The organism is Oceanobacillus sp. NCCP-135 (genome assembly GCF_059698015.1).
This window is the reverse complement of sequence record NZ_BAAKSZ010000002.1, coordinates 114,742-172,412: the sequence shown is the minus strand read 5'-3', so window position 1 is coordinate 172,412 and position 57,671 is coordinate 114,742. Positions and strand designations below refer to the sequence as shown.

64 protein-coding genes and 1 riboswitch (2 of these 65 only partly in view) are annotated in these 57,671 nt (G+C 34.9%); of the genes, 61 read left to right on the top strand and 3 right to left on the bottom strand.

Going from position 1 to position 57,671, the window contains the following annotated elements; translation table 11 throughout:
* The 9 genes from spoIIAB to AC6HVZ_RS02555 all read left to right on the top strand — a co-directional run.
* On the top strand, positions 1–179 hold the final stretch of the coding sequence (gene spoIIAB / locus AC6HVZ_RS02595) for an anti-sigma F factor (protein ID WP_497556566.1). The gene continues 262 nt to the left of window position 1, outside the view; only the last 179 of its 441 coding nucleotides appear in the window; its start codon lies beyond the left edge, outside the window; its stop codon occupies positions 177–179.
* Positions 180–187: 8 nt separating this feature from the next.
* Positions 188–943 (top strand): RNA polymerase sporulation sigma factor SigF, encoded by a 756-nt coding sequence (gene sigF / locus AC6HVZ_RS02590; RefSeq protein WP_497556565.1) that lies wholly within the window; start codon positions 188–190, stop codon positions 941–943.
* 352 nt (positions 944–1,295) lie between these two features.
* Positions 1,296–1,913 (top strand): stage V sporulation protein AA, encoded by a 618-nt coding sequence (locus tag AC6HVZ_RS02585; protein ID WP_497556564.1) that lies wholly within the window; start codon positions 1,296–1,298, stop codon positions 1,911–1,913.
* Positions 1,891–2,319 carry a stage V sporulation protein AB gene (locus tag AC6HVZ_RS02580; protein ID WP_497556563.1) on the top strand — a complete coding sequence of 143 codons (429 nt, stop codon included), beginning with the start codon at positions 1,891–1,893 and terminating at the stop codon, positions 2,317–2,319. Before AC6HVZ_RS02585 ends, AC6HVZ_RS02580 begins: the two co-directional genes overlap by 23 nt.
* A 30-nt stretch (positions 2,320–2,349) precedes the next feature.
* Positions 2,350–3,831 (top strand): spore germination protein, encoded by a 1,482-nt coding sequence (locus tag AC6HVZ_RS02575; RefSeq protein WP_497556562.1) that lies wholly within the window; start codon positions 2,350–2,352, stop codon positions 3,829–3,831.
* Positions 3,832–3,919: 88 nt separating this feature from the next.
* Positions 3,920–5,227, top strand: a complete 1,308-nt coding sequence (gene lysA / locus AC6HVZ_RS02570) for a diaminopimelate decarboxylase (protein WP_497556561.1) — start codon at positions 3,920–3,922, stop codon at positions 5,225–5,227.
* Positions 5,228–5,316: 89 nt separating this feature from the next.
* A complete protein-coding gene (locus AC6HVZ_RS02565) occupies positions 5,317–5,754 on the top strand; it encodes a peptidylprolyl isomerase (RefSeq protein WP_497556560.1) in 438 nt (145 codons plus the stop codon).
* Positions 5,755–5,800: 46 nt separating this feature from the next.
* Positions 5,801–6,256: a site-2 protease family protein gene (locus AC6HVZ_RS02560; RefSeq protein ID WP_497556559.1), complete on the top strand. Its 456-nt coding sequence runs from the start codon at positions 5,801–5,803 to the stop codon at positions 6,254–6,256.
* A gap of 168 nt (positions 6,257–6,424) precedes the next feature.
* Positions 6,425–6,793 carry a GNAT family N-acetyltransferase gene (locus AC6HVZ_RS02555; protein WP_497556558.1) on the top strand — a complete coding sequence of 123 codons (369 nt, stop codon included), beginning with the start codon at positions 6,425–6,427 and terminating at the stop codon, positions 6,791–6,793.
* A 97-nt stretch (positions 6,794–6,890) separates the two neighbouring features.
* Here the strand turns inward: AC6HVZ_RS02555 and AC6HVZ_RS02550 are convergent, their stop codons facing one another.
* Positions 6,891–6,974 (bottom strand): YjcZ family sporulation protein, encoded by an 84-nt coding sequence (locus AC6HVZ_RS02550; protein WP_077326775.1) that lies wholly within the window; start codon positions 6,972–6,974, stop codon positions 6,891–6,893.
* A gap of 190 nt (positions 6,975–7,164) precedes the next feature.
* Between AC6HVZ_RS02550 and AC6HVZ_RS02545 the strand changes: the two genes are divergently transcribed.
* The 16 genes from AC6HVZ_RS02545 (at position 7,165) to AC6HVZ_RS02470 (ending at position 22,458) form a co-directional block, all read left to right on the top strand.
* Positions 7,165–7,908 carry a segregation/condensation protein A gene (locus AC6HVZ_RS02545; RefSeq protein ID WP_497556557.1) on the top strand — a complete coding sequence of 248 codons (744 nt, stop codon included), beginning with the start codon at positions 7,165–7,167 and terminating at the stop codon, positions 7,906–7,908.
* Positions 7,909–8,054: 146 nt separating this feature from the next.
* A complete protein-coding gene (scpB, locus tag AC6HVZ_RS02540) occupies positions 8,055–8,648 on the top strand; it encodes an SMC-Scp complex subunit ScpB (protein WP_497556556.1) in 594 nt (197 codons plus the stop codon).
* Positions 8,649–8,745: 97 nt separating this feature from the next.
* Positions 8,746–9,633 carry a superoxide dismutase gene (locus tag AC6HVZ_RS02535; protein ID WP_497556555.1) on the top strand — a complete coding sequence of 296 codons (888 nt, stop codon included), beginning with the start codon at positions 8,746–8,748 and terminating at the stop codon, positions 9,631–9,633.
* A gap of 113 nt (positions 9,634–9,746) precedes the next feature.
* Positions 9,747–10,844, top strand: a complete 1,098-nt coding sequence (locus AC6HVZ_RS02530; RefSeq protein WP_497556554.1) for a D-alanyl-D-alanine carboxypeptidase family protein — start codon at positions 9,747–9,749, stop codon at positions 10,842–10,844.
* A 2-nt stretch (positions 10,845–10,846) separates the two neighbouring features.
* Positions 10,847–11,431 carry a nucleoside recognition domain-containing protein gene (locus AC6HVZ_RS02525; RefSeq protein ID WP_497556553.1) on the top strand — a complete coding sequence of 195 codons (585 nt, stop codon included), beginning with the start codon at positions 10,847–10,849 and terminating at the stop codon, positions 11,429–11,431.
* Positions 11,432–11,433: 2 nt separating this feature from the next.
* Positions 11,434–11,964: a spore maturation protein gene (locus AC6HVZ_RS02520; protein WP_497556552.1), complete on the top strand. Its 531-nt coding sequence runs from the start codon at positions 11,434–11,436 to the stop codon at positions 11,962–11,964.
* Between the two features lie 75 nt (positions 11,965–12,039).
* On the top strand, positions 12,040–12,780 hold the full coding sequence (locus AC6HVZ_RS02515) for a pseudouridine synthase (protein ID WP_497556551.1): 741 nt from the start codon (positions 12,040–12,042) through the stop codon (positions 12,778–12,780).
* 54 nt (positions 12,781–12,834) lie between these two features.
* Positions 12,835–13,407: a thiol-disulfide oxidoreductase ResA gene (resA, locus tag AC6HVZ_RS02510; protein WP_497556550.1), complete on the top strand. Its 573-nt coding sequence runs from the start codon at positions 12,835–12,837 to the stop codon at positions 13,405–13,407.
* A 35-nt stretch (positions 13,408–13,442) separates the two neighbouring features.
* Entirely contained in the window at positions 13,443–15,092 is a 1,650-nt protein-coding gene (gene resB / locus AC6HVZ_RS02505) for a cytochrome c biogenesis protein ResB (RefSeq protein WP_497556549.1), read from the top strand.
* Positions 15,093–15,106: 14 nt separating this feature from the next.
* Positions 15,107–16,294 (top strand): c-type cytochrome biogenesis protein CcsB, encoded by a 1,188-nt coding sequence (gene ccsB / locus AC6HVZ_RS02500; RefSeq protein ID WP_497556548.1) that lies wholly within the window; start codon positions 15,107–15,109, stop codon positions 16,292–16,294.
* A 117-nt stretch (positions 16,295–16,411) separates the two neighbouring features.
* Positions 16,412–17,128, top strand: coding sequence for a response regulator transcription factor (locus AC6HVZ_RS02495; RefSeq protein ID WP_497556547.1), 717 nt, complete (start codon positions 16,412–16,414; stop codon positions 17,126–17,128).
* Complete coding sequence (locus AC6HVZ_RS02490) at positions 17,128–18,897, top strand: ATP-binding protein (protein WP_497556546.1); 1,770 nt, start codon at positions 17,128–17,130, stop codon at positions 18,895–18,897. Before AC6HVZ_RS02495 ends, AC6HVZ_RS02490 begins: the two co-directional genes overlap by 1 nt.
* A gap of 169 nt (positions 18,898–19,066) precedes the next feature.
* Positions 19,067–19,246: riboswitch (cobalamin riboswitch) on the top strand.
* 159 nt (positions 19,247–19,405) lie between these two features.
* The gene (locus AC6HVZ_RS02485; RefSeq protein ID WP_497556545.1) at positions 19,406–19,843 is read left to right on the top strand and encodes a DUF4430 domain-containing protein; all 438 of its coding nucleotides are present in this window, start codon (positions 19,406–19,408) and stop codon (positions 19,841–19,843) included.
* A 5-nt stretch (positions 19,844–19,848) separates the two neighbouring features.
* Positions 19,849–20,367, top strand: coding sequence for an ECF transporter S component (locus AC6HVZ_RS02480; protein WP_497556544.1), 519 nt, complete (start codon positions 19,849–19,851; stop codon positions 20,365–20,367).
* A gap of 365 nt (positions 20,368–20,732) precedes the next feature.
* Positions 20,733–21,275, top strand: a complete 543-nt coding sequence (sigX, locus tag AC6HVZ_RS02475) for an RNA polymerase sigma factor SigX (RefSeq protein ID WP_497556543.1) — start codon at positions 20,733–20,735, stop codon at positions 21,273–21,275.
* Positions 21,265–22,458, top strand: coding sequence for an RsiX family anti-sigma factor (locus AC6HVZ_RS02470; protein ID WP_497556542.1), 1,194 nt, complete (start codon positions 21,265–21,267; stop codon positions 22,456–22,458). The genes sigX and AC6HVZ_RS02470 overlap by 11 nt, the downstream gene beginning before the upstream one ends.
* Before the next feature lie 362 nt (positions 22,459–22,820).
* Here AC6HVZ_RS02470 and AC6HVZ_RS02465 read toward each other — a convergent pair whose 3' ends face one another.
* Entirely contained in the window at positions 22,821–23,063 is a 243-nt protein-coding gene (locus AC6HVZ_RS02465; RefSeq protein ID WP_497556541.1) for a ferredoxin, read from the bottom strand.
* Between the two features lie 171 nt (positions 23,064–23,234).
* Here AC6HVZ_RS02465 and AC6HVZ_RS02460 point away from each other — a divergent pair, with 171 nt between their 5' ends.
* From AC6HVZ_RS02460 to AC6HVZ_RS02425, 8 genes are all read left to right on the top strand, one after another.
* Positions 23,235–24,296 carry a YpbB family protein gene (locus AC6HVZ_RS02460; protein ID WP_497556540.1) on the top strand — a complete coding sequence of 354 codons (1,062 nt, stop codon included), beginning with the start codon at positions 23,235–23,237 and terminating at the stop codon, positions 24,294–24,296.
* A 5-nt stretch (positions 24,297–24,301) separates the two neighbouring features.
* On the top strand, positions 24,302–25,852 hold the full coding sequence (locus AC6HVZ_RS02455) for a RecQ family ATP-dependent DNA helicase (protein WP_497556539.1): 1,551 nt from the start codon (positions 24,302–24,304) through the stop codon (positions 25,850–25,852).
* Positions 25,839–26,405, top strand: a complete 567-nt coding sequence (locus AC6HVZ_RS02450) for a CPBP family intramembrane glutamic endopeptidase (RefSeq protein WP_497556538.1) — start codon at positions 25,839–25,841, stop codon at positions 26,403–26,405. Before AC6HVZ_RS02455 ends, AC6HVZ_RS02450 begins: the two co-directional genes overlap by 14 nt.
* Before the next feature lie 11 nt (positions 26,406–26,416).
* Entirely contained in the window at positions 26,417–26,755 is a 339-nt protein-coding gene (locus AC6HVZ_RS02445) for a hypothetical protein (RefSeq protein WP_497556537.1), read from the top strand.
* A gap of 324 nt (positions 26,756–27,079) precedes the next feature.
* Entirely contained in the window at positions 27,080–27,850 is a 771-nt protein-coding gene (locus AC6HVZ_RS02440) for a metallophosphoesterase (RefSeq protein ID WP_497556536.1), read from the top strand.
* A gap of 129 nt (positions 27,851–27,979) precedes the next feature.
* Entirely contained in the window at positions 27,980–28,564 is a 585-nt protein-coding gene (locus AC6HVZ_RS02435) for a genetic competence negative regulator (RefSeq protein WP_497556535.1), read from the top strand.
* A gap of 246 nt (positions 28,565–28,810) precedes the next feature.
* Positions 28,811–30,088, top strand: coding sequence for a Glu/Leu/Phe/Val family dehydrogenase (locus tag AC6HVZ_RS02430; protein WP_497556534.1), 1,278 nt, complete (start codon positions 28,811–28,813; stop codon positions 30,086–30,088).
* A 109-nt stretch (positions 30,089–30,197) separates the two neighbouring features.
* Positions 30,198–31,175: a YpdA family putative bacillithiol disulfide reductase gene (locus tag AC6HVZ_RS02425; RefSeq protein WP_497556533.1), complete on the top strand. Its 978-nt coding sequence runs from the start codon at positions 30,198–30,200 to the stop codon at positions 31,173–31,175.
* Positions 31,176–31,376: 201 nt separating this feature from the next.
* Here the strand turns inward: AC6HVZ_RS02425 and AC6HVZ_RS02420 are convergent, their stop codons facing one another.
* Complete coding sequence (locus tag AC6HVZ_RS02420; RefSeq protein WP_497556532.1) at positions 31,377–32,348, bottom strand: asparaginase; 972 nt, start codon at positions 32,346–32,348, stop codon at positions 31,377–31,379.
* An 88-nt stretch (positions 32,349–32,436) separates the two neighbouring features.
* On the opposite strand from AC6HVZ_RS02420, the gene prsW reads away from it, so the two are divergent.
* From prsW to aroA, 28 genes are all read left to right on the top strand, one after another.
* Positions 32,437–33,114 (top strand): glutamic-type intramembrane protease PrsW, encoded by a 678-nt coding sequence (gene prsW, locus AC6HVZ_RS02415; protein WP_497556531.1) that lies wholly within the window; start codon positions 32,437–32,439, stop codon positions 33,112–33,114.
* A 142-nt stretch (positions 33,115–33,256) separates the two neighbouring features.
* On the top strand, positions 33,257–34,087 hold the full coding sequence (gene sleB, locus AC6HVZ_RS02410) for a spore cortex-lytic enzyme (protein ID WP_497556530.1): 831 nt from the start codon (positions 33,257–33,259) through the stop codon (positions 34,085–34,087).
* A 15-nt stretch (positions 34,088–34,102) separates the two neighbouring features.
* Positions 34,103–35,446: a germination protein YpeB gene (gene ypeB / locus AC6HVZ_RS02405; RefSeq protein WP_497556529.1), complete on the top strand. Its 1,344-nt coding sequence runs from the start codon at positions 34,103–34,105 to the stop codon at positions 35,444–35,446.
* Between the two features lie 97 nt (positions 35,447–35,543).
* Positions 35,544–36,200 carry a flagellar brake protein gene (locus tag AC6HVZ_RS02400; protein ID WP_497556528.1) on the top strand — a complete coding sequence of 219 codons (657 nt, stop codon included), beginning with the start codon at positions 35,544–35,546 and terminating at the stop codon, positions 36,198–36,200.
* A gap of 163 nt (positions 36,201–36,363) precedes the next feature.
* Positions 36,364–37,038 carry a (d)CMP kinase gene (cmk, locus tag AC6HVZ_RS02395; RefSeq protein WP_497556527.1) on the top strand — a complete coding sequence of 225 codons (675 nt, stop codon included), beginning with the start codon at positions 36,364–36,366 and terminating at the stop codon, positions 37,036–37,038.
* A gap of 517 nt (positions 37,039–37,555) precedes the next feature.
* Positions 37,556–38,686, top strand: a complete 1,131-nt coding sequence (gene rpsA / locus AC6HVZ_RS02390) for a 30S ribosomal protein S1 (RefSeq protein WP_497556526.1) — start codon at positions 37,556–37,558, stop codon at positions 38,684–38,686.
* A gap of 184 nt (positions 38,687–38,870) precedes the next feature.
* Positions 38,871–39,476 (top strand): YphA family membrane protein, encoded by a 606-nt coding sequence (locus AC6HVZ_RS02385; protein WP_497556525.1) that lies wholly within the window; start codon positions 38,871–38,873, stop codon positions 39,474–39,476.
* Positions 39,469–40,356: a YIEGIA family protein gene (locus AC6HVZ_RS02380; protein WP_497556524.1), complete on the top strand. Its 888-nt coding sequence runs from the start codon at positions 39,469–39,471 to the stop codon at positions 40,354–40,356. The genes AC6HVZ_RS02385 and AC6HVZ_RS02380 overlap by 8 nt, the downstream gene beginning before the upstream one ends.
* Positions 40,357–40,361: 5 nt before the next feature.
* Positions 40,362–40,547: a capping complex subunit for YIEGIA gene (locus AC6HVZ_RS02375; RefSeq protein ID WP_497556523.1), complete on the top strand. Its 186-nt coding sequence runs from the start codon at positions 40,362–40,364 to the stop codon at positions 40,545–40,547.
* Between the two features lie 85 nt (positions 40,548–40,632).
* Positions 40,633–41,943 (top strand): ribosome biogenesis GTPase Der, encoded by a 1,311-nt coding sequence (gene der, locus AC6HVZ_RS02370; protein WP_497556522.1) that lies wholly within the window; start codon positions 40,633–40,635, stop codon positions 41,941–41,943.
* A gap of 14 nt (positions 41,944–41,957) precedes the next feature.
* Entirely contained in the window at positions 41,958–42,995 is a 1,038-nt protein-coding gene (locus tag AC6HVZ_RS02365; RefSeq protein WP_497556521.1) for an NAD(P)H-dependent glycerol-3-phosphate dehydrogenase, read from the top strand.
* A gap of 58 nt (positions 42,996–43,053) precedes the next feature.
* Entirely contained in the window at positions 43,054–43,314 is a 261-nt protein-coding gene (locus AC6HVZ_RS02360; protein WP_497556520.1) for a stage VI sporulation protein F, read from the top strand.
* A gap of 503 nt (positions 43,315–43,817) precedes the next feature.
* Positions 43,818–44,015: a DUF2768 domain-containing protein gene (locus AC6HVZ_RS02355; protein WP_497556519.1), complete on the top strand. Its 198-nt coding sequence runs from the start codon at positions 43,818–43,820 to the stop codon at positions 44,013–44,015.
* Positions 44,016–44,035: 20 nt separating this feature from the next.
* Positions 44,036–44,755: a YphF family lipoprotein gene (locus AC6HVZ_RS02350; RefSeq protein ID WP_497556518.1), complete on the top strand. Its 720-nt coding sequence runs from the start codon at positions 44,036–44,038 to the stop codon at positions 44,753–44,755.
* 216 nt (positions 44,756–44,971) lie between these two features.
* A complete protein-coding gene (gene spoIVA / locus AC6HVZ_RS02345; RefSeq protein ID WP_497556517.1) occupies positions 44,972–46,450 on the top strand; it encodes a stage IV sporulation protein A in 1,479 nt (492 codons plus the stop codon).
* Between the two features lie 360 nt (positions 46,451–46,810).
* On the top strand, positions 46,811–47,083 hold the full coding sequence (locus tag AC6HVZ_RS02340) for an HU family DNA-binding protein (RefSeq protein ID WP_095655705.1): 273 nt from the start codon (positions 46,811–46,813) through the stop codon (positions 47,081–47,083).
* A 240-nt stretch (positions 47,084–47,323) separates the two neighbouring features.
* Positions 47,324–47,548: a trp RNA-binding attenuation protein MtrB gene (gene mtrB, locus AC6HVZ_RS02335; protein ID WP_497556516.1), complete on the top strand. Its 225-nt coding sequence runs from the start codon at positions 47,324–47,326 to the stop codon at positions 47,546–47,548.
* Positions 47,549–47,675: 127 nt separating this feature from the next.
* A complete protein-coding gene (locus tag AC6HVZ_RS02330; protein ID WP_497556515.1) occupies positions 47,676–48,473 on the top strand; it encodes a heptaprenyl diphosphate synthase component 1 in 798 nt (265 codons plus the stop codon).
* Between the two features lie 3 nt (positions 48,474–48,476).
* Positions 48,477–49,178 carry a demethylmenaquinone methyltransferase gene (gene menG / locus AC6HVZ_RS02325; RefSeq protein WP_497556514.1) on the top strand — a complete coding sequence of 234 codons (702 nt, stop codon included), beginning with the start codon at positions 48,477–48,479 and terminating at the stop codon, positions 49,176–49,178.
* A 200-nt stretch (positions 49,179–49,378) separates the two neighbouring features.
* Positions 49,379–50,350, top strand: a complete 972-nt coding sequence (gene hepT / locus AC6HVZ_RS02320) for a heptaprenyl diphosphate synthase component II (protein WP_497556612.1) — start codon at positions 49,379–49,381, stop codon at positions 50,348–50,350.
* Positions 50,351–50,425: 75 nt separating this feature from the next.
* Positions 50,426–50,872, top strand: a complete 447-nt coding sequence (gene ndk / locus AC6HVZ_RS02315) for a nucleoside-diphosphate kinase (protein WP_497556513.1) — start codon at positions 50,426–50,428, stop codon at positions 50,870–50,872.
* 603 nt (positions 50,873–51,475) lie between these two features.
* Positions 51,476–52,249, top strand: a complete 774-nt coding sequence (locus tag AC6HVZ_RS02310) for a CheR family methyltransferase (protein WP_497556512.1) — start codon at positions 51,476–51,478, stop codon at positions 52,247–52,249.
* 110 nt (positions 52,250–52,359) lie between these two features.
* Positions 52,360–53,529, top strand: coding sequence for a chorismate synthase (gene aroC, locus AC6HVZ_RS02305; RefSeq protein WP_497556511.1), 1,170 nt, complete (start codon positions 52,360–52,362; stop codon positions 53,527–53,529).
* Entirely contained in the window at positions 53,529–54,602 is a 1,074-nt protein-coding gene (gene aroB / locus AC6HVZ_RS02300) for a 3-dehydroquinate synthase (protein WP_497556510.1), read from the top strand. The genes aroC and aroB overlap by 1 nt, the downstream gene beginning before the upstream one ends.
* Positions 54,599–54,973 carry a chorismate mutase gene (gene aroH / locus AC6HVZ_RS02295; RefSeq protein WP_497556509.1) on the top strand — a complete coding sequence of 125 codons (375 nt, stop codon included), beginning with the start codon at positions 54,599–54,601 and terminating at the stop codon, positions 54,971–54,973. The genes aroB and aroH overlap by 4 nt, the downstream gene beginning before the upstream one ends.
* A gap of 3 nt (positions 54,974–54,976) precedes the next feature.
* A complete protein-coding gene (gene hisC / locus AC6HVZ_RS02290; RefSeq protein ID WP_497556508.1) occupies positions 54,977–56,071 on the top strand; it encodes a histidinol-phosphate transaminase in 1,095 nt (364 codons plus the stop codon).
* 16 nt (positions 56,072–56,087) lie between these two features.
* Complete coding sequence (locus tag AC6HVZ_RS02285) at positions 56,088–57,188, top strand: prephenate dehydrogenase (RefSeq protein WP_497556507.1); 1,101 nt, start codon at positions 56,088–56,090, stop codon at positions 57,186–57,188.
* Between the two features lie 27 nt (positions 57,189–57,215).
* Positions 57,216–57,671 carry the 5' portion of a 3-phosphoshikimate 1-carboxyvinyltransferase gene (gene aroA, locus AC6HVZ_RS02280; RefSeq protein ID WP_497556506.1) on the top strand. It continues 834 nt past the right edge of the window, so the window shows 456 of its 1,290 coding nt (coding positions 1–456); its start codon is at positions 57,216–57,218; its stop codon lies beyond the right edge, outside the window.

The window sequence follows — 57,671 nt, the reverse complement described above, 5'->3', positions numbered from 1 at the left end:
ACATTGATGAGGCTCTGCAGCCGTTGTACACATCCAAACCGGAATTGGAAAGATCGGGTATGGGGTTTACCATTATTGAAAATTTTATGGATTCAGTGGAAGTCATATCTACCCTTGGTAAAGGAACGACCGTTACCATGACAAAGCAACTGATGAAAAGTAAAACGGTTAGTAATTAGGGATGCCCATGAATGTACATGTTAAACATAATAAACGCAAAGATTCATTAACGGATGAACAGGTGAAAGATTTTATTTTAAGGAGTCAGCGTGGAGATAAAGAGGCTAGAGATATATTAGTTGAAAAAAACATTCGTCTTGTGTGGTCTGTTGTACAACGCTTTATTAATAGGGGATACGATCCAGATGATTTATTTCAAATTGGAAGTATCGGTTTAATAAAATCGATTGATAAATTTGATCTTTCCTATGATGTACGTTTTTCAACGTATGCTGTTCCGATGATAATCGGTGAGATTCAACGTTTTATAAGGGATGATGGAAGTGTGAAAGTCAGTCGTTCTTTGAAAGAAGTGGGGAATAAAATCCGGAAAAAGAAAGATGAATTAACGAAACAGCTTGGTAGATCTCCAACGGTAAATGAAATCGCAGAGCAATTGGGAATTTCTCCTGAAGAAGTTGTTCATGCACAGGAAGCAGCAAAATCACCACATTCTATTCATGAAACAGTTTTCGAAAATGATGGTGATCCGATTACGTTACTTGATCAGATAGCAGACCAGGATACGAAGTGGTTTGATAAACTTACCCTGCAAGAGGCAATCAGAAGATTAAATGAACGGGAACGATTAATCGTCTATTTACGCTACTATAAAGACCAAACTCAGTCAGAGGTTGCTGAAAGATTGGGTATATCTCAGGTTCAAGTGTCTAGGCTGGAGAAAAAAATTTTACAAGATATGAAGATTAATATGGATCCATAACGACTAGAAAACGGACTTATCGACAAGCCTTAGTTGCACATATACTGATCTTCTAAAAAAGTTGTTTTTTCCTATCGGTGGAATAAAGGCAAACGTTAAACCAAATTTTATCACGAATTAACGGGCTGTAATACCCCCACCTCCAAGCGTGAGAAATCCCAAACGTGAAGGTGGGGGAGGAAGGGAAACCCCCACTGAATGAAGTTTCACTTTATACTTTGGTTTTCAATGTAAAAAATCATCACTTTTATGTGATGATTTTTTATCATAATAATGAGATTTCTGGCAAATACTATGATTATAACAATAAAATAACACTAATTTAATCAACAACTAAGAGGATGATATATACGTGGGAGATATTATTTATTTGCGAATGAAAAAAAATATAGAATTATCCTCAATGCAAGAGGTTCAGTTAAAACATATTGCTTATATATCGACGTCTGCAGGTAGTAAGAAAAAAATGGAAAACACGCCAATTTACAGAATTACGAAAAAGGATAAAAATATTGTTATCATTGACAGTTTTTTAATCGTAGATCATTTAAATAAAGTATACAAGGATATAGAAATACAGTTGATTGGACCAACACAAACGATTATACGGATACTGACAAATAAAAAGGAACCTTCTATTTTGCTAGTATCAGCAATTTGGATATTATTGTTTGTTGGAGCAGCAATGACGATAATGAATTTTCACTACGATGTTAGTATGCAGGAGGTACAACAAAAACTGCATTATTTACTTACAGGAAAACAAAATGAATTCCCATTGTGGATTCAAATTCCATATTCGATTGGTCTGGGGATGGGAATGCTATTGTTTTTTAACCATTGGTTTAATAAGCGCTTTAATGAAGAACCAAGCCCATTGGAAGTAGAGATTTTCAATTACCAGCAGGATCTTGATAATTATATAAACTACTATGAAAATAAATTAAATGATACAAAGTCTCCTCATTAATTTATTACAAATTATTATTGGATTATCAGGTGGTCTTGCTGTTGGAGCTGGTTTTGTTGCGTTTATAACCGTTTTAGGAATTATTCCTCGGTTAGTTCAACTAAGTAAAACTCAAAAGTTAATAAAAGTTTATGCGGCATGTGTCATTTTGGGTATCTTATTTGGAACATTTTTATCCTTTACAAATATAACCTGGGATCAACCAATGATACTATTGGCTTTTTGGGGCTTGCTGCATGGAATATTTAACGGCATGCTCGCTGCGGCATTGACTGAAGTGTTGAATGTTTTCCCGATTTTATATAAGCGGATGGGAATAGCCAAGCATATCCTATGGTTGCTTATGGCAATCGTGTTTGGAAAGATTGCTGGCTCGTTATTTCAGTGGATATTATTTGTTAGGTAATTCCGTAAAATAAAGGTGGAATGGTTATTAATGAAACAGAAAGACAACAAAAGCTTAATATCTCCAACTATAAAAGATAACGAAGCCTATATGAAAGAAAGAATTGGTGTCGGAGTTTCATTTGATCTCGGATTTAGGGAAATTACTCTCCTTAAGAAAAATGTACAAATCTATTATGTGACTGGTTTATGTGATTCATTAATTATAGCTGAACTATTAAGTAAATTGATCAGCATCAATGATGTGGAAAGTAATGCAAAGAAACTTTTTGAAATAATTGAAAATCGTTTAGTCCATCAACAGGTAACAACCATAAAAACAATGGATGAAGCAGTAGATCAAATGTTGTCAGGTTTAATTGTTCTCTTTATACATGGAGAAAAATATGCTCTTGTTATTGACGTCCGAAATTATCCTGGAAGAACGCCTGAAGAACCGGATACAGAACGAGTGGTTAGGGGTTCGAGAGACGGATATACTGAAAATGTCGTTGAAAATTCTGCTTTAACCAGAAGAAGAATAAGGGATGCTAGGCTGAGAAATGAGATGTTAAAAGTTGGCGAACGTTCTAAAACAGATATCTGTATTACCTATCTTCAGGATGTTGCCGATAAGGGACTTGTCAATTTAATAAAAAAGAAAATTAATGCTATCGAAATTGATGGGATTTCGATGGCAGATAAAACACTAGAGGAATTTATTATAGATTCAAAATGGAATCCATATCCATTAGTAAGATATACCGAACGACCGGATGTAGCTGCAAGCCATTTATTGGAAGGTCATGTAATCATTATTGTGGATACATCTCCAAGTGCAATTATTCTTCCCACAACATTTTTTCATCATTTACAACATGCAGAAGAATATCGGCAATCACCTGCGATTGGAACATTTGTTAGGTGGATTAGATTCTTAGCTGTAATTGCATCTATGTATCTTTTACCATTATGGTTGTTATTCGTTTTGGATCCGACCTTGCTTCCTAAAGAATTATCATTTATAGGTCCGAATGAAGAAGGTAATATTCCGATAGCCATACAAATAATCACGGCTAGTTTGGGTATAGAGTTTTTACGAATGGCAGCAATTCATACACCAACTCCGCTCTCTACTGCTATGGGACTAATTGCAGCTGTATTGATAGGGCAAATAGCAATTGACGTAGGTATGTTTACCCCAGAGGTAATATTATATGTATCTGTCAGTGCAATTGGAGCATATGTAACTCCTAGTTATGAAGTAAGTGTTGCAAATAAGTTAATAAATTTATTATTGGTATTATTTACTTGGTTTTGGGGCTTGAGCGGATTTATTATTGGCATTGTGCTTCATATTCTCTATTTAGTAAGGTTGAGATCTATAAGAACACCATATCTTTGGCCATTTATACCGTTTAATGCAAAAGCTATGCTCCATATTATATTCCGTATTCCAGTTCCATTTACAAATACCAGACCAAGCATTGTCCATCCAAAAAATAACTATCGCCAACCAACACAAAAGAGCTAATTAATTGTTAGCTCTTTTGTTTTTTTCTTTAATATGATAAAGTTCTAATATAATTTTATATTTTAGAAGAAAGTCGGGGGAAGTAGGCATGATATTAGACAATCATCCATTTCAAGTAAACCAACAGGGCCATTTAGAAATTGGTGGTCTAGATACAATCTTTTTAGCTAAAAAATATGGTACTCCGTTGTATGTATATGATGTTTCCATAATTAGAAATAATTGCAGGAATTTTGTAAATACTTTCGACGATTTAGGAGTAAATGCCAAAGTGGCATATGCTAGTAAAGCTTTTTCTTCGATCGCCATGTTGCAGGTAATTAAGCAGGAAGGGTTATGTCTTGATGTAGTATCAGAAGGTGAACTGTACACGGCTATACAAGCAGGCGTCCCTAACGAAAGAATTCATTTACATGGTAATAATAAAAGCATTCAAGAATTAGCAATGGCAATCGAACATGAAATAGGCTGTATTGTTGTTGATAATTTTTATGAAATTGATCTTATATCTCGGATATTAGAAGAACAAAATAAGGAAATAGATGTTTTAATGCGTGTCACACCAGGTATTAAATCAAAAACACACCAATATATTATGACTGGAAATGAAGATTCCAAATTTGGTTTTAGTCTTCAAAATGGACAGGCCGATAAAGCCTTTAAACGTTTATACAATCATAAATCGATTCGCTTTAGAGGATTACACTGTCATATTGGATCACAGATTTTTGAGACAGATCGATTTGTGCATGCAACAAATGTGTTATTTAAAGAGATTTCGAAGTGGAATAATTTATATGGCTATACTCCAGAAGTGTTAAACCTTGGAGGGGGATTTGGTATTCGTTATACGAAAGAAGATTTTCCTATTCCTTACCAATCCTATGTAGAGGCTCTGGTACAGACTGTTCAACAACATGTGAAAGAGTTAAATTTACCAATGCCAGAGATTTGGATAGAACCAGGCAGATCAATCGTTGGAAGTGCAGGTATAACCCTGTATACAATCGGCTCCACGAAAGATATACCTGGGATTCGCAAATACGTTTCAGTCGATGGTGGAATGACGGATAATTTAAGACCGGCTTTATATCAAGCGGAATACGAAGCGGTGTTAGCTAATAAAGCAATTGAACCTGTAACAAATGAAGTTTCAATAGCAGGTAAATGCTGTGAATCTGGAGATATGCTTATATGGGATCTGCCTGTACCAAAAGTTGATAACGGTGATATTCTTGCAGTTTTTTCTACAGGCGCATATGGTTATTCCATGGCTAACCATTATAATCGTTTTCCAAATGCAGCGGTTGTATTTGTTGAAAAAGGTAAGGATAAATTAGTCGTTAAAAGAGAGACATATCAAGATATAGTAAAAAATGATTTATTCTATGAATAATTGGTCTTAAGCAATGAATTCTTTTAAATATATTAATTTAGTGATAAAATAAACAGTGATTTAAATCAATCTCTGGAGGGAATCTAATAATGACTAAAACTGGTTATATATTAATGGAAAATGGTAATAAAATCGAGTTTGAACTTTTTCCTGAAGAAGCACCGAACACTGTAGCTAATTTTGAAAAACTGGCAAAAGAAAACTTCTATGATGGATTGACTTTTCATCGAGTAATTCCTGGATTTGTTAGTCAAGGTGGATGTCCAGTAGGAAATGGTACTGGTTCAGCTGGATATACAATTAACTGTGAAACAGATGGAAATCCCCATAAACATGTAGAAGGTTCATTATCAATGGCACATGCTGGAAAGGATACAGGGAGCTGTCAATTTTTTATTGTTCATGAACCGCAACCCCACTTAAATGGTGTTCATACAGTATTTGGGAAAGTCACATCAGGTATTGAACATGCAAAAGAAATGGATAATGGAGATGTAATGAAAGAAATGAAGGTGTTTTCAGCGTAATTAGATGAATTTGGGTCTAATCCAAGTAAATTTAAGGAAGTAATTGATGGATATATATTTACTAGTATTCCTTACTATGATAGTAGCTCCTTTTAGTGTTTTTTTACATGAATTAGGTCATGCTATTGCGGCACGCACCGTAAATGCCGATCAGATTACATTATCAATTGGTCTAGGAACAAAATTATGTACGTTTTTTCTGGGGAAAATTCAAGTTACCATTTATACTATTTTCTTTTTAGGCGGATTAGCTAAGAGTGAAAGGGAAGTTCCATATAAGGCATTAGAAATTGTATGGATTTCAATCTCAGGACCAATTACTAATTGTTTATTTGCCTGTTTGTCTTATGTAGCTTATTTCATGTATCCGAATGGTTATATGTATGTGTTTTTCTTATTTAACTTATGGCTAGCAGTTGTGAATCTTATCCCATTTAAATTAAAAGAAAAGAAAACGGATGGATATACAATTCTTAAATTATTATTTAAAAATAACTTTTAAAATTTTAGAATTAATAGTAGTATGATGTATATGTATATGAATATTGTTAATGCTAGTTACATGGTAGAGCAAATTAGATTCATAATTTGACAAAGTGGGATAAAAATGCATAAATATATATAAACTTTAACCACAGATTATAAGTTATTTTGTTAATGAGGGATATCTATGTTAATTCGTTATAAAAAGAATTTAGAAAAAATAGCCATGGGATTATTATCTTTTATGCCAGAAGAGAAAAAAGATGTGAAAAAATTACTGCAAACAATAAAAGAATATGAAACAAATTCAGATTGGCATCTTTATTTGTGGAAAGATGAAGATGTATTAGGTGCGATAGGATTAAGAATTGAAAATGAAATTAATGCTGTCATCCAGCATATTTCTGTAAATCCTTCACACCGTAATCAAGGGATTGGCCGAAAAATGGTAAATGAAATAAACAGGCTTTATCAAGAAAAATACGCTGTCTGTGCTACAGATGAAACACAGCAATTTTATACTAAATGTGATGAAACTAACATGCAAGAGGAATGATAGAAAAGCCAGCCCATTTCTAAAGGCTGGCTTTCTTCTTACTATCAATAGCTAATTACGGCTTGCGACTTTAGCTATTATAAAATAGTACTACGTCTTACATCCAAGCAGCACCAACGATAATTAAAAGAATGAACAGTACTACGATCAACGCAAATCCTCCGCCATAATTACCACTCATAGAAAAAACCTCCTTTGTTTTCTTCACATAAATGTTGTGTGGTAACATTTATCTTACGCTAATAACTTATGACGGCAAGAGTTATGATGTATAGGCGTTTATGACAAAGCTTTAAATATTTTCATTGTCTAAATGTATTCTGAAGCTGTACATAGCTAGTTTGAATAACTATTGAAAGGAAGAAATAAAGATGAATCAAGCATATCAAGTAAAATTAGAGGCATTTGAAGGTCCGCTTGATTTATTGCTGCATTTAATCAATCAATATGAGATTGATATTTATGACATACCTGTAGCACAAATTACTGAGCAATATATGAATTATATTCACACAATGCAAAGACTCGAGCTAAATGTTGCAAGTGAATACCTTGTAATGGCTGCAACGCTTGTAGCTATTAAGAGCCAAATGTTACTGCCTAAACAAGAAATTGATGAGGACATAGATGAATACGAAGAAGATCCGAGAAAAGAACTGATTGAGCGTTTAATTGAATATCGGAAATTCAAAAATGCGGCAGAAAAACTAAAAGATAAAGAATGGGATGCAAATCAGATTTACACTAGACCTCCAGCAGTATTTGATTACTACATTTCAAAAAAAACACCTATGATTCAGGGAGATATTTCTATTTATGATATGCTTGGGGCTTTAAGTAAAATGATTGACCGAAAAAAATGGCATGAGCCGCTTGATGCTAAAATCAAAAGAGCAGAAATTCCGATGGAAGAAAGAATGAGAGATATCCTGCAGCTTGTGCAAAAATCAAAACAGGGTATTTCATTTGATCAATTATTTACATCAAGAACACGATCACGCATTGTAGTTACTTTCACGGCATTATTAGAATTAATGAAGTCTAACGAGGTTTTTTGTGAACAAAAAAAGAACTTTGGTGAACTGTTTGTGTTTTATACTGCTACGAAAGGATAGGTTTTTTAGGAAATTTGTATAAGTGCAGGTTTGTACTTTCGCCATTAATGCTTGCATTCCAGGGTATAAGAGTTTCTAAGAAAGCAAAATACACTTTTAAGAATTCCATGAACGATAAGTCAGTTTTTTAATGTGGAGGAATAGATGTGGAAGTAAATGCATTAAAAGCAATAGTAGAAGGCCTTTTGTTTGCAAGTGGCGACGAAGGAATTACATGTAAACAATTATCAAAAATACTGGAGACTACCGAATCCTTCGTCGAGCTTATAGTAGATGAATTAAAGTATGATTACAAACATTCAGATAGAGGGATAATGATCATGCAGTCACATCAGACTTATCACTTAACAACAAAGCCGGAACACAGCGATTATTATAGAAAATTACTGGAAACACCTCAAACCACAAGAATGTCGCAAGCCGCTCTGGAGACATTGGCTATTATTGCCTACAAGCAGCCGATAACCAGAACAGAAATTGATGAAATCAGAGGGGTTAAAAGTGATCGACCTATCCAGACACTGCTATCGAGATTTTTAATTGAGGAAAGAGGTAGAAGGGAAAGTATAGGAAGACCAATCCTGTTTGGTACCAGTAAAGATTTTTTAACATATTTTGGTTTAACATCATTGGATGAATTACCACCACTTCCGGATAATACAGATACAGTTGAACTTGAGCAGGAAGCTGATTTATTTTTTGAACAATTTAATCCAAAAATGGATACGAGAAGTAATTGATAAGCGAAGCCTCATAGTGATTTATAAATAAATCTCTATGAGGCTTCTTCGCACACATATGATTAATGGTGGGCATATGCTACACCGGGGTGATTATGTGGATAAAACAAAACAAAGGTATTTAGAAAGTCTTAATGTATGGGGAGACCATATTAAAAGTAAATTGAAAGGTGCTGTAGTCTCTTCTGATGAATTGAATCGAACATTCGAGCAAATTGATAGTTGGCAGCAACAAATCAATCATAAGCTGACTTCAAATCAAAAGCTCGGAAATGAAGAATTAACTTTAATACAAGCTGAAGGTGAACGAATATTGGATGATATTAAAACCAAGAAAAGTATGCAAAAGATCCAAGGACAGTCAAGTATTCCATATGGAAACCATCAACTACCACCATTGCCATACAAATATAATGCTCTAGAACCTTATATAAGCGAAGAAATTATGAGGCTGCATCATGATGTACACCATAAATCCTATGTAGATGGTTTAAATAAAGCTGAAAAAGCTTTATATGGGAATAAGCAGGATATTAACTTAATGAAACATTGGTTAAGAGAACAGGCTTTCCATGGTTCTGGACACTATTTGCATACAATTTTCTGGTGTAATATGACACCAAATTCAAGTAAAGAGCCGATTGGTGAATTAAGAAAACGTATTAAAAAAGACTTTGGTTCATGGAAAAAATTTAAAGAACTTTTTAGTGAAGCAGCAAATTCTGTTGAAGGGGTCGGATGGGCTGTTTTAGTGTGGTCTCCAAGAAGTGGCAGGCTTGCTATTCAATCAATTGAAAAACATCAATTGTTCCAACAAGCTGACGTTATCCCATTACTTGTATTAGATGTATGGGAACATGCCTATTATTTACAATATCAAACAGATAAAAAAGATTATATTAATAACTGGTGGAATGTAGTTAATTGGGAGGATGTAAATAACCGCTATACGAAAGCAGAAAAAGTCAAATGGCAGCTGTATTAATGTAACAGCATGGTTTCCTCCAGCTTTTGTAGGAGCTTTTCAACAATGTATTCATATCACTATATATCCTGCATAAAATATACAGACATATTTACTGTGGGAGGAAACCTGTTATGAGATATATTTTTTTCATCATTAGCTTGTTATTGTTTAGTTTGGTGAATCCAGCAATTGGACAAGCAACCCCGAAAGTATCAGCTCATAATGCTATTTTAATAGAACAATCTACAGGAAGGGTATTATATGAAAAAGATGCATATGAACCAGAATGGATTGCCAGCATTACTAAAATTATGACTGCACTAATAGCAATTGAATCGGACAAGATGAAAGAGAAAGCTATAATAAGCAGAAAAGCTATTTATACAGAAGGATCATCCATCTACCTGGAGCAAGGAGAAAAAATGACGGTTGAAGATCTTGTATATGGTATATTGCTCAGATCCGGCAATGACGCTGCAGTAGCTATTAGTGAACATATAGGAGGAAGTGAAGAAGGCTTTGTATATTTAATGAATGAGAAAGCAAGATGGCTTGGAATGACTAACAGCAGTTTCGAAAATCCGCATGGACTCGATTCGGACAATCATTATTCTTCTGCCTATGACATGGCTTTGTTGATGCGTTACGCAATGGAAAATGAAGATTTCAGAAAAATAACCGGAACTCCTTCCTATAAATCTGAGAACAGATCCTATAGCTGGCAAAACAAAAATAAATTACTAACGCAATATTATGACAGTTGTACAGGTGGAAAAACGGGATATACGAAAAAGACCGGAAGAACATTAGTCTCTACAGCCAGTAAGAATGGAATGGACCTTATTGCTGTGACTTTAAACGCACCTGATGATTGGAGAGATCATATTAATATGTTTGAATGGGGGTTTGATACCTACAATATGGAATCAATTGCTAAGAAAGGCGAAGGAAAATACAAACTTAAAGGTTCAGCTAATTCCATTTCCGGCTTTATACAAGGTGATATTGTATACCCATTAAAAGAAAATGAACTAATGAAAGTGGAGATGAAATCATATTTATTAAAAAATGTAACTACTTCAGTAGATATCATTGGGAAGACCATTTTTTATCTCGATAACAATCCAATAGCAGAAACGATCATTCACAGCAATGCACCATCTGTACAAAAGGATGGACTTATTTCACAGATTCTGTCCATGTACAAAAACATAATCGGGTTTAAATAATCATGGTGAATATCATATGGGCTGGTATGGCTGTTATCGGTATTGTATATGCCATGTTTAATGGGACGATGGATCAAGTAAATGAAGCTGTATTTAAAAGTGCAAATGAAGCAGTTACTTTGTCAATCGGTTTAATTAGTGTTTTGGTATTCTGGCTTGGGATTATGCGAGTTGCGGAGAAAGCAGGAATATTACGAGTCCTCACTAGATTCTTAAAGCCTTTTATCAGCAGACTTTTTCCAGATATTCCAAAAGATCATCCGGCAATGGGATATATATTATCAAATTTCACTGCAAATATATTTGGTCTTGGTAATGCTGCTACTCCAATGGGAATCAAGGCAATGGAACAGATGAAACAGTTAAGTAAGAGTGATACTGCCTCAAGATCAATGATCACTTTTTTGGCATTGAATACTTCGAGTTTAACACTAATTCCAACAATGGTCATTTCGATTCGCATGCAATATAATTCAGTCTCTCCTACAGAAATTGTTGGTACAACGATCATTGCTACAGTCATATCTTCGTTTTGTGCAATTTTACTTGACCGCTTTTTCTATTACCAAAGTACTTGGAGGAAATAAAAATGGGGATTATTACATCGATTAGTACATGGTTGATACCATGCTTTCTATTACTAGTACTAGTTATTGCAACATGGAAGCAAGTTTCAACTTATGAGGTGTTTGTAGAAGGAGGGAAAGAAGGTGTCAAAATGGCATTTACTTTACTTCCTTTTTTAGTAGGAATGATTGTTTCCATTTCCATACTGAGAAGCTCAGGGGCTTTAGAGGCATTTACAAATCTCATCACTCCATTGCTCGTCTTTATTGGAATACCACCCGAGATCATACCACTTGCCTTGGTTAGACCTATTTCAGGTACAGCGGCACTCGGGATGACCACGGAATTAATTGATACAAATGGACCGGACTCTTTTATTGGCAGATTAGCCTCTACCATGCAGGGAAGTACCGATACGACATTATACATTCTAACCGTCTATTTTGGTGCTGTTGGAATTAAGAAAATGGGTTATGCATTAAAGGTTGGACTATTAGCAGACCTAATTGGTATAATAGCATCAATAATAGTTGTTACTATTGTATTTGGATAAGATTATTTACTAGCGTTAACGTAAAGTTAGCGCTATTATTATGGAAGAAAAAATAACTTAAAGCATGGTGATAATATGACTAACAAGTTGGAGAGACTACAAAAAGTAATTGCACACAGTGGTGTAACGTCAAGGAGAAAAGCTGAACAGCTTATAATAGATGGTAAAGTGAAAGTCAATGAGCAAACAGTTACTACGCTTGGTATAAAAGTGTCAACTAATGATAAGATTGAAGTAAATGGGGTACCTTTAGAAAAAGAGGCTCCAGTTTATTACATGCTTTATAAGCCACGTGGGGTGATTTCTAGTGTGAAAGATGATAAAGGCAGAAAGGTTGTTACAGAACTTTTAGGTGATGTAACAGAGCGGGTTTTTCCAATTGGAAGATTGGACTTTGATACTTCAGGTATTCTATTACTAACAAATGATGGAGAATTCGCCAATTTGCTCATGCATCCAAAGCACGAAATTGAAAAGATATATGTCGCAAAAATTAAAGGAATACCTGAAAAAGTAGAATTAAAACAATTGAAAAAAGGTATAAAGGCTGACAATGATCTTTTAAAAGCTGTTAAATATAATATATTATCCACTGACAAAATAAAAAATACGATGATAATCGAATTAACGTTACATGAAGGAAAGAACAAACAGGTAAGAAGGATGATGGAGGGACTTGGTTATCCGGTAAAGAAATTGAAACGGGAAAAATATGGAATACTGACGTTGGATGGACTTCAGCCAGGGAACTATCGCCCATTAACCCCAAAAGAAGTAAAACAAATGCGTAATATGGCTATGAAAATTGTTGAATAATAGTCAAATTCAGCAATGGTTTTAAATGGTATAATGGTTTTGGGAGTGATCCATATGAGTCTAGATCAAGCTCGAAAAAATAAAAAAAACAAAAAGAGAAATCGACTTATTTTTAGATCGATAATATTAGCAGTAATGCTTGTGGCAGTTGTATTTGCTGTTGTCTCCAACCTGCAAAAGGATAATACAATCTACAGAGCCGGAGATCCTGCACCTGATTTTAAGTTACAGCAAATCAGTAAAAATAATGAGCTGGAAACAATTCAGCTTAGTGATTTAAAAGGTAAGGGGGTTATGCTTAATTTCTGGGGTACCTGGTGTAAACCATGTGAAGCAGAAATGCCATACATGCAGGACTTATACCCTAAGTATAAAGAAAAAGGAATTGAGATTGTTGCAGTTAGTTTGGATACAACAGAATTAGTTGTGCATCGTTTTATTGATAAATACGATTTAACTTTTCCTATTCCTCATGACAAAAGAGGAGAAATAAAAGATTTATACAAAATAGGACCTATACCTAGTACGTTCTTTATTAATCCGGCTGGGGAAATTGAAGACGTAGTAGAGGGTGCACTGACTTTAGAACGACTGGAAGGGCATTTTCAGGATATACTGCCGAAGTAATAAATAGCAACCTACGATTATTGTGAGGGATATTAATGAATAAAATAAAATGTGAATGCGGACATGTTAATCCTGAAGGGACAGTTCTTTGTGAAGCTTGTGGTAAACCGATTGAGGGAAATCAGCATATTGATGGAAATGATAATAAAAAGCTCCTGAATATGCGCTATGACGGTACTGCCCGAAGATCACAAACATATAACAAATCGATAATTGATAAAACATGGAGTTTTTTTTCATCCGTGAAAGTGGGAGTTTGGTTAATTGTTTTGGCTTTAATTGCATCAGCAATAGGATCTATCTTCCCACAAGAAATGTACATACCTGCAGATGCTACATCACGCGATCCTGCAATTTTTTATGAAGAGCGTTATGGTATATTTGGGCTTATTTTTTACCAGTTAGGATTTCATAATTTATATAGTTCCTGGTGGTATTTGATCTTAATTGCCTTAATTGGGGTTTCATTAGTAATTTGCAGTCTTGACCGATTTGTACCATTATACAAAGCTTTAAAAAAACAAAAAGCAAAACGCCATGAAACATTTTTAAACAGACAGCGCTTATTCAGTGAAACCGAAACCGTATCAGCTAATGAGGTACAAAAAGTAAAAGACCGTTTAAAAAAGCAAAACTACAAGGTCAGAGATGAAGATGGCCATATTTTAGCTGAGAAGGGACGGTTTTCTAGGTGGGGACCTTATGTAAACCATATTGGTCTGATTATCATTTTACTAGCAGCATTACTTCGAACAACACCGTTATTTTATATGAGTGAGTATATCTGGATAAGAGAAGGACAGCAAATGGTAATTCCCGGAACAAAGGGCGAGTATCACATCGAGAATAAAGACTTTATTCTCGAGAATTACGATGAAAATGACGAGCGATTTGGTGAAGCGATAACGCAAGAGGGTGGTATGGTAGCAAGCAATTACCAAACGGATGTAGTTATTTATAAAGCAGAGGAAGCTTCAGTTCCGGGTGCAGAACCTGAACTCAAGAAAATAATCGAGGATGATATACGGATGAATCATCCTGTGAAATTTGATGGTTATACAGTCTATCAATCAGGTTATCAATTAAATGAATTTACAAATATGTCCTTTAAAATACATGAAACAGATGATACTGATGAGGAAGCTTTGGATGAATTTACAATTGATTTAACAGCACCCGAAGCAGAATATGAGTTAGATAACGGATTTCGTGTAGAAGTAGGGCAATACTACCCGGATTATTATTTAGCTGATAATGGAGAGCCTGCATCTGAAACTAATTTTCCAAGAAATCCTGCATTTGTTCTGTTAGTTTATCCTCCTAACAGTGATACCGCTGAAGTAAGCTTTTTAGGGATAGGCAGAAATATTGATGCAACTGGTGAGAATCAATATAAAGTAGGAATAACCGATTTTGAAATGCATGACGTTAGTGGATTAAGTGTTAGAAAAGATTACTCCCTACCATTTTTTGGCTTGGGAGCGGCAATTTTCATGATTGGTGTTATCCAAGGGATGTACTGGCAGCATAGAAGAATTTGGATTCGTCCAAAAAAGAATGGGTTATTACTGGCTGCACACACAAATAAAAACTGGTTCAGTGTTAAAAAGGATATTGAAAAGGCAATTTCAGATACAAATATTAAAATGGTGGATGATCAGCAGGAACTGGATGAACAGAATTAATTAGGAGGGTTTTTATGGATTTGATTAGTTTAAGTAGTACAATGCTTTATACAGCATTTGTACTCTACTTGATTGCTACAATATTCTTTTCGGCTACGATTGGAAAAAAAAGAAAAGCGTCCAATAAAGGAATAACAGGAAAAATTGGGATCACATTGACCATTATTGGTTTTATTGCACAAATTGTTTATTTTATAACAAGATGGATTGCAAGCGGACATGCTCCCGTAGGTAACTTGTTTGAATTTATGACCTTTTTTGGAATGACCATCGTATTTGCGTTTATTATTATTTATTTTATTTATAAATTAAGTGTATTAGGTCTATTTGCTTTACCTGTGGCACTGATTATTATTGCATATGCCAGCATGTTTCCGACTGATATTGCACCATTAGTGCCGTCATTGCAAAGTCACTGGCTATATATACATGTGACTACGGTTTCATTGGGGCAAGGTATCTTGACAATAAGCTTTGTTGCTGGTTTGATCTATTTGATTAGACAAATTGATCAATCGGTTAGAAGTAAACGTACTACCTGGTTGGAAATTATTTTATATTCATTAATTTTATTTGTTGGTTTCATTGTTACAACAACTGTTTTTAACGTAATGAATTATAGTGCAACATTTGAATATCCATCAGGAAATAATGTGCTTACATCTGAATATACAATGCCTGCTATTGCAGCTCCGGCAGATGGTACATTAATTACGGAAGACGTAATGCAGCCATGGTTTGAAACACCTGAATGGATGCATGGTGTTGATGCAGGCAGAAAATTTAATACATTAATCTGGTCATTTATTTCCGGTTCAATCATTTATGTGTTACTTAGATTACTATTGAGAAAACGAATTGGTGCAGCAATTCAGCCATTGTTAAAAGGGACAAAACCGGATTTATTGGATGAAGTAGCATATCGTGCTGTTGCAATTGGATTTCCGGTATTTACATTAGGAGGATTAATCTTTGCGTCTATCTGGGCAGAAGAAGCCTGGGGGCGTTTCTGGGGCTGGGATCCGAAAGAGGTTTGGGCATTAATAACCTGGTTCTTCTATGCAGCTTTCCTGCATTTAAGACTTTCACGTGGATGGCATGGAGAAAAAACTGCATGGTTGGCTGCAGGTGGATTTGCTATCATCATGTTTAATTTAATAGCTGTTAACTTAATATTAGCCGGTCTTCATTCGTATGCTTAAGTTTTTATTTGATAATAGGCACCATTGTTTCGAGGAGTGGTGCCTATTTTTTATACAATTGTGTCAGGTTGGTTTATAATTAGTATATGGATAAAATGATGATGAGGGGGAGCGAACATGGAATCAAATGTTAACATATTAGTTGTAGATGATGAAGAAAGAATTCGTCGTTTAATTCGAATGTATTTAGAGCGTGAAGAATACATTGTAGAAGAAGCTGAGAATGGGACGATTGCTTTGGAAAAGGCATTAAATAACGATTATGATGTTATATTATTGGATATTATGATGCCTGAAATGGACGGTATAGAAGTTTGCCAGGAATTAAGAAAAGAAAAAGAAACCCCGGTAATAATGTTGACAGCAAAAGGAGAGGAGGCAAACCGCGTCCAAGGTTTTGAAATAGGAGCAGATGATTATATTGTAAAACCATTTAGCCCTAGAGAGGTTGTCTTGCGAGTGAAGGCGGTATTACGACGAGTAACAACGTCAGCTTTTGATGAAAACAACACCGCTACAAAGGATATACTTGTGTTTCCACATATAACTATTGATCATGATGCCCATCGTGTTACAGCAGATGGAGAAGAAGTTAGTCTTACTCCAAAAGAGTATGAATTACTTTGCTTTTTAGCAAAGTCTCCAGATAAAGTATTCAATCGAGAGCATTTATTAAAAGAAGTATGGCAATATGAATTTTTTGGGGATTTACGAACAGTTGACACACATGTTAAGAGGCTGCGGGAAAAATTAAATAATGTCTCTAAACAGGCTGCTAAGATGATTGTGACAGTATGGGGTGTAGGATATAAATTTGAGGTAGATGATGTGTAATGTTTTGGAAAAGCGTAGTAGGTAAACTAGCAATAACAATATTGTTGCTAGTTTCTTTTGTATTACTAATATTATCGATACTTTTATTAGAGTTTTTTGAGAATTTTCATATTGAAGAAGCTGAAACAGATATGCTGCAAACTGCTACTAAAATCTCTGTTTTGGTAGAACAGCATGATGATAAGTCTATCATTTTGGAGACCACTGATCGTGTTAAAGATCCGGCAACTCGTGTGGCGATTTTATTTAATGATGGAGAGCTATGGGTTTCAGACAGTTCTGATGAAAATTTATTAAAGCTGGATGCCTCGTGGCTGGAAACGGAAGAGGATTTAACAAGAGTATTAACAAATGATAGAGAGATTAGAAAGCAAATTACCATACCAAATAGTGAAATGGAAGCAATGATAGTCGGTACACCATTAGATAATAATAATGGAGCAATATTTGTATATCAGTCTTTAGATGTAATTGACCAAACAAAAGCTGAAACTACTAAAATTATCTTTTTAGCTGCAGGTATTGCGATTGTATTAACCACAATATTTGCCTTTTTCCTTTCAACACGAATTACTTCACCATTAATTAAAATGAGAGAAGCTGCCTTTGATTTGACAAGGGGTGAGTTCAATACAAAGGTACCAATATTGACCCATGATGAAATCGGTGGCTTAGCACTGGCTTTTAACCGAATGGGAAGACAGCTAAAATTCCATATTAATGCATTACGACAGGAAAAAGAACAGCTGTCAAGTATTGTTAGCTCCATGGCTGATGGTGTTATGACACTGAATAGAACCGGGGATATGATCGTTACAAATCCTCCTGCAGAACGATTTATTGAAGATTGGTATTTTGAAAACAATCTAGAGAAGAATGAAGATAATCGAAAATTGCCACACGAATTACATGAATTTTTACAGGAAGTAATTGATGGGGAAACAGAAGTACTGCATGAATTAACCATTCAAGGACGAAGCTGGGTAATGCTAATGACGCCATTATATGATCAAGCATATGTACGGGGAGCAGTTGCGGTTATTCGTGACATGACAGAGGAAAGACGGCTGGATAAACTTCGTAAAGATTTTATTGCAAATGTATCCCATGAATTACGCACACCGATTTCAATGCTGCAGGGATACAGTGAGGCAATTGTTGATGATATTGCTGAAAGTAAAGAAGAGAAAAATGAATTGGCCGAAATCATTTATGAAGAATCATTACGTATGGGGCGCTTAGTAAATGAACTATTGGATCTTGCGCGTATGGAAGCAGGTCATATTCAATTAAATAGGCAGCAAATAGAAGTTGAGACCTATGTTGATCGGATAATAAAAAAATTTAGTGGAATAGCAAGTGATAATAAGATAGAATTAAAATTAAACAAGAATATATCAAAATTTCAAGCAATTTATGATCCAGATCGAATTGAACAGGTTTTTACTAATCTAATTGATAATGCAATTCGTCATACAGCAGAGAATGGATTTGTAAAGGTATTAGTTGAATGTAATGATAATTGGTTGAATGTAGCTATTGAAGATAATGGAAGTGGTATCCCGGAAGAAGATCTGCCATTTGTATTTGAACGATTTTACAAAGCGGATAAATCAAGAGTAAGAAATAAAGCCAAAAAGGGAACTGGTTTAGGTTTATCCATTGCTAAAAATATTATTGATGCACATGACGGGGTTATTTCGGTTAAAAGTAAAGTAAACCAAGGAACCACTTTTAGTTTTAAAATACCAACTAATATCAGCGATTAATCTGTTCTAAATAATTTATCACGCATAACGGGCTGTAATACCCCCACCTCCAAGCGTGAGAAAATCCCAGACGTGAAGGTGGGGGAGGAAGGGAAAACCTGGGGGGAAAGTCCCCACTTAATGAAGTTTCACTTTATATGTGATAAAATATACCAGTAATTAAATTGAATAAAATATTTTGGGAATTGGTGTTTTCCTTAAAAGGGAATCCAGTGAAAATCTGGAGCTGTCCTCGCAACTGTAAATGGTATACGAAATAAGCATTAACCACTGTATGATTTCATATGGGAAGGGCTTATAGTAGGTTAATATCATAAGTCAGTAGACCTGCCAAATTCTTGTGTTTCAATGCTTCGAGGGTGTAAGTTATTGGGACAACCGAATACATATTTCCCCTATATGATATATATTTATGTTTCGATTGTCTGATGTGCTAACTCATTGAAGTGGAGTTAGTTTTTTTATTTCTTTTTAATTACAAGCATAGATTATACAGGAGGAGTTCAAAATGAATAAATGGCTGTTGCGTTTAGGATCCTTATTCGTTGTAATCTCATTGTTAGCAGGATGTGCATCAGATGAGAATAATGAACAGGGTACAACGTCAACAAATAATACAAGTGAGCAAGAAGAAAATAACCAGGAAGCAGAAGTAAGTGAAGATTCAGTTCTTATTACAATTACGAAGGATGAAGGCACAGAGTTTATCCATGAGAAAGAAATAGAAATTAAAGAAGGTGACATTCTTATGGATGTCTTGAAAGAAAACTTTTATGTGGAAGAGGAAGACGGATTCATTACATCCATCGAGAGAGCTTCACCAGAAGAAGATGAACAAAAAGCATGGATGTTTTTTGTTAATGATGAAATGGCACCTGTAGGCGCTGCGGAGTTTGAACTGACTCCTGGTGATAAGGTAACATTTGATCTGCAGTCATGGGAATGATCTAATTGAATATATATAAATTAACATTATTGGCGTTATTGGCAGCACTTGCGGTTGCAGGAAGAGTCGTTTTTGTATATTTGCCAAATGTCCAGCCTGTTACTTCTTTAATAATTATTTGTGGTATATTCCTAGGTCCCTTCGCCGCTGTAATACTGGCGATATTAACTAGCTTTTTGTCAAATATGGTACTAGGCATGGGGATATGGGCGATCTGGCAAATTGTTTCCTGGTCACTAATTGGAATAATGAGTGGAATATTAGGTAAAATATCAAAGAGGATTCCACTGTTTGTCATTGTATTATTCTCTATTTTCAGTGGCTACCTTTATGGCTTCATCATTTCATTAACAAATTATCAAATAGCAGGTGGTAATTTTTTTGCGTATTATTTACTTGGTTTACCGTTTGATACAAATCATGCCATAGGAAATGCTATCTTTATGATATTATTGTACCCAACTATTTCCTATTTTTTAAAAAAATATGCCAATAAACGTTTCATTACTCACAATACCAACTGAATTTAGTTGGTATTTTTTCTTTGCTTAGGAAATTATAAAATTTAAATGCTGTGGATAACTTAGTTGCCGGAACAGCCACGTCCAGCTCCAGCGCTAAAGCTATAGCGAGACCTTCCCTCACCTCCGTACGATAAAGAAGACTTGCCGATTGGGAACCAGAGGCTTAGTCGCACTTATACCCTTGTGGTGAAAGTCAACATCGGCTCCCTACGGTCGCCTGAGTTTCCTTTATCTCCTACGGCTCAGTCCAGTCCGTACGTCGCTAACCGGGCGCCCTGCGCTTTTGTTCTTACATGCTCTATAGTACAATTAGAATGTAACTTTTAAGTAATAATAAACGACTATATATGAACGGAGGATCTTTTATGAAGGTCGTTTTTGAAGAGTTTCATGAAAAATATCATCATGATTTATTTCAATTTATTTTTTATATGGTAAAAGATAGGCCATTAACAGAAGATCTCGTTCAGGAAGTTTATATAAAAGTTTTAAAATCCTATGAAACATTTAAAGGGAAAAGCAGTGAGAAGACATGGCTGTTTTCAATTGCGAGGCATGTTACTATTGACTATTTTCGATCACAAAACCGAAAACGAAAACGTATATTGGAATTTTTCGACTGGAGTGAAAAAGGACAGTTAATCCAGGATTTGAAACCATTACCTGATGAATTAGCTGTACAGAATGAGGAAATCCAAACCATTTATAACCATTTGGATAAATGTACGGTTGATCAAAAAAGTGTACTTATTTTACGATACATACAATCATTTTCAATCCAGGAAACAGCAGAGATTCTGAATTTCAGTGAAAGCAAGGTAAAAACCACCCAGCATCGAGGACTGAAAGCACTAAGAAAATATATAGCCGAAGATCAAAAGAGAGGGGGAGATGTTGATGAAATATAATGATGATCAAGAATTAATAGAAAAACTAAAAAACATGCCGAAAGTCGATGATACGATGGATAAAAATAAATTATATCACCGCATCTCCTCTGCGTTAGCTTCACAACAAAAACGACCAAAAGGAAATTCTAAATTAGTACCCGTTTTAGGAACTATCATGGCTGCTATCCTATTACTGATCATGGTGCCAATATTTTTTAATACGAATATGTTCGAAACTCAAAATGAGAATTCTACTGCAGATCGTGCACTTGATAACACTAACTCGAATCAGAAATCAGAAGAGTCTTTACATGATATGCAAGAAGAATCAACGGCTATGGAAGATACGGAGTCTGAAATTATGACGAAGAGTAAACCTATAGAGAGCTATGTTATTAATCAAAATAATAGTAATACAGTAATTGTACATGGAGCTGTTGCAGACAGCCAGCAGCAATATGTTATTCCATTATCTTTTATAGTCCCAGAGTCTGCAGATATTAATACGTTTTATAGTGAGATGGGTCATTATATAAAAGATCAGGAATGGGGTTTAAGTGATTATTTATTTGAGAATGTGTCGTTTATAATAGAAAAAGAAGCCAATCAGGTCATGGTTGATCTTCCATCAGGATTTTCTCTAAGCGAAGGATCCGCTACTGCAACTATTTTTGAAAAATCCCTGAAAACGATGTTTAAGCATAAGGGAATTGAAAAAGCAGTTTTTCATACAGAAAACAACCAAAGAGTAGATCTTGGCCCTTTTGGTATAGTGAATGAATTATCGCTTCGTGACGAGCAAAATGCCAGTTATAAGCTTTATCATCAAGATAATGCTGATAGATCATTTCTAATACCAATTCCCAATGAGGATGAATTAACGATTGATGATGCTTTAATGGAAATGAAAAGAGATGATCCGGATTTTAATGTATTCCAAACAATACCTGAGCCGATTCAATTTACAACGGATTCAATAGATCATGAGCTAATAATATCCTTTTCTGATGAAAATTTAATAGTAAATAATCAGGATACCCTAACAATGATTGAAGCTATTCTTATGACAGCAAAAAGCTATGGCTATGCCTCAGTCTCTTTTCAGAATAGTAACTTGAAAAAAATCGGCTCGTATGTACTAACAGAACCCATTCCTGTACCAGTGGGTGCTAATCCAATCAACTCAATAGCAAAACGATAGAATCAGCTCTCTTTCTAAATTTTGTTGCTCTTAACTCGTAGATGATAGAAAAGACGACGTAAGATACTATATCAGAATTCAAATATGTGGAGGACCTTAAACTTGAAGAAACTGATGTAGACTGTCCGATAGAGAACCATCTCTACGTCCAAACGAAGCGAGCCTAAAGGTTTATGTTTACTAAACATAATAAAAAATGCTTTAGAAGTTATTTTCTAAACCACTTTTTATTTTGATTTGCTATAATAAAAGATAGGGGAATATTGTGAACTAATCCTGATTCTGTTCAAGGGTCTTTAGGTCATACCATGAGGTACTAACATTCAGTGGGGGAGGAAGGGAAACCCCCACTGAATGAAGTTTCACTTTATTGGGTCACCATCAAATGGTTTGTCTGAAATTTTAATTGAATCAGTTGGACAACCTTCACGGGCGTCAACCATGTCATCCTCTAAAAATTCCCCAACTTCTGCTGTTCCAGTATTATCATCCAACACCACATAGGCGAGACCTTCATCATCGTAATCATATATATCAGGAGCCGAAGCCCCACATGCAGCACAGGCAATACATGTTTCCTTATCCACAATTGTGTATTTTGGCATGTAGCTTACCTCCTAAAACTCCTTACATTAGCGATCTGCCCTCTAAAATAATTGTAAAACTGATTATTTAGCAATTCAAGTGAAATTTAACGTAATATGAGCATAATATTTTTAATTTCGGTTAATTTACAAAATCGCCATATTCTAATTTATTTAAAGGAGGTCTTGAAAATGGTAGTCGAAGGTATTATTTTAAAATGTAGTTTAAATATACGAGGGGAACGTACAGATTCAGCCATATACCATATACTAAAGGGGAAAAGATCCATACAGACGATTCAAGACATACACCTATATCAGCTTGAAAATTTTTTTGGAATCTATAAAAACCTAAAGAAGTATCTATTTGATAGGGATATCCGTAATTTAAACGCCAAGGGATTTCTCCAAAGAATATCAGATACAGAACCCCTGTATAGAACTACAACCGCTGGAAAAGAGTGGCTTAATCAGCGTACCCTTGAAATTCCTTTTAACTATTTTGCTGGTTTAAAATATAATGAAATCTCACAGGTTTTTTTGGAAAGATTAACGCTATTAATTCAGACATTAACCAATAGCCATATGAGATACTATCATTTTATTCCAGTCATTGATAATAATTCGGTTGAAAATTGGGTTAAAGTACTTTTTTTAAAAATGAAATCACAGGAATCCAGAATTCTGTTAATAATCTATCGAGAACTGGCAAGTTTACTTCATTATTTATCTGATCAGGAAGCAGACATGTTTGTTGATCGATTATCAGGTTATAAGAACTATGGGTTTAGTGTTCATCAGCTAGCTGTTAAATACAATATGACAAGTGAAGATATCCAGTTGTATTTTACTGGTATAATTCATCGTATGCTAACAATTATTGAAAATGCGAGTTCCAATTTTCCTTTTATGTCATTTATAACAAATGACATATCGAACAAGCAGTTTATTACAAATTCTGCAAACAATACAGATACATTTTTAAAAAGGGGTTATTCGATGGACACAATTGCGAAACTTAGACAGCTAAAAATCAATACTATTTATGATCATATCGTTGAGATTGCTTTATATGATTCAAATTTCCCGATTTATGACTACGTTTCAATGGATCAACAACAGGAAATTATAAAAGTCTCAAGTATAACTCAATCCTATAAATTAAAAAGGATTAAACAATTAGTAAACGAAAATATTAGTTATTTTCAAATTAGACTTGTGCTGGCCCATGCCAAAAATGTACTTAGGAGGTGATTGATATGGTGAGTCAGCCGGTATTGGAAAATTATTTACAAACCTATTTTGGCTATCATTCTTTTCGATTAGGACAAAAAGAGATCATTCAGGATATAATGGAAGGTAATGATGTACTGGGAGTTTTGCCAACGGGCTCAGGTAAGTCAATTTGTTATCAGTTGCCTGCAAGGTTATTAGATGGTATAACAGTCGTTGTATCCCCACTTATTTCCCTGATGATTGATCAGGTAAAACAATTAAAAGCGATTCATTTCAAAGATGTAGTGGCTTTAAATAGTTTTATGGAACCAACAAAGAGAAGAAATGTTTACCGGAAATTGCATACATATAAAATTATTTACGTATCTCCGGAGTTGCTGCAAAATCAAGCATTACAACAGATCCTCAGCGCATTAAATATAAGCTTGTTCGTAATTGATGAGGCCCATTGTATTTCACAATGGGGATATGAATTCAGACCAGATTACCTAAAATTAAATGCAATGGTTGAAACGTTAAATAATCCCGTTATACTGGCTTTGAGTGCAACAGCAACACCCAATGTGCAACATGACATCGTACATGCTCTGAAAAGACCGAACATTAGAAAGCATATTTATCCAATGGATAGGGATAATATTACCTTTTGTATACAGGAAGTATCTGATGATAATGAAAAGGTATCCATCCTTGGTAATTTATTATCCAATTATCAGCTTCCAACCCTAATCTATTTTTCAAGCAGACGAACTTGTGAAGACATTTCGAAAATCCTAGCTGCAAAAAACCCATTAAGGCGGATTGCTTTTTATCATGGTGGGATGGAGCAAGTAGATCGCATTGCTATTCAACAGCAATTTATGAATGATCAATTGGATATAATTTGCTGTACAAGTGCATTTGGAATGGGGATTAATAAGGGCAATATTCGCCTGGTGATTCATTATCATCTTCCTCCACAACTGGAATCATTTATTCAGGAGGTTGGCAGGGCTGGTAGAGATGGAGAGTCAAGTTTAAGTTTGTTACTATTTTCCGATAAAGATGTTTATCTCCCTAAAAGAATTATAGAAAATGAATTGCCTTCCACACAGGATTTACAGTCGGTCCTTACTCGATTGCGAGATATGTTTAATTCGAAAGATAAGCTGCCTTCGAATGAACAGCAAGTGGAAAGTATATTGCAACTAAGTGAAATACAGTGGCGATTCCTGCGTTTTCAATTTGAAAAGCATGGTATGATTGAAGAAAATACTATTTTATATGAGAGAGAAACTTGGAAAAAAGTATACCACAAAGTAAATCATCTTATAATTGAACGATCATTATTGAAAGAAAGCAAGTTAAAAGAAATAATCCAATGGATACGTCATAAAGAATGCCTACGTAAATATTTATACAAAAGCTTTCAACCTTCTTACCGTAAGCCTAAGTTTCAATGCTGTAGTAATTGTGGTTTTTCCTTAGCAAATTGGAATCCAGTAGAGACAAAAAGCGGGAAAAATATGGAGTTAACGTGGGAAAATAAACTAAAAAAGCTATTATTAATTGGAGTAAACGATGAAGCAGAGTGAATTAATCAAACAATTATCAGATGAGGAATTAAAAAAACAATTACTATTATCACAATTACTATTTTTGTCCATCGGTCTTCTCTTAAGCCTATTTCTTTTTGAAAATCCTGCCGAATGGTTAATTTATTTTAAATGGAATTTAAAAGACATTCTTTTTTACGGAATAGTACCGGGTTTGCTTATTGTAGTAATAGATATAATATTAATTTTCATTGTTCCAAAAAAGTACTATGATGATGACGGAATAAATGATAGAATTTTTAACAACCAATCCATTTTCTATATATTTATCATTTCTTTAATCGTTGCTGTCTCTGAGGAGCTATTATTCAGGGGCGTTATCCAAACATCTTTCGGATATGTGTTTGCAAGTGTATTATTTGCACTTATTCATTTTAGATATTTAAAAAAGCCGGTTTTGCTGATCTCTATATTGTTTGTAAGCTTTTTAATCGGTTATATGTTTGAAGTTACAGGAAATTTAATTGTAACAATTACAGCTCATTTTATTGTAGATTTTTTATTGGGATTAGTTATTCGCTTTAAAAAGTGAGGTGCTTTCAATTGGAAAATAAAACAGATCAGCATGAAAACCAGGCAACAGAACTACGTAAACTATTGGAGGAAGTCCAGCAGGGTGAAACAGTACTTCACCATCAGCCAAACGCAAAATCAGAAAACGAAATGGAGCAAGTCAGAGATATAGATATACTTAATTTACCTCGTAGAAAAGATGTTCATGGAAAAAATACAAACAGAACCCATATAAAAATAAGGATTCCACTTTTGCGTTTCTTGTTAGTTATTATTATTCTTCTAGGTCTCGGAGTGGGAGCCTATTATTTTTATGGGGAAGAAATAAGTGATTTATTTTCTAATTTATCACGCATTAACGGGCTGTAATACCCCCACCTCTAAGCGTGAGAAATCCCAAACGTGAAGGTGTGGGAGGTAGGGAAACCCCCAATGAATAAAGTTTTACTTTATAATAGCTATGCTGAACTGATTTCATGATTTCAGCATAGCTATTGGCCATTTTATTAGATTTGTATTTATATCTCTATAGTAGATATAAACTGTGAAATAATTAAATATACCTTTCAATTTATTTGTAAAAAAACACCTTAAATACTCAAGCGATTGAATGAACAACTTTAAAAATAACTTTGTGCAACTATTAATATGTATTATATAATTATGGAAGTCTTAGTATAGGAGTTGTTTTGATTGGTTTATTTAAATTTAATATTAATTTTTATGTTTCTTCCTATTTATATGTTTTTTAAAGCACATCATGATACGATTAATTATAGAACTATTTTTGACGAAAGATTACCATTCAATTTTAATAATTTCCGTATTTTTTTTATATCAGATATCCATCGGCGATATATAAATGAAACTACAATTAAATCAATCAAACAATCGATTGATGCTGTTATTATTGGTGGTGACTTAACTGAAAAAGGGGTACCACTAAAACGCACAATCGAAAACATCAGAAGATTAAAAAGATGGAATGTTCCCATCTATTTTATCTGGGGAAACAATGACTATGAAGAACATCCCGAGAAAATTCACTCCATGCTGATGAAAGAAAATGTTACGGTTTTAGCAAACGATCATCAAGATATCATCAGAGGAAATCACAGCATAAGCTTATTGGGGTTGGATTGCACTTCATATAGTGAAGCGAGAATAGATATCGCTAAACAAGGTGCAATTGGAGAATACTTTATTTTAACAACACATGCACCTAAAGGGTTTGATGAGCTTGATGCAACTCAAAAGAACAGCATACATACTGTATTAGCAGGTCATACACATGGAGGCCAAATAAGAATTTTCGGTTATGGTCCATATGAGAGAGGTAGCTTTCAACAATTAGGTTATACAAATAAATTAGTTAGTGAAGGCTATGGGTATACAGTTTTACCTTTTCGATTAGGTACAAATTCAGAGTGTCATGTCATTACATTTTCAAATAATATAGAATAAAAGTATAGGTTCAGTTCAACAATTTCACATAATGCATATAGTGTATAAAGTGCAGAAAAATTTGCTGTTTTTTAACAATGCAGATAATCTTATTTTATTAATAAATGGTTACTTAAAGGAGGATACTGTATGCGTATTGAAAGAGTGTCCGATAATCAATTTATGATTTTTTTAACATTTGATGATTTAATAGATCGTGGCTTTACAAAAGAAGATTTGTGGCATGATGCGTCAAGTGTCCGTAATTTGTTTAGCGATATGATGTATGAAGCCAGTACAGAACTAGGATTTGAATTAGATGGGATGTTGCTGGTGCAAGTGCATTTGATGCAGGCACAGGGGATGCACGTTATCGTTACACAAAAACATGAAAATATAAATTGGGATGAGGATTTCATTGAAATGAAAGTAACCTTGGATGAAAGCAAAGAATTAATTTTCTCTTTCGCAGAGTTTGAAGATGTGATCCAAGTAGCTTCTTATTTAACAGTATTATCGATCGAGGGAGGTCAGGTTTATCATATGGATAATCGGTACTATATGTTATTGAATGATGAAGATCTGGCAAATAAAAACAAAGAAAATATTATTGCGATTATGTCTGAGTATTCTTATCCCAGTATTATTACTTCCTATAGATTAAAAGAGTATGGAAAAGTGATCTTCCCGAAAAATGCAGTGAAACAAATCACTCATCACTTTTATAACAATTAACGCTTGATTTGCGATAATTGATCATAAAGGTTGTACACCATAATAAGTATTGAAATTTATACAATAATTCATGTAGAGGAAAAAGATTTTATTCCTATCAGCAAAAGGAATAATTTGTATATGTAAATAAATAATTTATTGCCAAAAAAGAATTACATTTTATTGCATATTTCTTATGAAGGTGTATACTAATCTCTGAGTACAGCTATTAATAAAATATTATTGGATAATCTAGGAGGTAAATTCATGGTAGCCGACAAAACAGCAGATTCTACCAAAGAAGGTAATAAAATCGATGTGTTAAGTTCAACACGAACTGTTGTAAAGACTGCATTGGAAAAATTGGGGTATCCAGATGAAGTTTTTGAACTACTAAAGGAACCGATCAGAATGATGACGGTAAGAATACCTGTTCGTATGGATGATGGATCTATAAAAATTTTTACTGGTTATCGTGCCCAGCACAATGATGCAGTAGGACCTACTAAGGGTGGGGTTCGATTCCATCCGGATGTAACTGAAAAAGAAGTCAAAGCATTGTCCATTTGGATGAGTTTAAAGGCTGGGATTGTTAACCTTCCATATGGTGGTGGTAAAGGTGGAATAGTTTGTGACCCTCGTGAAATGTCATTCCGTGAGCTGGAAGGGTTAAGTAGAGGTTATGTGCGTGCAATTAGTCAAATTGTAGGTCCGACAAAAGATATTCCTGCACCGGATGTGTTTACAAATTCGCAAATAATGGCATGGATGATGGACGAATATAGTCGTATTGATGAGTTTAACAGTCCAGGATTTATTACTGGAAAACCAATTGTTCTTGGTGGTTCTCACGGAAGAGAATCTGCGACAGCAAAAGGGGTTACAATAGTTCTTAATGAAGCGGCTAAGAAAAAGGGTATTGATGTAAAAGGTGCCCGGGTTGTCGTACAGGGTTTTGGAAATGCGGGCAGCTTCTTATCAAAGTTCCTGCATGACGCTGGTGCAAAAGTAATCGGAATTTCAGATGCATATGGAGCATTGCATGATCCGGACGGTCTAGATATTGATTATTTACTCGATAGAAGAGATAGTTTTGGAACAGTTACAAAATTATTTAATAATACAATTACGAATAAAGAATTGCTGGAGTTGGATTGTGATATTTTAATTCCGGCTGCAGTTGAAAGCCAAATTACTGAAGCAAATGCCCATGAGATTAAAGCAAGCATTGTTGTTGAAGCAGCAAACGGGCCGACAACGATGGAAGGAACTAAAATTTTAACTGAAAGAGGAATTCTTTTGGTACCAGACGTGTTAGCATCTGCTGGCGGTGTAACCGTTTCTTATTTTGAGTGGGTACAGAATAACCAAGGATATTATTGGACTGAAGAAGATATTGATGAAAAATTACATGAAATCATGATTAAGTCATTCAATACCATTTTTAATACTGCTGAAACAAGACGTGTAGATATGAGATTGGCAGCATATATGGTTGGTGTTAGAAAAATGGCAGAAGCCTCCAGATTCCGTGGTTGGGTGTAAAACAGAACGTAATAAATGACGAAAAAACTCTTATCATGTATAGTTAGATAAGGGTTTTTTTATGTTTATAATCATAAAAGATAATAGAGAATAAAGGAAGTGCGTAGTTGTGCAGGAAGAAAAGGTTATTATTATCGGTGGGGGACCTTGTGGTATGTCATGTGCGATCGAGCTGCAAAAACATGGCATAAATCCATTGATTATCGAGAAGGAAAACATTGTAAATACAATTTATAATTTTCCAACCCACCAAATGTTTTTTAGTTCCAGTGAAAAGCTAGAGATCGGGGATATGCCATTTATAACTGAAAATAAAAAACCTGTAAGAAACCAAGCTTTAGCATATTATCGTGCTGTAGCAGAACGTAAAGATCTTCGTGTAAATACGTTTGAAAAGGTTACAGAAGTTAAACTCGATGGGAATGGATTTCTAATTCATGCGTTAAATAACATACAAGAAATATGCAGTTATAAAGCAGACCACGTCATCATTGCAACAGGATACTATGATCAGCCCAATTATCTGAATATTCCTGGGGAGAAATTAGAAAAAGTGATGCATTATTTCAAGGAAGCCCATCCTTATTTCAATAAAGATGTTGTTATTATCGGTGGGAAAAATTCTGCTGTTGATGCTGCATTGGAGCTTCATAAAGCTGGAGCACGCATTACTGTGTTTTATCGTGGTGAGGAATATTCCAAAAGTATTAAACCCTGGATACTTCCGGAGTTTGATTCCTTAATAAAAAAGGATCTTGTGCAGATGCATTTTAATTCACACATTACCAAAATAACAAATAAGGATGTTTACTATACAATTAATGGTGAAACGAAGAAAATAAAAAATGATTTCGTCTTTGCGATGACTGGTTATCAACCAGACCTTTTATTTCTTGAAAATATCGGAATAGAAATTGACGAAATAAGTGGAATCCCTTACCATAATGAAAATACATTTGAAACGAATATTCGAGGAATTTATATAGCAGGTGTGGTTGCTGCTGGTTATAATAATAATAAAATATTTATAGAAAATGGACGCTTTCATGGACAGATGATTGCTGAATCGATAATTAAAAAAAGCTAGCAGAGTAAAGTATGCTAGCTTTTTTTAATTCTCTTTCGTAAGTTTTTGGTATGCACTTCGTTCGACCGATCCAAATAGTCAGACTGCGCACTGCTCGCCCCATCGAAACCACTTGTTGCTATTTAATCGTCGCAGTAGTTGTAAAAGTTGACAAAGGCTTATATCCCAATCTTTTACATAACAGCCTTTTTATAGAGGTCGTTATAGTTCTTTTTCAAAAATCCTTTTCAATAAATTAAAATCATTTGTTTTTTCCAGTGCAATTAATAATTTAATTCGTGCCTTTGGACCTGTTAGACCATTGGTGAAAATAACTCCCATTTCCTTTAACTGTCTTCCTCCACCTTCGTACCCATACGTTGGTTGCACGATTCCCCGGAAACACCTGGAAACAAGAATAACAGGGATCTGATTATCTAACATTTTTTGTAATGGGATGATTGCTTGTTTCGGTAAATTTCCCTGACCTAATCCTTCAATTACTAATCCATCTGGCTTTGCTTGATGTAAGGCATCTATAATTTGTTCATCCATTCCAGCAAATGCTTTCAGCAGGAAAACATTTTTGGATATATTTTCTACCGGGTGGCAGTAACGTGATATGACTGTATGATGGAATATGATCGAATCTTTCGTTACTATTCCGATTGGTCCATATTGTGGGCTTTGGAATGTGGCAACATTGCTGCTCGAAGTTTTTGTCACATTTACAGCTGTATGGATTTCATCATTCATAACTACTAATACACCTTTAAAGGATGCCTCGTCCTCAACAGCTACCCGAACAGAACTGATTAAATTGTATAACGCATCTGAGCCAATCTCATTGATTGATCTCATTGCTCCAGTTAAAATTACTGGTTTGTCTGTTTCAAGAACCAAATTTAAAAAGTAGGCTGTTTCTTCCAGCGTATCTGTACCATGTGTTACGACAACTCCATCGTACAAAGAAATTACTTGCTTTATTTTCTTAGCTATCGCCAACATGTGTTTAGGAGTTATTTGTGGAGAAGGGAGCTCGTATTCGATTATTTCGTCAATCCTAGCATATGGTTGAAAATAAAAAGATCGATCGCTTAAAGGATGTTTGGTTGTTGTAGTTACTTCTCCAGTCTCTTTATTTTCCAGCATAGAAATCGTACCACCTGTATGAATAATTAATATATCTTTCATTTTTATCACCAGCTTTATGTTTGCTATTTTCATTCCTATTACTTCATGATACGATAAAAGTAATGTAATTGGAAAGAGGGTTTAAACAATGTTTGCTATTTTATCTGCTGGGATAGCCCCTACACTAGCATTAATGTCTTTTTTTTATTTAAAAGACCAATTTACGGAGCCGCTCCCGTTAATTATAAGAACTTTTTTATTTGGATCGATCCTTGTATTTCCAATTATGTTTATTCAGTATGCTTTTTCAGTAGAGGGACTAAATGAAAATAATTTGGTAAACTCATTCCTACTCATAGCATTAACTGAAGAGTTTTTCAAATGGTTTATTTTTCTTTATACCATCTATCATCATTCCGAATTCGATGCTCATTACGATGGAATTGTATATGCTGTCGCGATCAGCTTAGGGTTTGCAACAGTTGAAAACATTTTGTATTTACTTACCAATGGAATAGAATATGCGTTTTCAAGAGCATTGTTTCCCGTTTCATCACATGCCTTATTCGCTGTGATTATGGGATATTATTTTGGAAAGGCAAAGGTAAATAAAACACATAAGAAAAGAAATATAGCATTGGCATTTTTTTTACCGTATGTGCTACATGGAACATATAATTATATTTTAAAAACAGTCACAAGTAACTGGCTTTTCTTATTAATACCTTTCATGATAGCATTATGGGTCATTGCCTTACATCGGGTAAAGGTAGCAAATAAATCTACTCCTAATCTTATTCTTCAAAAAGAAAAACAACAAGCCTAAAATCCTCTGCAGATAGCAAACAGGGGTTTTTTTATTGATTTCTTATTCACATTATAAACTACATGTCTTATTTGTGAATAAAATGGAGATTTATTCAAAAAATAGGTATTACAAATATAATAACAAAGCAGGAGGAAAAACTATGACCTATAAAAAAATCTCCCTTTTATTCATTGTTATCTGTTGTTTGTTTATAGGACTTCAGGCAACACATTCGCCAAAACCGATCAGTGCTTTTAGTGAACAAGTAATTCAACATGGTGCTGTGGGTGACGATGTCATTGAACTACAAGCGAGATTACAATATTTAGGGTTTTATAATGGCAAGATAGATGGCGTTTTCGGCTGGGGAACTTACTGGGGTCTACGAAATTTCCAGTATGAATTCGGACTTGAAATAGATGGATTGGCTGGACAAACTACAAAACAAAAATTAGTTGATGCAAGTAATTATGATGAGAAATATGTGAAGGAACAAATAAATCAGGGAAAAAGGTTTACACACTATGGTGGGGTGGATAATAAAAAGCAGTCTGCGCCAAATTCGGCTAAAGACTCGGGAGGGGGAGAACAAGCTACAACCACCAATACAGCATCGGTAAATGTACCACAGGGTTATTCACAAAATGATATTCAATTAATGGCAAATGCAGTTTATGGGGAAGCAAGAGGGGAACCCTATGTTGGCCAAGTCGCTGTAGCAGCAGTTATTTTAAACCGGATAGAAAGCCCGACATTTCCTAATAATGCATCAGGTGTCATTTTTGAACCCAGGGCCTTTACTGCAGTGGCAGATGGGCAAATTTGGCTGACACCAAATGATACTGCCAGACAAGCTGTATTAGATGCAATAAATGGCTGGGATCCAACTGGCAATGCTTTATATTATTTCAATCCAGACACTGCCACATCTGCCTGGATCTGGACAAGGCCGCAAATTAAAAAAATCGGAAAACATATATTTTGTAAATAGAAAGGTGTGATTCGTATGGTTCGATGGATATTAATAGCAATCCTTTCATTAGGAATTGCTGGTACAGCAGTTTGGGGTTATCAGGAGCACCAGGAGAAGAATGAAATTCTAATACAAGCGGAAAATACGTACCAACGCTCTTTTCATGAACTTTCTTATCATATAGATTTGTTACATGACAAAATCGGTACGTCCTTGGCAATGAATTCAAATCAAAGACTATCTCCACAATTAGTCGATATATGGCGTTTATCTTCTGAAGCGTTATCAAATGTAGGCCAATTACCTTTAGGTCTGCTACCTTTTAACAAAACAGAGGAATTTTTATCTAATATTGGAGATTTCACCTATAGAACTGCAGTAAGAAACTTAGAGGATAATCCGCTTTCAGATGAAGAAACAAAGTCCCTAGAAGATTTATACAAACAATCAGGAAATATTAAAGACGAATTAAGACAGGTGCAGCATATTGCATTAGAAAATAATTTGCGCTGGATGGATGTTCAATTAGCTTTAGCCAATGAAGATGAACAAATGGATAATACAATAATAGATGGATTAAAAACGGTTGAAAAGAAAGTAGAAGGCTTTGCGGAGAGCAATGTGGATTCTTCTATAATAGGAACTTCTTCAAAGGAACATCAATATAAGTTTCTAACTGGGGATAAAATAAATGAGGAAGAAGCATTGACCAAAGGAAAAAAACTATTTAATGTCGATAATGAGGATAATTTAACTATAACCAAAAGTGGAGAAGGTGCAGATATTCCAATGTACAGCATTTCCTACCGCAACGGAGAAAAAAACGCATATATGGATATGTCAGTACAAGGAGCGCATCCAATCACACTTTTAGTTGATAGACCGATTGAAGAAAAAAAATTAAGTTTAAATGAGGGTTTAAAGAAATCAGAAGAATACCTAAAAAAGTTCGACTTTGAAAATATGACAATCTTTCAAAGCAGTGAATACAATAACATTGGTGTATATTCTTTTTTATATAATGAAGATGGTGTTAGGGTGTATTCTGATGCAATGGAAGTAAAAGTAGGATTAGATAATGGTGATATACTCGGTTTTACCGCAAGAAACTATTTTATGAATCATACAGATCGAGACATACCAGAACCCGAAATTTCAAAATCAGAGGCAGAAGAAGCGGTAAACCCAAATGTGGATATACAGGAAGATTTCCTGGCAGTTATTGACAATGATTTAGGAGAAGAAGTGTTAACATATGAATTTTTAGGGATACTAGGTAATGAAACCTATCGAATCTTTATAAATGCGATGAATGGTCATGAGGAAAAAGTTGAAAAGTTAGATGGTACAGAAATAAATTATGCCGGAACCTTTTAGGGAGAGATAAAAATCTTTCCCTTTTTTGACTTTTCTGTAATAATAGGTATATCGGATTATATTCAAAAAACTTTATAGAGTAATATGGGGGGTACGCATGAAAATAGCCACTTTACTTCATTTGAAACTAAAAGATTCGGATACAGGAGAAATCAGTAAATATCGCTGTAAAGTTATAGAAAAAAATGAGCATTACTTATTCATTGATTACCCCATTAGTGATAAGACAATGAAAACAGCTTTTATTCCTAAGGGTGTAATTTTTTCGGTTACATTTGCTGAAACAGATAAGGCAATTTATCAATTCCAATCAGAAATCGTTGCGAAAGTAAAATTGAATGTACCTGCATTAGCAATTAAATTACCGAATAAAAATAAAATTCAGCGAATACAACGACGTGAATTTGTTCGGGTTAATGCAGCTGTTGATGTGGCAATTCACAGTAGTGATCATAGTTTTACCCCTTTCGTAACAGTCACTTCTGACATAAGTGGTGGTGGCTTGTCAATAATCGTACCAAAAGCAATTAACCTTGATACACATCAAACAGTTGATGTTTGGTTAGTATTACAAATGAATTCGGGTACATTCCAATATGTTTATACACAAGCAGAAATTGTGTTTATTAAAACAATAAATTCCATTGTAACTGCTTCTTTGAAGTTTATATCTATAACAAGTAAAGCTCAACAACAAGTGATAAGCTATTGCTTTGAAAAACAGCGAGAAGCACGAAAAAAAGAGTTAACGTAATTTCTTATGTATAATACCTTTTATAAACTGATAGACCATTTTTAAATCAGTATGTTATTATAAATTAGACATGTTAAACAATAAACTTGGCTATAGCCAAGTTTTTTCAAAGTGAATATACTTCGTTTATTTTAGCTGAGTAATGAGAGGAATGATTTCATCAATGAATACAATCAGGATCGCAATTGATGGTCCAGCAGCGGCTGGAAAAAGTACAGTAGCGAAAATTGTTGCTGAACAGCTCTCCTATATTTATATTGATACAGGTGCAATGTATCGGGCTTTAACATTAAAAGCTCTGAGGAGATCACTTCAGCTGGAAGATGAACAGCCATTGGTTGATTTATTACAACATACTGTAATTGAACTTAAACAAAGTGAAAACGGACAGCTGGTATTATTGGATAGGGCTGATGTAACAGCAGAAATACGCTCTCAAAAAGTTACAAACAATGTATCCTATATAGCAGCACATCCTAAAATTCGAAAAGAAATGGTTAAAAGACAACAGGCGTTGGCAGAAAAACGTGGAGTTGTTATGGATGGAAGAGACATAGGTACCCATGTACTTCCGGATGCAGAGGTGAAAGTGTTTTTAATTGCGACAGTTGAAGAAAGAGCAAAGCGCAGATATGAAGAAAATATCAAAAAAGGTTTTACAACAAATCTGGAAGATCTAAAAAAAGAAATTGAACAAAGAGATTTAATTGATTCTAAACGTGAGGTAGCACCATTAATTAAAGCTGATGATGCTATCGAGATAGATACAACATCCTTATCAATTAATGAAGTTGTAGAGCGGATTTTAACTGAAGCTTCCACGGTAACGAATTACTAAATTGTACTTTTAATATCTCTAAAGGAATTAAGTCATGAATCTATAAAATAGCAAAGATTTTTTGTTGTCATTTTGTTTTTTTACTTTTTCGTATTCGTGCGTATTCAACAGGAGGGTAAAAAAGTCCGAGGTTGGCTAAAAAATCACCAGAAATAAACTACTTTACTTGACAAATAATTGGAATTATTAGAAGTTATAAAAAAGAAGACTTTTAATTATACTATCAGATCGTGTTCAAAAGGAGGATAAAAAGGATCGAGGTCGGCTAAGTTCGCAAGTATTCTATTGCAACATCAACACTTGTGCGTCCTGTGCGTTGAAGTTCGGCGGTGTAGTTTCAAGCACAAGGATAGCCTCACCAAATATACATGACACGGAGGAATTGTGTTCTACCTTTCCATGGGGGGGAGAAACAAGTCAACAAGATTCGTCGATGCGTTATTATACCGGACTTTTTGAACATCCACAATCATTTTATTGTTATAGGGTTAATGAACTGTATTAGGAGGCTAGGAAAATGAGTGAAGCGAATAATGAATTACCAAAAGTAAACGTAGGAGATACAATTACAGGAACTGTTGTAAAATTGGAAGAAAAGCAAGTTCTTGTTGATATTGGATATAAAACAGAAGGAATTCTTCCAATTAGTGAATTATCTAATCTTCATGTTGAATCAACAAGCGATGCTGTAAAAGAAGGGGATTCACTTACATTAAAAGTGAAAAAGATCGATGATGATGAAGTAATTCTTTCTAAAAGAGCAATTGACACCGACAAAGCATGGGATCAATTAGAACAAAAATATAATAATAGTGATGTGTTTGAAACAGAAGTGAAAGAAGTAGTTAAAGGTGGTCTGGTGGTAGATGTAGGTATTCGCGGATTTATTCCGGCCTCTTTAGTTGAAACATTTTTTGTAGAAGATTTTACTGATTATAAAAACAAAATGTTAACAGTAAAGATTGTTGATTTAAATAAGGAACAAAACCGTATTATACTATCCCATCGGGCAGTTGTAGAAGCAGAAGCTGATTTACAAAAAAGCGCTTTATTGCAATCGCTAAAAGCAGGTCAGGTTCTGGAGGGAACAGTTCAACGGCTGACAAACTTTGGTGTGTTTGTCGATATTGGAGGAGTTGATGGACTTGTTCATATATCTCAATTAGCACATCAACATGTAGAAAAAGCAGCTGATGTTGTTTCAGAAGGTGACAAAATTAAGGTTGAGGTATTATCTGTTGATCGAGATAATGAACGTATTTCTTTATCACATAAGAATACAACTCCGGGACCATGGGAGAACATTGAAGGCCGTATTTCAAATGGTGATATCCTTGATGGTACTGTTAAAAGACTTGTTAACTTTGGAGCATTTGTGGAGATACAACCTGGAGTGGAAGGTTTAGTTCATATTTCACAAATAGCTAACAGACACATTGGTACACCACAAGAGGTTCTGGAAGTCAACCAACAAATAAGAGTTAAAGTATTGGATGTAAGTGAAAAAGAAGAGCGTATATCGCTTAGTATAAAAGAATTAGAACAAGAACAGGTAGCTAAAGAGGTTAAACAGTACGAAAAAGATGATGATCAGTCCGGGTTTCAGATAGGCGATTTTATTGGGGATAAGCTCAATAAATATAAATAAAAATACATGACAAAAAGTCCTTTCCTAAATGGAGAGGATTTTTTTAGTGGTAATAAAGTATAAACGAAGTCGGCTCTTTCGCTGATTTCTTCAAATCTGACCTCTAGAAAGACGCTCTAGCATGTTTCTTAGTATAGAGAATAAAAATAATAGCTATAATGCCTAATAATGGGTGGTGAATGTATTGGCTAGTGGTTTATTGTTTTATTGGTTCAGTTGGATAATCTGGGTAGTCGTAACTTTCTTTATGAAGAAAAGTAAGCGAAGGACATTATTCGCTAGTTGGATATTAGCATCAATTATAGGTTCAAATTATGATATACCATTTGGGGATCTGTCTGTTTCAGTTTCATTTCTTTTAGTTTTAGGTGGGTCAATTTTATTGCTCGTTCAACTACCGGGATTAATGTATCATTTATTTGCCTCTTTCACCATAACAATTGGTTATGCAGCAATTCTTTTCTGGGAAAAAAATTCACCTGTATGGATTGTTTTACCTAGGCCACTTCTCCTTTCATTTTTAATTTCCATTTTAATTATAATTTTAACAAAAGGCTTTGACCATCGTTTAGGAATAGGCATCCTTGGAATATCCGCTGGTGAGTATATATTTAGTCTTACACTGTCTAGTTATGGTTTTTATGAGTCTATTGGGCAAATTTCATACGTTGAAAATGTAATAATTACTATAGTAATAATTTCGTTTCTAGACATACTACATAAATGGAAATACAAATTTTTCTCGGCTGTATATAAATACAAACAATCGATGAGGTGGCTTAATGAATGAATATACCATGCCTATAATATTTGGAGTTACCGTTGGAACGCTAGCGCGAATATTGATGTTACGAACAGATTACAGGCAATACCCGACATATTTACATGGAAAAACAATTCACTTATCACTTGGGTTTATAGCAGCATTACTTGGAGCGGTGGCTGTACCTGCAATAATGGAGATGGAGTTTACCGCAGTAACTCTTTTAACTGTTGCGGCAACGCAATTTAGAGATGTACGTAATATGGAAAGAAATACATTGACGGAGATTGACGGATTTGAATTAGTTCCTAGAGGCAAAACCTACATAGAAGGAATCGCTATTTCGTTTGAAAGCAGAAATTATATTGTAATTTTCACTGCTTTCGTTGGTACATTACTATTTATTATTTGGAATGTATATTTCGCAATTGCTGGTGCTGTAGCATGCTTGATTATCGGAAAGTTTTTAATGAGTGGATCAACCATAAAGGATATTGTAGCTATTGATTATCACCCCCTTCACTTTGAAGGTGCGGGGCTTTATGTGGATAATATTTATATCATGAATATTGGTTTGCCTGAAAGACAAGAAGAGATAATGAAATATGGAATGGGGTTTGTACTGACACCCAAAAATATAAATGTAATAACAACAATTGCTAATCTAGGACAACGTCAGGCAATATTGCATGATGTGTCCATTTCATTAGGTGTATTTCGTGATTCTGGAACACCCGCTCTAACTCCCTTGATAAAACGAGATTTAGATGATGGTCGTATAGGCATTTTTATCCTTCCACAGATAAGAGAAATAGATAAGGCTACAGAAATTATTGGTGCTGTTCCAGTTCTGGAAAACGCAATAAGAATGCCTTCTGAATCTAAAAAGCATAATAAGGAGGAATAACTACTTTGAAGCTAGAAAAGGCTGTATTGGCTGTAATAACAACGAATAAAACGAAGATCTCAGGTGGTGCCCCCATTTTTATATGTGAAGATAAAAATGAACTAGAAAGTATTGCTGCAAATATTGAAGCAATAACGGATGGAATTGCACATGCACTGGGTGATGAAATATTTATTATTGTGAAGCACTGAAAACAATTGTTTATATCTGCTTCTTTTGCTAGAATGAATTACAGTTAAAGCAAATACCTGGGAAAAGAGAAAGGATGTTCCTTTCATGAGGAAATCTGTAGTAGCAATTGTAGGAAGACCCAATGTGGGTAAATCAACTATTTTTAACAGACTTGTTGGAGAAAGAATATCGATCGTAGAGGATATTCCTGGTGTGACTAGAGATCGAATTTATGCCAAGGCTGAATGGCTAACGTATACGTTTAATCTTATCGATACAGGTGGAATTGAAATTGGGGATGAACCTTTATTAGCAAAAATGAGACAACAAGCTGAAATTGCAATCGATGAAGCTGATGTTATTATTTTTTTGGTGAATGGAAGAGAAGGTATTACAGCAGCTGATGAAGAAGTGGCTAAACTACTATATAAATCTAATAAACCGATTGTTCTTGGGGTAAATAAAATTGACAATCCTGAGATGCGGGAAAAAGTATATGAATATTACTCCTTGGGATTTGGTGAACCATTTCCTATCTCCGGTTCGCATGGTTTAGGTTTGGGCGATTTATTGGACGAGGTAGTTAATCATTTTCCTAAAACAGAAAATGAGGAAATAGAAGAAGACACGATATACTTTAGTTTGATTGGCAGACCGAATGTAGGGAAATCATCTTTGGTAAATGCATTACTAAATGAAGAACGAGTCATAGTGAGTGAAATTGAAGGCACTACTAGGGATGCTGTAGATACATATCTGCATAGAGATGATCAGGATTTTGTTATTATTGATACTGCAGGAATGCGTAAACGTGGCAAGGTGTATGAAACAACGGAGAAATACAGTGTGCTGCGGGCATTAAAAGCAATTGAACGTTCGGATGTTGTATTAGTTTTACTTGATGCAGAAACTGGAATAAGAGAACAAGATAAAAAAATTGCCGGTTATGCACATGATGCTGGGCGGGCAATTGTTATTGTTGTAAATAAATGGGATACAGTTGAGACGAACGAAAAAGCAATGAAAGAATTTGAGGCTAAGGTACGTGCTCATTTTCAATATTTGGATTATACGCCAATTGTTTTTCTATCGGCTAAAACAAAAAAAAGGCTTCATACGTTAACACCATCAATTAAACTAGCTAGTGAAAATCATGCGAAACGTATTCCTACCAATGTTTTGAATGATGTAATTATGGATGCAATAGCAATGAACCCAACACCAACGGTTAAAGGCAAAAGATTAAAAGTACTGTACACTACTCAAGTAGCAGTAAAGCCACCTAGCTTTGTTGTATTTGTTAATGATCCGGAATTAATGCATTTTTCCTATGAACGATTTTTAGAAAATAAAATTAGAGATGCATTTGGATTTGTTGGAACACCTATTAAATTATTTGCAAGAAAGAGACAGTAAAGGGGGAGAATCCATTGTCAAAAGTTGCTGTGTTAGGGGCAGGAAGCTGGGGTACTGCTTTAAGTATTGTGTTAGCAGATAATGGCCATGATGTTCGATTATGGACACATCGTCAGGAGCAAGCTGAAATAATTAATTCAACCCATAGAAATGAAAAATATTTAGATCCTATCATACCAGATAGCATAAATGCATTTTATCAGCTTGAAGAGGCTATAAAGGATGTAACAGCAATTATTGTTGTAGTGCCTACTAAAGCAATACGAGAAGTTTGCAGTCATTTAAATGAAGTGTTAAAACATTCTGTAACAATTATCCATGCTTCTAAAGGAATCGAACCTGTAACCTTAAAAAGAGTCTCACAGATGATTAGCGAAGAAATGGATGAGTACAACGAAGATAATATTGTTGTTTTATCAGGTCCAAGCCATGCTGAAGAAGTGGCATTAAGACAACCAACAACGGTAACTGTATCATCAATGAATATGGAAAATGCCAAGACAGCACAGGATTTATTTATAAATGAGGATTTCCGAGTTTATACAAGCCCAGATATTCTGGGCATCGAACTTGGTGGAGCATTGAAGAATATAATCGCTCTAGGAGCAGGTATTTCTGATGGACTTGGATATGGGGATAATGCAAAAGCGGCACTTATTACAAGAGGATTAGCTGAAATTGCCAGATTAGGGACATCACTTGGGGCAAATCCGCTTAGCTTTTTAGGATTACCAGGTGTTGGAGATTTAATAGTAACTTGTACAAGTGTGCATAGCCGAAATTGGCGTGCAGGTAATTTATTGGGTAAAGGGCATAATTTAGACGAAGTATTAGACCAAATGGGTATGGTGGTAGAAGGTGTCAGAACGGTTAAAGCTGCTTATCAATTTGCTGAAGAACAGCAGGTAGAGATGCCGATAACCACAGGTATCTATCAGGTTTTATTTGAGGGAAGGACTCCAAAAGATGTGGTTGAACAATTAATGAACAGAACAAAACGCGAAGAAATGGATGACCTTGCGCAACTGTTAAATGAGCGTTATTCACAATAACACTAAAATAGCTCCTTGCATATAATATATTGACTTAACTTAGCAAGGAGGAGAGTGTGTGAATAATTTTCAAAAAGGCCTTTTTGATAAAATACAACAAAAAGCTAATGTTAATCCGGATGATGTTTACAAAGTAGCTGATTCAGTAAAAAACGCAGATTTTTCGGATGAAAAAACAGTTAGAAAGCTTGTTCGACATTTAGCAAAACTCGCAAATAAGCCTATATCCAAGGAAAAGGAAGATAAAATTGTACAATCCATTGTAAAGAATAATATGCCGATGGATATGCAATCGTTAAATCAATTATTTAAAAAATAACTATACTTGGGCAAGTGAGGATACATTAAGACGCATACTTGCATAAAATAAATCGCACAAGCATTCATGGATAGAGTCTGCAAGGATATTATTTAGTCAAACCGGGATGGAGTTAGCCCCCTTCATCCCGGATTTTTAGTTGCTTCGAAAATGATAAAATTTATGATTTGTGTATAACTCAATTGCAGAATTAACCACGTTCTGCTCCTGTGCTATAGCCATATCAGGTTCTTTTTGGCGGGACAAGCGTTAGCGCAGTCCCATGGAGCTCCAGTTTTTACGTTCCTAAACAGGTGCCCCGCATTTTTGTTCTGTCTTCATTTACAAAGGGAGTTTTAATAGTTTGACAAAAACATTTTAATACTTGAAATAAAAACCATATGATATAATTCTATGTGCGGAAGCAGAGATCAGATAGCATAGGTCGGAAGTCAAAAAAGACCTTTCGTATCTAGATAACCAAAATGAAATCTCATTTTCGATTGGAGTAGGAGTGGAGTAAAATGTCAATAGCTATGCTTAAAATGTATATTTCCTTTGCAGGAATGATTCTCTTAATTTTAGCTATCGGTTTGATTTTGTTTAGCAGGTATAAACTTCAAGGGTGGTTAGCAGGAATTGTTACAGTTCTTTCATATATATGTCTTGTTTTAGGTGCGATAATTATCTTATATATTGTGTTTAGTGGTCCAACAGGATAGTTTTACGAGGAGGCTATTTTATGAAGTTTACATATAGAAAGATATTTCTAGCAATTGTACTTATATTTATATTAAGCGGCTGTTTATATCCACAGAGTGAGCTTGAAAAAAATCAATCACCAAATGAAACGCAAATAGAACTGGTGCAAAATGCCGTTGATCAATATAAAGAAGAAAAACAGGGACTTGTTCCGATAAAAACGAAGGAAAATAACACCCCTATTTTTCAAAAGTATCTCATTGATTTTACTGCTTTAAAAGAAACAAATACACTTACCGAAATACCTGGAAATGCATATGAAAATGGTGGGGTTTATCAATACACACTTATAACACCAGAGGATAACCCCAAAGTGAAATTAATTGATTTACAAATCACTGAAGAATTAAGGAAAGTAAATGTTCAATTAGATATTTTCCGAAATAAACATATTTACCCTCCATATGGAGAGGAAATTAGTGATGGTGTATTTACAGTTGATTACGAAAAATTAAATTTTGATTCCCAGCCAGTTGTTAAAAGCCCTTATTCAAAGGAAAACCTTCCCATTGTAATGGATGTAAATGGCCAGCTTTATGTAGACTATCGTATAGATTTGACTATAGCACTGGACGAATATGAACATCAGTACAAAGAAGGGGATGACATTCGTTATATACTAGCTGAAAATACTCCGTTTGTTCCTGCATATTCCTTACCATATACTATTAGAGATGGAGAACCAGTATTTTTTAATTAAAGTTAACATATTAATTCCCTTGTAACATATATTGTTGCAAGGGTTTATTTGTTTTAATTTCTTTTTATAGTCTTTCTAAGAAATTTCAGTTTTGGTCTTTTTATTCTTTTACACATATTTAAGTCATAAATTGATAGGACAACATCATAGACTTGTAATGTCAATTATTCGTAGTTTGTTCATAAATAAAATGTACGAAGATCGGGAGGGGATCTTTTGGAAAGAGTCGATATTTTTAAAGATATCTCAAAACGGACAAATGGAGATATTTATCTAGGAATAGTAGGAGCTGTCCGAACAGGTAAGTCAACATTTATTAAAAAGTTTATGGAATTGGTTGTATTGCCTAATATCGAAGAAGAAAGTGAACGTGCAAGAGCACATGACGAACTGCCACAAAGTGCAGCAGGAAAAACAATTATGACAACAGAGCCAAAATTCATTCCAAATCAAGCGGTTACTGTCAATGTAGATGAAGGTCTTGATGTAAATGTACGATTAGTTGATTGTGTCGGATATGCAGTTGAGGGTGCAAAAGGTTTTGAGGATGAGAATGGGCCAAGAATGATCAACACACCATGGTATGAAGAACCAATTCCTTTCCACGATGCTGCCGAAATTGGTACACGTAAAGTCATTCAGGAACATTCAACAATCGGTGTAGTAGTGACTACAGATGGAACAATCGGAGAAATACCAAGAAATGATTATGTTGGTTCAGAGGCTAAAATAGTAGATGAATTAAAAGAAGTCGGAAAACCATTTATAATGGTTGTGAACTCTGTTCGACCTACAAGTTCCGAAACAGAATCACTTCGTCAGGAATTAAATGAAAAATATGATATACCTGTTTTATCGATGAGTATTGAATCCATGACAGAACATGATGTGTACAATGTTTTACGGGAGGCTTTATATGAATTCCCTGTTTTGGAAGTAAACGTTAATCTTCCAAGCTGGGTTATGGTCCTAAATGAAAATCATTGGCTAAGAGAAAATTATCAAGAAGCAATCCAGGATACAGTGAAAAACATTAAAAGACTAAGAGACGTAGATCATATTGTTGGAGACTTTGCAGATTATGATTATATTGACAAAGCGAATTTAGCTGGTATGGAAATGGGTGAGGGTGTCGCAGAAATTGATTTACATGCACCTGATTACTTATATGATGAAATTTTAAAAGAGATTGTTGGAGAAGAGATACGGGGGAAAGATCATCTGTTAAAACTAATGCAGGATTTTGCTCATGCGAAACGAGAATATGATCAAGTATCAGGGGCACTTCAAATGGTCAAACAAACCGGCTATGGAATTGCCGCACCTACGCTTGAGGATATGATATTGGATGAGCCTGAAATAATCCGGCAGGGGTCAAGATTTGGTGTACGTTTAAAAGCTGTGGCGCCATCCATCCATATGATAAAAGTGGAAGTTGAATCCGAATTCGCTCCCATTATTGGAACAGAGAAGCAAAGCGAAGAACTGGTCAGGTATTTAATGCAGGACTTTGAAGAAGATCCATTATCAATTTGGGAATCTGATATTTTCGGAAGGTCACTAAGTTCAATTGTCAGAGAAGGAATTCAAGCAAAAATAGCACTCATGCCTGAAAATGCCAGATATAAACTAAAAGACACACTGGAACGGATAATCAATGAAGGTTCTGGTGGTTTAATAGCAATAATCCTTTAGCAGCTGATTACAAGCTGCTTTTTATTTTTTTCTGATGAACGGCAGGAATTTTCAAGCTAGTGTCGTATAAGTATAGTACAATGTTAACCGATGTTACCGGATCAAGGGATACACCCTTTTTTCAATATTTATATCTAAAAATATGGGATTTTAGTATAAATTTACGTTTTTAACAAATAAATCCTAAAAAAATAAGTACTAATTGTTGAATTTTGTAGCAAACTCGGTTAATATAAGCCATGTCACTATTGAAATACGTGACATTTGTGTATAAAAACTGGCAAATTGGTGAACAAATGATGATAGATTTATTATTTGTTTCCATGTCGATTGAACTTAATTTGGGAGGAGGTGAATGTCATGAACAAAACAGACTTAGTAAATGCAGTAGCTGAGAAAAGCGAACTTTCTAAAAAGGACGCAACAAAAGCTGTTGATGCAGTTTTTGAATCTGTCATGGATTCACTTAAACAAGGTGAAAAAGTACAGTTAATCGGATTCGGTAACTTTGAAGTACGTGAGCGTTCAGCTCGTAAAGGTCGTAATCCACAAACTGGAGAAGAAATCGAAATTCCTGCAAGCAAGGTTCCTGCGTTTAAACCAGGAAAAGCCCTTAAAGAGAGTGTAAAATAATTGTACATAGGGCGAAAAAAGGGTACGTCTAAGGCGTACCCTTTTTTTATACGTAAAGTATAAAAAATAGTGGAGTTATATGTAGTAAAGGAACCGACTATTTCGCTAATTTCTTCCAATCCGATTAATGATCTCCTGTCTCTGGAAAGACGAGGTGATAACTGGTTTTTCTTATTGCATGATCGTTGACAAGGTGTTTTTAATAATACATAGTAAAAGTAGAGAAATAGGAGGGATAACGTGGATAACTTAGCAAGTAAAACAGATTTTTTCGTTATTAAAGCATTAGAAAATGGCGTTAACGTTATTGGCTTAACGAGAGGTACAGATACCAAATTTCATCATTCGGAAAAATTGGATAAGGATGAAGTTATGATAGCGCAATTTACTGAGCACACATCTGCAGTTAAAGTTCGGGGTAAAGCCATTATACAAACGAGTCATGGACAAATAGAAAATAATTAAGCTGTCAGAAAAAATAAATTAAGGCCAATAAGCATTCTTTTGGAATTCTTGATTATCGATCATATAAAAATTATGCTATAATAGCTAGAGCAATTAATGAATAGATGAAAGGGCTCAGGTGATTTCTTTGAATACTTCCAGTTTAGATTTAAAACATCTAAAAGCATCGATTGAAGATAAAATTCAACATACATACCTGGTGAAGCATATCCAACAGCCCATTATTGATGAAGAAAAGCTTTTTATTTTAGCTGCTATTATAGATAATACTGCGTTATCAACCTTTCAAAAGGAACGCTATATCATTACGACAATGTTGGTGCAAGTAGCTTTAGACACACATGACTTAGTACCAAAGGCAAATGAAATAGACGAAAGTAAACAATTCAAGCTTTCCAAACAACTGAGAGTATTAGCAGGAGATTATTATAGTGGATTATATTATTTGCTTCTATCAGAAATTGAGGACTTTGAGCTCATACATAAATTAGCTTCGGCGATCAAAGAAATAAATGAATATAAAATGAAGCTCTATTATAAAGAAGTAAATACTTTTCAGGAATACATCGATATTGTAGAGAAGATAGAATCATTATTAATTCTTTATGTGGCTGAGCATGTTAATGAGCGTTCATTACATGCAATTATAGGTGAATGGATTATTATTAATAAATTAATTCAGGAAAAAGAAACTATAAATCGTAATGGTTATTCCCATTTATTGAATACCTGGACAAACAATAATCCAAATAGTAATTATGTATCGAATATAAATATAATAGATGCCTTTATACAAAAAAAAACACAATCATTGGGAAACGCACTATTAAAGCTACCTATTCATAGAAGAACTTTCAAAACTCATATCAAAACAAAATTAAAAGGTTTTTTGTATAATAATACATCTATTGCGGAAGAAGGGTAAGCTATGTCTGAGCAATCTAAGGAAGAACGTGTGCATCATGTTTTTGAAAAAATTTATAATAAGTACGATTCCATGAATTCCATTATTTCATTTCAAAGACATAAAGCATGGCGTAAGGATGTCATGAAACGAATGAATGTTGAGAAAGGTTCTAAAGCATTGGATGTATGTTGTGGTACTGGTGATTGGTCTATCTCTTTAGCAGATGCTGTAGGGTTGGATGGCGAAGTAACAGGTCTGGATTTCAGTCTAAACATGTTATCTGTTGCGAAGAAAAAGAAAAAAGATTTAAGACTTGATCAACTAAGCTTTATTCATGGAAATGCTATGGAACTTCCTTTTGAAGATCATTCATTTGATTATGTCACCATCGGGTTCGGCCTTAGAAATGTACCAGATTATATGACTGTATTAAAAGAACTAAAAAGAGTGGTTAAGCCAGGTGGGATAGTGGTGTGTTTGGAAACATCACAACCAACTCTGATAGGATATAGGCAATTATATTACTTTTACTTTCGATTCATTATGCCACTGATAGGAAGACTATTTGCAAAAAGCTATAAAGAATATGCATGGTTAAATGAATCGGCTAAAGATTTCCCGGATAAAAAGGAATTAAAGAAATTGTTTCTTAAAGCTGGTTTCTCTCATGTCCAGGTGAAAAGTTATACAGGTGGAGTTGCAGCAATGCACATGGGCTCCTGAGCAATAATACGGATTAAATAAAGTGAAACTTCATTCAGTGGGGGTTCCCTTCCCCCCACTGAATGTTAGTTGAACAGAATCAGGAAATTTACGGTCTGTTTATCCCCACCTTCACGTTTGGGATTTCTCACGCTTGGAGGTGGGGGTATTATAGCCCGTTAATGCGTGATAAATCAGTTCTAAATATAAAGGTGACACTCATGAAAATAGCTAAAACATATGGATTTTTAAAACGAGATCTAGATATAATTGAGGAATCATTAAATCAGGTTATTCAAGCAAAACATGCTGTATTGCGTAAAGCATCTACCGAATTGCTTCAAGCAGGTGGAAAAAGAATTCGCCCAATTTTTGTTATTTTATCTGGTCAGATGGGATCATATAATCTGGATCAGATAAAGACTGCAGCAGTTTCCCTTGAATTAATACATATGGCAACACTGGTGCATGATGACGTTATCGACGAAGCAGAACTGCGCAGAGGAAAACCTACAATAAAAAAAACGTACGGTAATCGTGTAGCTATGTATACAGGTGACTATATTTTAGCACGTGCATTGGAAAATATAACAACATTAAAAGACGCTAGGGTTCATCATTTATTAGCTAAAACTATTGTGGAGGTATGTGTTGGTGAAATTGAACAAATCAAGGATAAATTTAATTGGGATCAGAATTTACGTGACTATTTACGTAGAATAAGACGTAAAACAGCTTTACTTATTGCAACAAGCTGTAAATTGGGTGCCATCGTTTCTGAAGTATCTGAGGTAGAAGCGAATAAATTATATCAATACGGTTACTACATAGGAATGTCCTATCAAATAATTGATGATATTCTTGATTTTACAGCATCAGCGAAGGAATTAGGCAAACCAGCAGGAAATGATTTACTTCAAGGAAATCTGACACTGCCAGTACTTTATGCCATGAATGATAAATCTTTTACTGATTTACTAAAGAAAACCTTTCATGATCCGGATCACATTTCAGAGAGTGATCTTGCCAGATTGTTAAATGCCTTAAAAAATACGAACGGAATGGAGAAGTCTTATAGACTCAGTGATCTTTATTTAAGCAAAGCATTAAAAGTGTTGGAAGAATTACCAAATAATAAAGCGAAGCAAACGTTACAGGACATTGCAAAATATATTGGTAAACGACGTTCATAATTTTATTGTAATTTTTTTAAATAGTTGATAGAATTCTTAAGGATGGATAAATAAACATACATAGGAGTGAAAATAATGGAAAGAACTTTTTTAATGGTAAAGCCAGATGGTGTACAAAGGAATTTAGTCGGACAAATCGTTAATCGGTTTGAAGATAAAGGTTTTAAATTAGCTGGAGCAAAACTTATGGTGATTTCCGAAAACTTGGCTCAGAATCATTATGACGAGCATAAAGAAAGGCCATTCTTTGGAGAGTTAGTAGAGTTCATTACTTCTGGACCAGTTTTTGCAATGGTTTGGGAAGGTGAGAATGTAATTAAAACAGCTCGTGATATGATGGGGAAAACAAATCCACAGGAAGCTGCTTCAGGTACAATTCGAGGCGATTATGGAATGACTGTTGGCAAGAATGTAATCCATGGATCAGACTCAGTTGAAAGTGCTGAAAGAGAAATTGGATTATTCTTTGACAAAGACGAAATTTCCGACTACACAAAACAAGACAGCTCTTGGATTTATTAATATACTGAAAACCCCCCGTTTTTAAAGCGGGGGTTTTTAAAAATGGCTGTTTTCTAACGGATTGAGACTGTGCACTGCTTGCCCAACCAAAAGAAGATTGTTGTTTTTGTCACAAAAGATATAAATTGCGACGTAACTTTAGACCATATTCTAAAGCATGTGATATTGCTGCCGTCCGGGATCGCTACGGGCGGATGCTTTCCGTGGGCACGGCCTTAGCCTACTCGAGAAAACCACTCTGCGGGGTCTTCGGACAAGTGCTTTTCCCACAGGAGTCACCACCCTCCGCACACCCGAACTGGTGAGATGGTTCGATGTTTTGTATATTAAATATTTATTGTGTTTATCGGCTGTAAACGGAATACTAGCGGAGGAAACACATGAAGACTCCTGCGGGAGGAAAGGCATAGGTGAGACCCCGCAGTGCGTAGCACGAGGAGGCTCACCAGCCGCCCGCGGAAAGCGAAATGTGTTTCCGCAGCGGTCGATAGACCTACTAACATTGATTTTATGTCGTCTTACATCCACTACGAGGATTAAAAACAACGAAAGATACGAAATGAGCCTTATATAAACAGTATCAAGGAGAAAGAGGTGTGGGGAATGGGGGAGGAATATATTGATTTTATGTCTCAAATCAAAGATAAACTTGGGATAGATTTAAATTTATATAAAGAAGTACAAATGAAGCGTAGACTTACCTCACTTAGAAACAAACGTGGATATCCTGATTTTTCTTCATACTTTAAAGCATTGAATAAAGAGGAAGATTTATTAAAAGAGTTTATTGATCGCATTACGATTAATGTATCTGAATTCTATCGTAATCCAAAAAGATGGGAAGTTTTAAAGAATACAGTTTTACCACTATTACTAAAAAACAACAGAAAACTAACGCTGTGGAGTGCAGCATGTTCAACAGGAGAGGAACCATATAGTCTTGCGATTCTGGTAAAAGAACACTTTCCAAATGTAGATTTAAAAATCTTAGCAACTGATATTGATGATAATGCTCTCATTAAGGCAAAACAGGGCATGTATCCAGAGCGAGCTTTAAAAGAATTACCTGCGTCCTTAAAGAAAAAGTATTTTACTGCAGAAGATGGATTATATTCCATTAATGATATATTGAAACAACAAATAACTTTTTATAAGCATAATCTGTTAGCAGATAACTATCCGAGAAACATCGATTTAGTTGTCTGTAGAAATGTTCTCATTTATTTTACAGATGATGCAAAAGAGTTAATATACCAGCGCTTCAGTAATACGTTAAATAGAAAGGGTATTTTATTTGTTGGAAGTACAGAACAAATTTTTAATCCAAGTCAATATGATTTAACTTTACTTGACACTTTCTTTTATCAAAAGGTCTAAAAACTCTTGTCCAAAAGATAAGAGTTTTTATTTTTAAGAATTTCACCAAAAATAATGACATTTATGATATAGTTATTAGAAAAATTAATTCTTGTAAAGGAGAATGTTAATTGCGCTACTTAACTGCAGGAGAATCACATGGAAAGCAACTAACAACAATAATTGAAGGCATACCAGCGAGAATGCCTTTAGTTAAAGAGGACATTGACGAATCCTTATTACGTAGACAAAAGGGGCATGGACGCGGAAAAAGAATGCAAATTGAGAAAGACCTTGTAGAAATTACCGCTGGAGTTAGACATGGGTATACGTTAGGTTCACCAATTTCACTCGTTGTACATAATGATGATTTTAAACATTGGGTTGATATTATGGGAGAAGATCCAATGGAAGAAGATGCAAAAATTAGGCGTGTTGTAACCAGACCAAGACCAGGCCATGCAGATTTAAACGGGGCTCTCAAATATGGGCATCGCGATATTCGAAATATTCTGGAACGTTCCTCAGCTCGTGAGACTACTGTTCGTGTAGCAGCAGGTGCAGTGGCTAAAACGTTATTAAAACAGCTAGGGATTGAAGTAAGTGGCTACGTAAAGGAAATTGCGGGAATCCGTGCAGCAGAAATTGATTCACTTACAATGAAAGACAGAAAAACGATTTCGGAGGATTCCCCTGTACGAGTACTTGATAAACAGGTTGAACAGCAAATGATGGATGCAATTGACGAGGCCAAAAAGGAAGGAGACTCCATTGGTGGTGTCGTAGAAGTATATGTTGAAGGGATGCCTGCTGGTGTTGGTTCCTATGTTCATTATGACCGTAAACTGGATAGTAGAATTGCTGGTAGTGTAGTTAGCATTAACGCTTTTAAAGGGGTAGAATTCGGAATTGGTTTTGAGGCAGCAGAAAAGAATGGTAGTGAGGTACATGATGAGATTGCCTGGAATGAAGAAAATGGGTATTATCGTACTTCAAATCGACTTGGTGGATTTGAAGGCGGGATGACAACGGGTATGCCAATCGTTGTTAAAGGGGTCATGAAGCCTATTCCCACATTAATGAAAAAACCGCTAAAAAGTGTTGATATAGAAACAAAGGAACCTTTTAAAGCAACCGTTGAAAGATCCGATGCTTGTGCCGTTCCAGCTGCTTCGGTAGTAATGGAGCATGTGGTCGCTTTCGAATTAGCAAAAGCAATAACAGAACAGTTTCCAAGCGACCAGTTTCCAAAGCTTAAAAAAGCTATAGATGAATACCGTGAAGAAATTAGGTGTTTTTAATGGAGAAAATACGGATTCACTCAAGTTCTCACTCTTATGACGTGATTATTGGTGAAGCAATACGTTTTCAATTAAATCATTTTATAGGACAGGATTACTCTTCTATATTAATTGTTACGGATAAAATAGTGGCAGATTTATATTTACATGATGTATTAGAGAATTTTTCCGAGGATCATGTAACTCATTTCATTATCCCGGCTGGAGAACAGTCAAAAGATATAAAATATTTTTATCAGCTACATACACATGCATTAAAAAATGGATTGGATCGTCAATCATTAATTATTGCATTAGGTGGCGGAGTGGTAGGTGATTTGGCTGGATTCGCTGCAGCAACCTATATGCGGGGAGTAGATTACATACAAATACCTACCACAATACTCGCACATGACAGCAGTGTGGGAGGAAAAGTGGCAATAAATCATGAACTGGGAAAAAATCTAATTGGTAGTTTTTATCCGCCAAAAGCAGTGATTTATGATGTTGAAACATTACAATCATTAAATGAAAAAGAAACACGTTCAGGCTATGCTGAATTGGTTAAAGAAGCATTAATTGCTGACGAATCATTTTTTAATACTATTATTCAATCTAATTTAGATGCACTAACCAATAATCAGTTACAAGAGCATATTCTTATTGGAATAAAAATAAAAGCAGCCATTGTGGAGGCAGATGAAAAAGAAGCAGGTATTCGTAAATTTTTAAACTTAGGTCATACCTTAGGTCATGCACTTGAAGCTGAATTAGGGTATGGACATTTAACCCATGGGGAAGCGATTGCGATTGGTTTGTTATTCTCACTTCATGTGAGCGAAGAAATCTATAAGATAAAAATGCCTTACTTGTCATTAATGAAATGGCTGAGAACAAACAAATACCCTTTGGAAATTCGCAGGCTTAATATCGATGCCATAATTCATAAAATGAAAACTGATAAAAAAGCAGTAAATCATACAACTCAAATGGTACTTCTAAAGGATATTGGCGATCCTGCTATTAGTGAAATAAATGATCATGATCTTAGGCATTATTTAAACTCTTTTTTACGGAAGTTGGTGGGAGAATGACACGTGGAATACGAGGAGCTACTACAATTCCTGAAAACGAAGAAAAACACATAATTAACAATACAAAGTTTTTAATTGAGGACATGATTAAAAAAAATAATGTATGTGCCACAGATGTTTCACATGTCTTTATTTCAGTTACAAAGGATTTAAATGCGGCTTTTCCAGCTAAATCTTTAAGAGAAATACCCGGTTGGACATATGTCCCTGTTATGTGTATGGTGGAAATGGATGTCCCCGGTAGCCTATGTGCTTGTATCCGAATAATGATGGTTGTAAACACAAACGAAAACCAAAAAGAGATACAGCATGTATTTCATAATGATGCGATAAAATTAAGACCAGATCTAATCAAACAGGGGGGAGAGTAATCAATGGATGGAAAATCAATATTGGATCAATTATCCCCATACCAGCAAGGAAAGCAGGTAAAGGATATAAAGAAAGAGTATGGTTTAGATCGGATTGTCAAATTAGCTTCAAATGAAAACCCGTACGGTTACTCGACATATGTAAAGGATTACTTTCTCAATAATATATCTGAATTTAATATCTATCCAGATGGTTATACAGCTGAATTGCGTACAGCCGTTTCTGAAAAAATAAACGTTAATGAAAACCAACTGCTATTTGGCAGTGGATCTGAAGAAATTGTGCAAATGATTTGCAGAGCATTTTTATATCCAGGTACAAATACGATTATGGCCACACCTACTTTTCCGCAATATAAACATAATGCATTAATCGAAGGAGCTAGTGTGGTAGAGATACCCACAGTCAATGGATACCATGATCTCGAAAATATTTATAAGTCCACTAATGAAAATACAAAGGTTATTTGGCTTTGTTCACCGAATAACCCAACCGGTTCAGTTATTCCCAAAGAGGATTTCCAAGCATTTATGGATAAATGTCCAGCAAATGTATTAGTCGTACTAGATGAAGCCTATTATGAATATGTAGATGATTCAAAAGATATTGATGCACTTACTTATTTATCGGATTACGCTAATCTAATTATATTGCGTACTTTTTCAAAAGCCTATGGATTAGCTGGGTTACGTATTGGATACGGGATAGCAAATAATAACTTAATTACAAAGCTGGATGTCGTTAGAGGCCCTTTCAATACAACATCGTTAGCACAAAAAGCTGCACTAATTGCATTAGCTGATACGGAATTTATAGAGGATACAAAATCAAAGAATTATGTTGTCAAAAAATCTGTTCAGCAATTTCTAGATTCAATCGGTTGGAAACATTATGATTCTGAGGCAAACTTCTTATTGGTTGCTACACCTGTAAGTGGAACTGAAGTGTTTCAATTTTTAATTGAAAATGGTTTTATTGTACGCCCTGGTGAAGTTCTCGGTGCTCCTAACACCATCAGGTTTACACTTGGAAAAGAAGACGATATGAAGTTAATGCAGGATAAATTAACTGAATTACACCAACAAATAATCAAATAATCAAGGGGAATTAAATGTGAAAAGGACTATAGTAATAGCAGGTTTAGGGTTAATCGGCGGATCTTTAGCGAAAGGGATGGCTAAGTCCGAGCAAAATTATCTTATAGGTTATGATGTTAGCAATGAAGCACTGGAATATGCACTAGCAAATAATTTAATTCACGAATCAGCTACGGATTTTACTAAAGCAGTGCAACAGGCTGATTTTATTATACTGGCGGCGCCGATATCTGAAACCATTAGATTACTGATGAAGTTAAATGATATTACATTAAAGAAAGAAGTCATCGTTTCTGACGTATCATCTGTAAAAAGCTCTATAATCGAAGCTGCAAGTAAGATGACGAACGAAAAGATTACTTTTATTGGCGGTCATCCCATGGCGGGATCGCATAAAAAGGGAGTTCAAGCAGCAAAAGCACATTTATTTGAGAATGCTATCTATGTACTAACACCATCCATTAATAGTACTCCAGCCAAAATTGATTCGCTTAAAGAAGTTTTGCTAAATACGAAAAGCAAATTTATTATTCTTAATTCAAATGAACATGATGAAATGACAGGAGTTGTATCCCATTTCCCGCATTTAATTGCTTCTTCCCTTGTTCATCAAGCAAGAAAATGGGAGGAAACGCATAAATATTTGCCTAATCTTGCTGCAGGAGGGTTTCGTGATATTACTAGAATTGCGTCAAGTAATCCTAAGTTGTGGCAAGATATATTCTTTCACAATGGCAGCAAAATGTCGCAGCTTTTAGAAGAATGGATAACAGAAATGCGTTTTCTAAAAAATTTAGTAGATAAACATGATAAAGAAGATATGATGTCATATCTGGATATGGCAAAATCCTATCGTGATGGATTAGGTACGGAGGAAAAAGGTGTAATTCCTTCATTTTATGATATATATGTAGATATACGTGACCAAACAGGAGCACTGGCTTCTGTTACGCAAATACTTGCAAATGAAAATATTAGCATTAACAATATACAGATTCTAGAAATCCGTGAGGGAATTACTGGAGCTTTAAGATTGAGTTTTGCATCAAAGGATGTTCAACAGAAAAGTTATCAGCTGCTCAATCGTCATGGATATGAAATAATGATTCAAAGATAAAGCGTATGCTAAAGGAAGTGAAACGATATGAATGAATTCAGATTACAGCCAATTCACCGCCCACTTATTGGGGAATTAGAAGTTCCTGGAGATAAATCAATTTCACATAGAGCGGTAATGCTTGGTTCCTTAGCCAATGGTATAACAAAAGTATCGCACTTTTTAGATGGTGAAGATTGTATGCGAACGGTTCATGCTTTTAGAGCTATGGGTGTTTCCATTGATAAACAAGAATTAACTCTCACCATTGAAGGCAAAGGTATCGAAGCTCTTCAAGAACCCAGGGAACCATTATATTTTGGAAATTCAGGTACAACTGCCAGATTAATGCTCGGTTTATTGGCTGGTTTGCCAATTTATTCTACGGTTTATGGGGACGTTTCTTTATCAAAGCGCCCAATGGACAGGGTAGCAATACCTCTGAGAAAAATGGGAGCCAATTTTGATGGCAGAGAGATGGGAAGCTATCTGCCTTTATCAATA

What these genes read in the sequence shown, in the direction of transcription:
- cmk (WP_497556527.1), top strand. Translation starts at nt 36,364, where the DNA reads ATGAATACAATCAGGATCGCAATTGATGGTCCAGCAGCGGCTGGAAAA.
- AC6HVZ_RS02460 (WP_497556540.1), top strand. Translation starts at nt 23,235, where the DNA reads ATGGTAGTCGAAGGTATTATTTTAAAATGTAGTTTAAATATACGAGGG.
- AC6HVZ_RS02565 (WP_497556560.1), top strand. Translation starts at nt 5,317, where the DNA reads ATGACTAAAACTGGTTATATATTAATGGAAAATGGTAATAAAATCGAG.
- lysA (WP_497556561.1), top strand. Translation starts at nt 3,920, where the DNA reads ATGATATTAGACAATCATCCATTTCAAGTAAACCAACAGGGCCATTTA.
- AC6HVZ_RS02575 (WP_497556562.1), top strand. Translation starts at nt 2,350, where the DNA reads ATGAAACAGAAAGACAACAAAAGCTTAATATCTCCAACTATAAAAGAT.
- AC6HVZ_RS02555 (WP_497556558.1), top strand. Translation starts at nt 6,425, where the DNA reads ATGTTAATTCGTTATAAAAAGAATTTAGAAAAAATAGCCATGGGATTA.
- AC6HVZ_RS02380 (WP_497556524.1), top strand. Translation starts at nt 39,469, where the DNA reads ATGAATGAATATACCATGCCTATAATATTTGGAGTTACCGTTGGAACG.
- sleB (WP_497556530.1), top strand. Translation starts at nt 33,257, where the DNA reads ATGACCTATAAAAAAATCTCCCTTTTATTCATTGTTATCTGTTGTTTG.
- AC6HVZ_RS02340 (WP_095655705.1), top strand. Translation starts at nt 46,811, where the DNA reads ATGAACAAAACAGACTTAGTAAATGCAGTAGCTGAGAAAAGCGAACTT.
- ccsB (WP_497556548.1), top strand. Translation starts at nt 15,107, where the DNA reads ATGGATTTGATTAGTTTAAGTAGTACAATGCTTTATACAGCATTTGTA.
- ndk (WP_497556513.1), top strand. Translation starts at nt 50,426, where the DNA reads ATGGAAAGAACTTTTTTAATGGTAAAGCCAGATGGTGTACAAAGGAAT.
- AC6HVZ_RS02545 (WP_497556557.1), top strand. Translation starts at nt 7,165, where the DNA reads ATGAATCAAGCATATCAAGTAAAATTAGAGGCATTTGAAGGTCCGCTT.
- AC6HVZ_RS02515 (WP_497556551.1), top strand. Translation starts at nt 12,040, where the DNA reads ATGACTAACAAGTTGGAGAGACTACAAAAAGTAATTGCACACAGTGGT.
- AC6HVZ_RS02400 (WP_497556528.1), top strand. Translation starts at nt 35,544, where the DNA reads ATGAAAATAGCCACTTTACTTCATTTGAAACTAAAAGATTCGGATACA.
- ypeB (WP_497556529.1), top strand. Translation starts at nt 34,103, where the DNA reads ATGGTTCGATGGATATTAATAGCAATCCTTTCATTAGGAATTGCTGGT.
- aroH (WP_497556509.1), top strand. Translation starts at nt 54,599, where the DNA reads ATGACACGTGGAATACGAGGAGCTACTACAATTCCTGAAAACGAAGAA.
- AC6HVZ_RS02435 (WP_497556535.1), top strand. Translation starts at nt 27,980, where the DNA reads ATGCGTATTGAAAGAGTGTCCGATAATCAATTTATGATTTTTTTAACA.
- AC6HVZ_RS02310 (WP_497556512.1), top strand. Translation starts at nt 51,476, where the DNA reads ATGGGGGAGGAATATATTGATTTTATGTCTCAAATCAAAGATAAACTT.
- rpsA (WP_497556526.1), top strand. Translation starts at nt 37,556, where the DNA reads ATGAGTGAAGCGAATAATGAATTACCAAAAGTAAACGTAGGAGATACA.
- hisC (WP_497556508.1), top strand. Translation starts at nt 54,977, where the DNA reads ATGGATGGAAAATCAATATTGGATCAATTATCCCCATACCAGCAAGGA.
- sigF (WP_497556565.1), top strand. Translation starts at nt 188, where the DNA reads ATGAATGTACATGTTAAACATAATAAACGCAAAGATTCATTAACGGAT.
- aroB (WP_497556510.1), top strand. Translation starts at nt 53,529, where the DNA reads ATGGAGAAAATACGGATTCACTCAAGTTCTCACTCTTATGACGTGATT.
- AC6HVZ_RS02560 (WP_497556559.1), top strand. Translation starts at nt 5,801, where the DNA reads ATGGATATATATTTACTAGTATTCCTTACTATGATAGTAGCTCCTTTT.
- AC6HVZ_RS02420 (WP_497556532.1), bottom strand. Translation starts at nt 32,348, where the DNA reads ATGAAAGATATATTAATTATTCATACAGGTGGTACGATTTCTATGCTG.
- hepT (WP_497556612.1), top strand. Translation starts at nt 49,379, where the DNA reads ATGAAAATAGCTAAAACATATGGATTTTTAAAACGAGATCTAGATATA.
- resB (WP_497556549.1), top strand. Translation starts at nt 13,443, where the DNA reads ATGAATAAAATAAAATGTGAATGCGGACATGTTAATCCTGAAGGGACA.
- AC6HVZ_RS02350 (WP_497556518.1), top strand. Translation starts at nt 44,036, where the DNA reads ATGAAGTTTACATATAGAAAGATATTTCTAGCAATTGTACTTATATTT.
- resA (WP_497556550.1), top strand. Translation starts at nt 12,835, where the DNA reads ATGAGTCTAGATCAAGCTCGAAAAAATAAAAAAAACAAAAAGAGAAAT.
- AC6HVZ_RS02485 (WP_497556545.1), top strand. Translation starts at nt 19,406, where the DNA reads ATGAATAAATGGCTGTTGCGTTTAGGATCCTTATTCGTTGTAATCTCA.
- AC6HVZ_RS02525 (WP_497556553.1), top strand. Translation starts at nt 10,847, where the DNA reads ATGGTGAATATCATATGGGCTGGTATGGCTGTTATCGGTATTGTATAT.
- AC6HVZ_RS02450 (WP_497556538.1), top strand. Translation starts at nt 25,839, where the DNA reads ATGAAGCAGAGTGAATTAATCAAACAATTATCAGATGAGGAATTAAAA.
- AC6HVZ_RS02455 (WP_497556539.1), top strand. Translation starts at nt 24,302, where the DNA reads ATGGTGAGTCAGCCGGTATTGGAAAATTATTTACAAACCTATTTTGGC.
- AC6HVZ_RS02465 (WP_497556541.1), bottom strand. Translation starts at nt 23,063, where the DNA reads ATGCCAAAATACACAATTGTGGATAAGGAAACATGTATTGCCTGTGCT.
- prsW (WP_497556531.1), top strand. Translation starts at nt 32,437, where the DNA reads ATGTTTGCTATTTTATCTGCTGGGATAGCCCCTACACTAGCATTAATG.
- sigX (WP_497556543.1), top strand. Translation starts at nt 20,733, where the DNA reads ATGAAGGTCGTTTTTGAAGAGTTTCATGAAAAATATCATCATGATTTA.
- AC6HVZ_RS02470 (WP_497556542.1), top strand. Translation starts at nt 21,265, where the DNA reads ATGAAATATAATGATGATCAAGAATTAATAGAAAAACTAAAAAACATG.
- AC6HVZ_RS02520 (WP_497556552.1), top strand. Translation starts at nt 11,434, where the DNA reads ATGGGGATTATTACATCGATTAGTACATGGTTGATACCATGCTTTCTA.
- AC6HVZ_RS02495 (WP_497556547.1), top strand. Translation starts at nt 16,412, where the DNA reads ATGGAATCAAATGTTAACATATTAGTTGTAGATGATGAAGAAAGAATT.
- AC6HVZ_RS02490 (WP_497556546.1), top strand. Translation starts at nt 17,128, where the DNA reads ATGTTTTGGAAAAGCGTAGTAGGTAAACTAGCAATAACAATATTGTTG.
- AC6HVZ_RS02355 (WP_497556519.1), top strand. Translation starts at nt 43,818, where the DNA reads ATGTCAATAGCTATGCTTAAAATGTATATTTCCTTTGCAGGAATGATT.
- AC6HVZ_RS02580 (WP_497556563.1), top strand. Translation starts at nt 1,891, where the DNA reads ATGATACAAAGTCTCCTCATTAATTTATTACAAATTATTATTGGATTA.
- menG (WP_497556514.1), top strand. Translation starts at nt 48,477, where the DNA reads ATGTCTGAGCAATCTAAGGAAGAACGTGTGCATCATGTTTTTGAAAAA.
- AC6HVZ_RS02530 (WP_497556554.1), top strand. Translation starts at nt 9,747, where the DNA reads ATGAGATATATTTTTTTCATCATTAGCTTGTTATTGTTTAGTTTGGTG.
- AC6HVZ_RS02550 (WP_077326775.1), bottom strand. Translation starts at nt 6,974, where the DNA reads ATGAGTGGTAATTATGGCGGAGGATTTGCGTTGATCGTAGTACTGTTC.
- der (WP_497556522.1), top strand. Translation starts at nt 40,633, where the DNA reads ATGAGGAAATCTGTAGTAGCAATTGTAGGAAGACCCAATGTGGGTAAA.
- AC6HVZ_RS02430 (WP_497556534.1), top strand. Translation starts at nt 28,811, where the DNA reads ATGGTAGCCGACAAAACAGCAGATTCTACCAAAGAAGGTAATAAAATC.